Source organism: Amycolatopsis sp. NPDC006125 (genome assembly GCF_040614195.1).
Taxonomy (GTDB): domain Bacteria; phylum Actinomycetota; class Actinomycetes; order Mycobacteriales; family Pseudonocardiaceae; genus Amycolatopsis_E; species Amycolatopsis_E tucumanensis.
Window position 1 is genome coordinate 1 of the sequence record NZ_JBEXTZ010000030.1, and the last position, 56151, is coordinate 56151.

Sequence of the window (56151 nt, forward strand, 5' to 3'; positions counted from 1 at the left end):
TCGGGCTCGCCCGCATCCGGCTGCGGGCCGGGGAGCGCGGCGCCGCGGTCGCGATCCTCGACGAGGTGCCGGAGATCTCGCTGCACCGGCACGGCGCCGCGGTCGCCGCGGTCCGGATCCTCGCCGGTCACCTGCCCGGCGGCGGGCGCCCGTCGGCCGGTGACCTCGCCGCGGCCGCGGACCGGGTGCACACCCTGACCCTGGACAGCGAGGAGTCGTGGCTGCGGCTGGCCACTGCCGTGCTGGAGAGCGCTTTCTCGTTCGTGCTCGACCACGGCGACGGGTCGCTGCCGCCGGGTCCGGTGCTCGGCGATCCGGTGTCGGAGAAGGGTTTGCGGGACCGGCTCGAACGCTCCTACCGCGATCTGTCGCGCCAGGCCCGCACCGCCGGCGAGCACGGCGTGCTGATCGACCGGGCCAACGCCGTGCGGGCGAGGTCCCTGTGGTGAGCACGACCCGGCGCACCCTGGTCCGGCTGCGGCTGGCGCTGCTGGTGACCACCGCGGCGGTGCTGGTCACCGGGTTCGCCACGGTGCGCGGCGTGCAGTCGGCGGCGGAGACCGTGCGGGACCGGACCGCGCAGGCGGTCGTCGAGGTCGCGGCGGCGAAGTCGGCGCTGATCCGCGCGGACCGGGCGGCCGTGCGCAGCTTCTCCTCCGGCGAGGTCCGCCTCGCCGGAGCGGGCACCGAGTACGCCACGCAGACCGCGCTGGCGAGCCAGAGCCTCACCCGCGCCGCCGAGCTGAACGAGGCCGGGGACGCGGGCAGCCAGATCCTGCGGCTGGTCGAGGGACTGCTCGCCGCCTACCGGGCGGCGGTCGCGCAGGCCGACGCGCACTACCGGCAGGGCGGCGGCGAGGTCGTCGGCACGGCCGACCTGTGGGACGCCTCGTCGCAGCTGCTGCGCTCCCCCGACGGCGTGCTGAAACAGCTCGACGACCTGCGGTCGGTGCAGGAGCAGGCGCTGGCGCGGCAGCTGACGACCGGCTGGCTGCACCCGGCGACGCCCGCGCTGTGGGCGGTGCCGGTCGCGTTGCTGCTCGCGCTGCTCTGCGTCACGCAGCTGTACCTGGGGAAGCGCTTCCAACGGCTGCTGAACCCGCAGTTGCTGGCGGCGACGCTGCTGCTGCTCGGGTTGTGCGCCAGCATGATGTTCACGCTCGTCGCGGCGCACCGGCTGGCCACCGCGCAGGACCGGCTGACCGGCGTGCTGGCCGGGTGGGACCGGCGGATGGCGCTGACCGACGCCGACGGCCAGGACAAGCTGATCCGGCTGGTCACCGCGCACTGCCGGGCCGGGGACTGCGGCCTGACCGTGGCCGCCGCCGGCCCGGCGCCGACGAGCGTGGCGGGGGCCATCCCGGACGAGGCGACCACCGCCGCGGGCACCCGGGACGTCAACGACCGGCTGGAGGCGGCCGCCGCGAGCAACCAGCTGCCGCTCGTGGTGCCCGCGGTGACGCTGGCGATCGCCGTGCTCGCCGGGTGGGGGCTGCACGCCCGGCTCGACGAATACCGGTTCCGCTCATGAGGGGCCTCGCCGGGGTGCTGCTCCTGGTCGCCGCGTGCCTGACCGGCTGCGGCGCCGGGGCGGGCACGCGCACGCTCACCGTGCTGGCGTCGTGGACCGGCGCCGAGGGCGCGGCGTTCGAGGAGGTGCTGGCCGGGTTCACCGCGCAGACCGGCATCCGCGTGCGCTACCAGGGCACTCGCGCGGTGTCGCAGGTGCTCGCCTCGGACGTGCAGAACGGCAACCCGCCGGACATCGCGGTCGTGCCCAACCCGGGCGAGCTCGTCACCTACGTGCGCTCGCACAACCTGTACTCGCTGGACGACGTGCTCGGTGCGCCGCCCGCGGAGATCTACGGTCCACAGTGGCTCCAGCTGCAGGTGGCCGGGCAGGCGCACCTGTACGGGATCGCGGTGAAGGTGGACCTGAAGAGCATCGTGTGGTTCAACCCGGCCCTGCACGGCCTGGCGCAGCCGTCCACTTGGGACGAGTTCGCCGCGGCGACCGGCGCGCGACCCTGGTGCCTCGGGCTGAGCGCGCCGCCGGTGTCCGGGTGGCCGGGCACTGACTGGGTCGAGGACGTGCTGCTGCACCAGGCCGGCCCGGACGTGTACCGGCAGTGGGCGGCCGGGCAGCTGGCGTGGACAGCGCCCGCGGTGCGGCGGGCGTGGCAGACGTGGGGCGCGATGATGGCGGGCACCGTCGGGGACAACCCGGGACGGGTGCTGCTGACCGACTTCGCCGACGCCGGAAAGGGAATGCTGGCGTCGCCGCAGAGCTGCGCGTACGAGCACAACGGGTCGTTCATGCTCGCGCGGTACCCGGACGCCGGGCGCGGCCTGGACTTCGTGGCCGTCCCGCCGGCCGGCCCGGACGTGGCGCCGGGGACCTACGAGGTGTCGGCCGACCTGGCGGGCATGTTCACCGACACGCCGGCGTCGCGGGCGCTGATCCGGTACCTCGCCTCCCCGGCGGCGCAGGAGATCTGGCCGCGGGTCAGCGGCGGGAGCGCGTTCTCCGCGACGCGCTCGGTGGACCTGCGCGTCTACGACGGCAACCCGGCGGCCCGCAAGGTGGCCGAGGCGCTCCGCTCGGGCGGTACGCTCTGCTTCGACGCGTCGGACCTGATGCCGGCGACCATGGCCAACGCCTTCTACCGGGCGGCGCTGGAGTACCTCGACGACCCCGGCAGGCTGGAGACGCTGCTGGAGCAGCTGGACCGCATCCGGCTGGGCGTGCCGCCGCAGGAGTGGCTGTCCGTCCCGTGTGGACGATGAGAGGGGAGACGTGGTGCGCGGGCTGGTGAACCACGAACCGGTGCCGGTGGCGCTCGGGGCGCTGACCGTCCTCAGCGGCCTGATCGACGCGGTCAGCTTCCTGGCCCTGGGCAGGGTCTTCACCGCCAACATGACCGGCAACCTGGTGTTCCTCGGTTTCGCGGCGGCCGGGGAGCCCGGTTTCGACGTCGCGGCGGCGGTGACCGCGCTCGTCGCGTTCGTGGCCGGCGCCGCGGGCGCCGCGTGGCTGGCGTCCTCGATCGCCGCGCCACACCCGGCGTTCCTCGGCGCCCTCGCGGTGGAGGCGGCCCTGACCGCGGTCGCGGCGGCCGGGGCGTTCGCCGGTGCCCGCTACCTCGCCGCCGCCGCGCTGGCACTGGCGATGGGCGTCCGCAACGGCACGGTGAACCGCCTGGCGGTGCCGGACATGACGACCACCGTGGTCACCCGCACGCTGGCCGCGCTCGTCGGCGACCTCGCGGACCGTTCCGCCGGCCGCGGCGCCACCACCCGGCGCCTGATGTCGGTGGCCGGCCTGGTCGCGGGTGCGGTGGCCGGGGCGTTCCTGGTCCGCCACCTCGGCGCCGGGTGGGTGCTCGTCGTCATCTGCGGGGCGCAGGTCCTCGTCGCCGCCGGGCACCACGCCCACGTGGTGCTGCGCCGCCGCGCCGGTTAACGGACGAACACGCCGATCCCGTTGGCGACCGCGCGTTCCGCGCCGTCCGAGGGCGTGTTGCGCACCGTCACCGGGGCGCCGCGACCGGCGGTCACCAGGGTCGTCGACCCGCCACCGTCGAGGTTCACCGCCTCGCTCGCGCCCAGCGACACCAGCAGCGCGGCGACCTCGCCGACCCCCATCCCGGTGCTGGCGGCGCTGCGGCCGTCGACCGCGAGCAGGTACAGCGTCCGCCCGTCCGCGCTCGCCCCGGCCGCCGTGCGCGGCGCGAGCGAGGCGTCCAGCCCGGGCAGCGCGGCCCCGTCGTCCAGGATGGGGAACCCGCCGACCGCGAACTCGAACGGCGGCACGCCCCGCGCGACGAGCCGGTCGGTCACCAGCACCCGGTCGCCCACCCGGAGCCCGGCCAGCTCGGTCGCCCCGCGCTCGCGGCCGAGCAGCACGACGCTGCCGGGTTCGATCGGCCCCGCGCCCGCGCCCGCGGACTCGGCGACCACGACCCCGTGCCGCACCACGACCTCCTCGACCTGCGAGGTGCACGGCGCCGAGCGGCTGGTGTCGGTGCCGCAGGCCGCGCGGGCCCGGGACATCGAGCCCCACTCCGGGGTGTAGACGCCGATGCCGTCCACCGGCAGCGCGTACTGGTTGAGCCCTTCCAGGTCGAACTCGCCCGCCCGGGAACGCAGCGTGCCCGCGAACTCCAGCCGCGCGGTGCGCAACCGGTGGTCGGCGCCGAAGCCGAACACGTCGCTGGTGGTGACGCCGGACGGCATCGCGGGACCGAACCGCTGCCCGTCCGGCACGGCGTACTTGAGGTCGTCGCCGTCGGCGATCTCCGGCCCGACCGAGGACCCGGTGGGCGTGATCCCGGCGTGGGTCTCACTGATGTTGAAGAAGTCGCCGTTGATCCCGGCGACCGCGTGCTGCGCGGTGACCAGGGCGGAGACGGTGGCCCGCTCGGCGACCGACGCCGGGTGCAGCAGGTCGACGTCCACGCGCGGATCGGTCAGGTCGGCCGTGACGAGGTGCGCGACGACCGGTCCGTGCGCGGTGGACAGGGTCAGGGTCCGGTAGGCGACGCCGCGGGCGAGCGCGGTGTCGGCGACCGCCGCGGGAGCGGCGACGAGGAGGAGCAGGAGGGCGGCCACCGCCGCCGTGGCGCGCGTGAGCAGGCTCATCCGCGGAGTCGATCACGGCGTGGTGAACGCCGCGGGCCGCCGCGGGGAACGGCTCTCAGACCTTGGTGATCTCCGCGATGAACCCGTCCACGTCGACCAGGGCGCCCTCCGCGCCGAGCGGCACGAGCGTGTGGGTGGAGGCGATGAAGCGGGCCGCGCCTTCGCGGCTGAACTCGACGATCGCGTACCCGTCCGGCGACTCCAGCTCCATCATCAGCTGGTCCGGGCCTGCCGTCACGTCGGGCCGGATCCGCACGTCGCCCTCGCCAGCCGGCCCGTTCAGGCCCTCGACGAGCAGGTCGCGCGCGAAGCACCACTCGACCCAGCGGCCGCGGTCGGCGCGGAAGGACAGCGTGACGGCGTAGGGATCGGCGGTGGTGTAGCTCCACCGGGAGAAGACCGGGACGTCGTAGCCGTCCAGGCTGACGAACTGGTGTTCTTCGACCGTTTCGGCGTGCACGATGGGCCTCCTGTCCTCCTGCTGCTCTACGCCAGTAGGACGGAGCCACGCCGCCGTCGTTACGCGGTTTCGCGGAGGAACTTCACGACCCACCCGCTGGAGTGACGCGGGCGGGCGGGACGATGGACCGGTGCAGCACGACGACGACCCCGCGGCGGAGACCGGTCCGATCCGCCGCGTCCCCGGGCCGCCTGCTGCCGACCCCCGCCGCGCACGCCGGACGCGCGGCTACACCGAACCCGGCGCCTCGGCCTGGCCCGCCGGGGATTCCCCGCGGACTGGCGGGCGTGCGGACGCGCAGCGTGGGCACGCCGCCGACCCGGCGAAAGCCGGTGAGCCGCAGGACGGTGCCGTCCCCTCCGCCCCGAGGGCACGCCGCCCGGCGCACCGTCAGCAGCCCGCCGCGACGAGCGGCGGGGACCCCGACGGCACCACTCGCCGGTCCCGGCGCCTGGCCGCCGAGGCGGCCGCCCGCCGCGGGGCACGTCGCACCAGTGAAGCGGCCCGCCAAGCCGATCTTCCCGAAGAGCGATCCGCCCGCGGAGCGCACCACGCCCGGAGCGCGGACGGGCACCACCCCACCGCCGAGCCGGCACCAGACCACGCCGAACGCCCCCGCACCGGCGCGGCCGACGGCACCGCCGCCCCCACCCGCCGCCGCGCCGCTGCGCCGCCCGCCACTCCACCCACCGGGCACGGCCACGGGCACGGTCACTCCCCCGCGCCCCCGGCCTCCCGGCGCGTCAAGCTCCTCCTCATCTGGCTGCTCGCCCCCATCGCGGCCCTCACCGTCGCCGGGCTGCTCCTGCTCTACCCCTGGGGCCAGGACAAGCCCGCCTCGGCGATCTCCCAGGGCACCCCGGTCCACGGCACCATCACCACCGCCACCTCCGGCCCGTGCCTGGCCGCCGGTCAGGTGCAGGTCGGCGACCAGCCGGACGCCAAGCCCTGCCTCACCGCCACGATCGCCCTCACCGACGGTCCTGGCAGCGGCCGCAGCGTCGAGCTGACCGTGCCCATCGAGCCGAGCACGCCGCGCTTCACCGCCGGCGACGACATCGTGCTGGCCTACAACGGCGCGGACGCCGCCGACCCCTCCTCCTACCAGCTCGTCGACTTCCAGCGCGGCGTCCCGCTCGCGGTGCTCGCCGCGTTGTTCGCGGTCGCCGTGGTCGTCCTCGGGCGCTGGCACGGCGTGGCCGCGCTCGGCGCGCTGGTCCTCAGCTTCGTCGTGCTCGTGGCGTTCGTGCTGCCGGCGATCCTCGCCGGGGAGAACCCGCTGCTGGTCGCGATCGTGGGCGCGGGGCTGATCATGTTCATCGCCCTGTACCTGACCCACGGCCTGTCCGCCCGCACGTCGGTCGCGGTGCTGGGCACGCTGGTGAGCCTCGCGCTGATCGGCGCGCTGTCGGCGATCTTCTCCGCGGCCGCGTCCCTGACCGGCCTGGACGACAGCACCTCGACGCTCATCGCCGCCCTCGGTCACGGCATCGACGCGCGCGGCCTGCTGCTGGCCGGCATCGTCATCGGCGCGCTCGGCGTGCTCGACGACGTCACCGTCACCCAGACCAGCGCCGTGTGGGAGCTGCGCCGCGCCAACCCGTCGCTGAGCTGGCGCGAGCTGTACTCCGCTGGGCTGCGCATCGGCCGCGACCACGTCGGCTCCGCGGTGAACACGCTGGTGATGGCGTACGCGGGCGCCGCGCTGCCGGTGATGCTGTACTCGTCGATCTCCGGCGTCGGGCTCGGCGCGATCCTCGGCTCGCAGGACATCGCGCAGGAGATCGTCCGGACTCTGGCGGGCAGCGTCGGCATCGTCGCGGCGGTGCCGGTCACCACCGTCCTCGCCGCGCTGATCGCCAGCCGCGAGCCCACCAGTCACATCAGCCACACCAGCGACCACTAGCCACAGCCCGGCACCCCGCCCTGGTCACGGCCCCCGCGATGGGGTACGAAGGCCGGGCACAGTTCCCGTCCGGCGGGGAGGGGTCATGGTCGTTCACGCACTGCCGCGGCGCCTGACGAAAGCCGTGGCCCGCACGGTCACGAGCCTGCCGCGGATCGCCACCGCTCTCACCGAACTGCGCGACGCGGCCAAGCACCTGGAGCGGCTCGCCACCTTCGCGGCGGAGGAGCTGCCGGAGATCGTCTACCAGCTGGAAGGCATCCGCGAGCAGCTGGCCCGGATCGAGGACCGGCTCGGCGGCCGCAACGGCGAGATCACCCCAGCTGCGCGACGAACCGGCTCACGGCCTCCATCGTGAACCGCTGGGCGATCTTGCCCGACGGCGCCGCGGACGCCAGCTGGTAGAGCGGCCGGTCCGGCACGCCCGCGCCCCGCGCTTCGGCACGCAGCTGCGCGACCAGCAGCTCGGAAAACACCAGCCCGTTGGCCTCGATGTTGTTCGCCACCGCGTCGGCCAGCCGCCGCAGCGTGAGGATGGGCAGCTCGCGCCCGCCGGTGCCGGCGTAGACGGCCAGGTCGATCTTGACGACCTGGCCGCGCTGCCCGGAGTTGAACAGCAGGCTGACCGTGCGCGCGCCGCGCACGTCGGTCACCAGCAGGTCGATGCGCCGCGCCTGCGCCAGGTCCACCCGGCGGGTGCGCCACGTGCGCACCAGTACCGCCGTGCCCTCCAGCCACAGCTTGCGCCGCACGTTCCACAGCACCACGTACAGCAGCGGCAGCCCGACGATCGCCGCGGCGACCAGTCCGGCGACCTGCCCGCCGATCAGTCCCGCGATCCCGCCGAACGCGGCGGCCATGATCAGCACGCCCGCCAGGCCGGAGATCAGCCTGCGGCGCGTCAGCCCCGGGTCCTCCTGGTGCAGCGGCAGCCGCTGCGGTTCCACCGGCTTCTTCGGCTCGGTCACTTCTCCCCCATCACCGCACCGGGACGACGCTGCGCGCCCCGCTCAGGAACGGATTGCCGGCCCGTTCGCGGCCGATCGTCGTGGCCGGGCCGTGCCCGGGCAGCACCACCGTGTCGTCGGGCAGCGGCAGCAGCGCGTCGCGCAGCGACTCCCCCAGCCGCCGCTGGTCGCCGCGGCCGACCGAGCCGGCGAAGAGCGTGTCGCCGGTCAGGGCGAGCCGGCCGCCCTCCGGTGTGGTCACGCGGAACACCACCGAGCCGTCGGTGTGGCCGGGCACGAGGTCGACGTCGATCGCCAGGCCGGCCAGCTCCAGCGGCGCGCCGGTGAGGTCGCGGACGTCCGCGGGCTGGTCGCCGTCGTGCAGGCCGCGGTCGGCGGGGTGGATCCACATCGGAACGTCGTGGGTCGCGGTGAGCGCCGCCGCGCCTCCGACATGGTCGGAGTGGCCGTGGGTGGCCAGCACGGCCGCCGGGGTGAGGCGGTGCTCGGCGAGGGCCTCGGCGACGCGGGCCGCGGAGTCCTCACCCGGGTCGACCACCACACAGGCGGTGTCCGTGCCGGGCGCGAGCAGGTAGCAGTTGGCCCGCAGCGCGCCTGCCGGAAACCCGACGACGAGCACGAAAATCCACCTCCGCGTCGACCCGTCCACCCGTGCCCGGGATGCCCGGCACCCACCCTAACCGGGGCTGTACAGGGTCCTCACAGGCTGTGCCCATAGACTGCCGCCACCCGATCGGTGACGTCGAGTGGATTCTGGAGGGCAGGTGGCGACCAACCAGCAGCGCCGTGAGGCCGCGAAGCGCAAGCTCGAGCGGCAGATGGCCCGCCGGGCGGAGCAGGCGAAACGCCGGAAGATCGTCGGCGTCGGCGCGACCGTCGGCGCGGTGGTGGTGGTCGCCGGTCTGGTGGTGTTCTTCGCTACCCGCGGCGGCGACGGCGGCGACGCGGCGGCCTCCCCGACGACCTCGCCCTCGTCCGAGCTGAACATCCCGACGCAGCGCGCCGCGGTGCCGCAGCGGCCGACGCCGCTGGCGAACCCGGTGCAGTGCGAGTACCCGGCCACGCCGAGCGAGCCCGCCGCGAAGCCGAACAACCCGCCGCAGACCAAGGACATCCCGTCGACCGGGACGGTGAACGTCACGCTGAAGACCACCGCCGGTGACATCCCGCTGACGCTGGACCGCGCGCTCGCGCCGTGCACCGTGAACAGCTTCCTGAGCCTGGCGCAGCAGGGGTACTACACCGACACCTCGTGCGCGCGGCTGGGCACCGACGCGAGCCTGATGATGTTGCAGTGCGGTGACCCGACCGGCACCGGCAGTGGCGGTCCGGGCTACTCGTTCGCCGACGAGACGTTCCCCGAGCTGACCTACGGCCGCGGCCTGCTGGCGATGGCCAACGCGGGCCCGAACACCAACGGCAGCCAGTTCTTCATGGTGTACGGCCCGGCGGAGCTGAGCCCGGACTACACGGTGTTCGGTTCGATCGGCGACGCCGGCCTGGAGGTGCTCGACAAGGTGGCGCGCGCGGGCCACGACGGCAGCTTCGACCCGAGCCCGGGTGGCGGCAAGCCGAACATGGAGGTCAAGTTCACCGCGGTGACGATCGGCTGAGTTCTGTCGCCGAAGCGGCCTCCGTCCGGTTCGGACGGAGGCCGCTGTGCTGTCAGGAGGCGGTGAACTTCGGCGGGCGGCGGTCGAGGAAGGCGGCCACGCCCTCGGCGTAGTCCTCGCCGTGGATGGCGGCCGAGCGGATGTCCTCGACCTCGCTGTCGCTTTCGGACTGTCCGTCGAGGATCTTGCCGATGATCCGGTTCATGCCGCGGACCGAGGTCTGCGAGCGGGAGCAGAGGGTGGCCGCGAAGTCGGAGACGCCGGCGTCGAGGTCGGTGAACACGTCGTTGAGGAGGCCGATCTCCCGGGCGCGGGCGGCGTCGACGAGCTGGCCGGAGAGCAGGAAGTACCGCGCGTGGGCGGGCCCGATGAGGGACACCAGCTGGCGGGTGGAGCGGAAGTCGTAGACGATGCCGAGTTTCGCCGGGGTGATCCCGAAGCGCGCGGTGGCGTCGGCGAAGCGGAAGTCGCAGGCGACGGAGATCTGGCAGCCGCCGCCGATGCAGTTGCCGCGGATCTTCGCCACGGTCGGCTTGGTCATCCCGGCCAGCGCGGTGACCGCGCCCTCGACGACCCGGTCGTAGGCGGCGGCGCCGTCGGCGGTGGAGCGCAGGCTGCCGAACTCGGAGATGTCCGCCCCAGCGGAGAAGTCCGGCCCGGCGCCGGTCAGGACGAGCACCTTGAGCCCCGGATCCCCCTCCACGTCCGCGACGATGTCCGGGATGGCCGCCCACATGTCGTGGGAAATCGCGTTCTTCTTCTCCGGCCGCGCGAAGGTGAGGGTGGCCACTTCCCCGTCGCGCGCGAACTCCAGCCCAGCTGCCATGAGCCGACCCTAGAGGGCACGCCGGGGCGAGCGCCGTGAGCCACACCACCGCGACCGGCGGGGTGACTTCCGCCCTCACTCCAGCGGGGCATTCCGGCAGCCGCACCGCTAACAATGTTCAAGATCCACGCGACTGGGCTGACGAGTGCGTCCGCTGGGGGCGCCCGAGCCCGAGGATGCGCCGCCATGACCGCACACCCCATCCTGCCTCCCGCTGTTCCGCCCCGCCGGGCGCCGAAGACGGTCTGGATCGTCTCGGCCGTCGCCGCCGTCCTCGTGATCGCGGGTGCCGCGACCCTCGCGTTGACCCTGGGATCGGAGCCGGCGGGTGGGAAGACGTTCACGCTGAACGGCAGCATGGCCGTGTCGTGCACGTCCACTTATGGCTGTGCCGGGTACCGCGACATCCACAGTGGAGCGCAGGTCGAGGTCTACAACGAGAAGCGCGAAATCCTCGCCACCGGATACCTCACCGAGGCATCGGAGCCCAGCGCGAGCCGCGGCGGCTACACGTCCTCGGTTGTCACGACCTACACGTTCACCATTCCGGACGTCCCGCGGGGCGCGAAGCAGTACGGCGTGCACGTGGGCAACGACAACCGGGGCATCATCTGGGCCACCGAGGAGGAAGCGTCGACGCTCGGTTTCGTCCTCACCCTCGGCTGAGGGCCCGGGCCGGCTAGGACGCCGACGTCACGCGGTACACGTCGTAGACGCCTTCCACTCCGCGCACCACCTTGAGCACGTGCCCGAGGTGCTTGGGGTCGCCCATCTCGAACGTGAACCGGCTGACGGCCACCCGGTCGCGTGACGTCTGCACCGACGCGGACAGGATGTTCACCTTCTCGTCGGCCAGCACCTTCGTCACGTCGGACAGCAGGCGGTGCCGGTCCAGCGCCTCGACCTGGATGGACACCAGGAAGACCGAGTTCGCGGACGGCGCCCACTCCACCTCGACCAGCCGCTCGGGCTGGGCGCGCAGGTCCTCGGCGTTCGTGCAGTCCGTGCGGTGCACGCTTACGCCACCACCGCGGGTGACGAAACCCAGGATCTCGTCGCCGGGCACCGGGGTGCAGCAGCGCGCCAGCTTGGTCCACACGTCGGTGGCGTCCTTGACCACGACACCCACGTCGTTGGCCGCGCGGCGCCGGGTGACCGTGGACGGCGTGGACCGGGCCGCGAGCTCGTCCTCGGCCTCCTCGACGCCACCGATCAGCGCCACCAGCCGCTGCACGACGTGCTTCGCGCTGACGTGGCCCTCGCCGACCGCCGCGTACAGCGAGCTGATGTCCGGGTGGTGCAGCTCGGCCGCCAGCGCGCCCATCGCCTCCGCGGACACCAGGCGCTGCAACGGGAGGCCGACCTTGCGGACCTCCTTGGTGATCGCGTCCTTACCGGCGTCGATCGCCTCGTCGCGGCGTTCCTTGGCGAACCACTGGCGGATCTTGGCGCGCGCCTTGGGCGACTTGGCGAACGTCAGCCAGTCGCGGCTCGGCCCGGAGTTCTCCGCCTTCGAGGTGAAGATCTCGACGACGTCGCCGTTCTCCAGCTTGCGTTCCAGCGCCACCAGACGCCCGTTGACGCGAGCGCCGATGCACCGGTGCCCGACCTCGGTGTGCACGGCGTAGGCGAAGTCGACCGGCGTGCCGCCGACGGGCAGCGTCACCACGTCGCCCTTGGGCGTGAACACGAAGATCTCGCGGGCGGCGAGCTCGTAGCGTAGCGAGTCGAGGAACTCGCCGGGGTCCGCGGCCTCCCGCTGCCAGTCGAGCAGCTGCCGCATCCACGCCATCTCGTCGATGTCGACGGCGGTGCCGTGGTGGGTGCCCTTGGTTTCCTTGTACCGCCAGTGCGCCGCGATGCCGTACTCGGCCGTGTGGTGCATCTCGTAGGTGCGGATCTGCACCTCGAGCGGCTTGCCGTCGGGGCCGATCACCGTGGTGTGCAGCGACTGGTACACGCCGAACCGAGGCTGGGCGATGTAGTCCTTGAACCGGCCCGGCATCGGCTGCCACAGCGCGTGCACTACACCCATGGCCGCGTAGCAGTCGCGCACGTCCTCGACGAGGATGCGCACGCCCACCAGGTCGTGGATGTCGTCGAGGTCCCGGCCGCGGACGATCATCTTCTGGTGGATCGAGTAGTAGTGCTTGGGCCGCCCCTCGACCTTCGCGGTGATGCGGGAGCCGCCGAGCGCGCCGGTCAGCTCGTCGATCACCTTGCGCAGGTAGATGTCCCGCGACGGGGCCCGGTCGGCGACCAGGCGGACGATCTCGTCGTACTTCTTGGGCTGCAGGATCGCGAACGCGAGGTCCTCCAGCTCCCACTTGACCGTGGCCATGCCCAGCCGGTGCGCCAGCGGGGCCAGCACCTCCAGGGTCTCCTTGGCCTTGCGGACCTGCTTCTCCGGCGGCAGGAACCGCATGGTGCGCATGTTGTGCAGCCGGTCGGCGAGCTTGATCACCAGCACGCGCGGGTCGCGGGCCATCGCGATGACCATCTTGCGGATGGTCTCGGCCTCGGCCGCCGTGCCGAGCTTCACCTTGTCCAGCTTGGTGACGCCGTCGACGAGCTGGGCGACCTTGTCGCCGAAGTCGGCGGTCAGCTGCTCCACCGAGTAGCCGGTGTCCTCGACCGTGTCGTGCAGCAGCGCGGCGACCAGCGTGGTGGTGTCCATGCCCAGCTCGGCGAGGATGGTCGCCACCGCGAGCGGGTGCGTGATGTACGGGTCGCCGGACTTGCGCCGCTGGTGGCGGTGCAGTTCCTCGGCGACGTCGTAGGCGCGCTGCAGGAGGCTCAGGTCGGCGTTCGGGTGCAGGTCGCGGTGGATCGCGGCGAGCGGCTCCAGCACCTGCTTGACCGGCGCGGCGCGCTGGGCGGTGATCCGCCGCGCGAGCCGGGCGCGGACGCGCCGCGTGGCGGACGGTGCCCTGGTGACGCCCTGCGGCTGCGTGCCGCGGTTGTCGGCGGTCTCCCGGGCGGGCGCCGGGCTTTCGAGCTCCTGGCTCAAGCCCACCTCCTGCTGATCGCGCGGCCTTCAGAGCACCAAGCGTAACCCCGGCGGGCCACCTCGTTGTTCCCAGCCGCGCCGACCGCCCCGCTGACGCGCCGAACGGTCAGGTGACCAGGAGCGAGCTGACCTTCCGGCCGCTCAGCGCCGACCGCCCGTCGAGGGCGGCCAGCTCCATCACCACGGACACGCCGGTGACCGTCGCGCCCGCCTTCTCCAGCAGCTCACAGGCCGCGGCGACGGTGCCGCCGGTGGCGAGCACGTCGTCGACCACCACGGCCCGCTGCCCGGGCCGCACCACCCCGGACGGCAGTTCCAGGGTCGCCGAGCCGTACTCCAGGGCGTAGTCCACCCGGCCGGCCACGCTGGGCAGCTTGCCGGGCTTGCGCACCAGGACCACACCCATGCCGCGGGCGTAGCCGACGGCCGCGGCGAGCAGGAACCCGCGCGCCTCGACCGCGGCCAGCACATCGGTGCCCGGGTCGACCGTCGCCGCCAGCGCGTCGATCACCGCCGCGAACCCGCCCGCGTCCGCGAACAGCGGCGACAGGTCCCGGAACAGCACACCGGGCTCCGGGAAGTCCGGCACCTCGGCGATCAGGCCGAGCGCACGCTCCAGGTCCACGTCAGCGCTTCCGCTTGCCCGACGGCCGCCCGCGCCGCGGCTGCGACTTGGGCGTGCGGGCCGGGACGCTCGCGGCCGCCGCGTACGCCTTCTCCTTGCGCAGCTCGGCGTCCAGCGCCTCGTCGTCGCTCGCGTCGAAGTCGGCCTCGCGCTCGGCGGCCTTGCGGGCCTGGTTGGCGCGGCGCGCGCGGACCCGCTCGGCCTGCTGCTTGTACTTCGGGTCGCGCATCTTGAAGTCGACCAGCAGCGGGGTCGCCAGGAACAGCGACGACAGCACGCCGGCGAGCATGCCGCTCAGCTGCACCAGCGCGAGGTCCTGCAGCGTGCCGGACCCGAGCAGGATGTAGCCGACGACCAGCAGGCCCAGCACCGGCAGCAGCGCGATGACCGAGGTGTTGATCGAGCGCATCAGCGTCTGGTTCAGCGCCAGGTTCGCGGTCTCGGCGTAGGTGCGGCGGGTCAGGCCGAGGATGCCGCGCGTGTTCTCCTTGACCTTGTCGAACACCACCACGGTGTCGTAGAGGGAGAACCCGAGGATGGTCAGCAGGCCGATCACCGTCGCCGGCGTGACCTCGAACCCGACGAGCGAGTAGATGCCCGCGGTGACCAGGATGTCGTGCACCAGCGCGATGAGCGCGGTGACCGCCATCCAGCGTTCGAAGTAGACCGCGAGGAACACGGTCACCAGGACCATGAACACGGCGAGCGCGATCAGCGCCTGCTGGGAGATCTCCTGGCCCCAGGACGCGCTGACCGCGCTGTCGCTGATGGCCTGCACGCTCGGCTGGCCGTTGCCGCCGATCGGCTTGAGCTGGTCGAACAGGGTCTGCTTGACCTTGGCGACCTGGTCGGCGTCGAGGGTGTCCGATCGCAGCTCGACGGTGGCCGCGTCGCCGACACCGACCGTCTGCGCCGAGTCGGCCTGCTCGCCGAGCGCGTCGGCGAACGCCTGCTTGGCCGCGTCGGCGGTGATCGGGCCGTTCGCGCCGCGCGCGGGCATCTGGATCTGGGTGCCGCCCTCGAACTCGATGCCGAGGTTGAAGCCCTTGATGCCGATCGAGGCGATGCACACCAGCACCAGGACCGCGAAGAAGATGTACCAGCGCTTGCGCTTGCCGACGATGTCGAAGGCGCCGGTGCCGACGTAGAGGCGGTGGAAGACGCTCTCCCGCCCGGCCTTCTTCGTGGCCGGCGCGGCGTGCGTGCTCTCGGTGTTCAGCTCGTCTGCCACGTCAGGACTCCTTCGCGCCCGCGCCGGCGGGCACCTTGCGCGCGGACCGGCGCTCCGCGGCCAGCGTCTGCACGCCGCCGAGGCCGGTGAGCTTCGGCTGGGACAGGAACTTCGACTTCGACGCCAGCGCGACCAGCGGGTGCGTCACGAGGAACACCACGATCAGGTCGAGCACGGTCGACATGCCGAGGGTGAACGCGAAGCCCTGCACGTCGCCGACCGCGATGGCGTAGAGCACCGCGGAGGCCAGGAACATGACCGCGTCCGAGGCGAGGATCGTGCGGCGGGCGCGCACCCAGCCGCGCGGCACCGCCGAGCGGAAGCTGCGCCCGCCCTCGCGGATCTCGTCCTTGAGCCGTTCGAAGAACACCACGAACGAGTCCGCGGTGACACCGATGGCGATGATGAACCCGGCGACGCCCGCCAGGTCGAGCGTGAAGTTGATCCACCGCCCGAGCAGGACCAGCACCGCGTAGACGATCAGGCCGGACAGCGCCAGCGAGACGACCGTGAGCACCCCGAGCAGGCGGTAGTAGACCAGGCAGTAGACGAACACCAGCGCCAGGCCGATGCCGCCGGCGATCAGGCCCGCCTTGAGCGAGGCCAGGCCGAGCGTGGCCGACACGGTGGTGGCGTCGGACGAGGTGAACGACAGCGGCAGCGAGCCGTACTTCAGGACGTCGGCGAGGTCCTTGGTCTGCGCCTGCGTGAAGTTGCCGCTGATCTGGGTGTTGCCGTCGAGGATCGCGCTCTGGATGGTCGGCGCGGACACGACCTGCGTGTCGAGCACGAACGCGGCGCGCTGGCCGATGTTGGCCGTGGTGAAGTCGGCCCAGACCTGGCGGCCCTCGGACTTGAAGGTGAGGTCCACGGTCCACTGCGGCTTGTTCTGCGCCGGCGACGAGGACACCGCGTTGTCGATCTCGGTGCCCTTCAGGAACACCGGGCCGAGCAGGTACTTCTCGGTGCCGGTCTGGTCGCAGGTGAGCAGCGGCAGGTTCGGGTCGTCGTTGCCGCGCAGCGGGTCCTGCGTGGAGCAGGTGAACGCGGTCAGCGCGGCGGACGCGTTCGGCCCGGCGGCGAGCGAGTCGCCGGTGCCGGTGACCAGATCGGCGGCCTGGCGGGTGGCCTTGGCCTGCTGGATCGCGGCCGGGTCGTCGCCCTGCCCCGGCGGCGGCGCGACCGGCGGGGTGGTCACGGTCTGCGCGTCGATCACCTTGCGGAAGCCGAGCTGGGCGGTCTGGCCGAGCTTCTTGGCCTGGTCGCCCTGCTCACCGGGGACGGTGATCACGATGTTGTCACCGTCGAGGACCACCTCGGTGCCGCTGACCCCGATGCCGTTCACGCGGGTCTCGATGATCTGGCGCGCCTGGTTGAGCGACTCGCGCGAGGGCGCGGAGCCGTCCGGGGTGCGCGCGCTCAGCGTCACCCGGGTGCCGCCCTGCAGGTCGATGCCCAGCTTCGGCGTGGGCTTCCCGCCGCCGGTGAAGAACACCAGGGCGTAGAGCACGACCACGATCAGGACGAAGAAGCCGAGATAGCGTCCCGGGCGGATCCGCCCGGCCGGTGGTGCCACGGTGGTCGTTCTCCTCGACGGTCAGCTACACGGGGTTCGTGCCGCCTACGCGGCGGTACGCAGACACTACTCGCCGCGTTGTGAACGCGGCGTTGACCCCGGCGTCACCACCGGACGCCGGGGTTGGGCCCTTCGTCGGGCTACTTCTTCTCGCTCTCCAGCGAGGGAGCAGCGGCCTTCTCGTCGGCCTTGGGCGCCTCGGCGGTCTCCACCGTCTCGACCACGGCTTCGTCGTCGTCGGTCTCGACCTCGTCGGCCACCTCGGGCGCGACCTTCTCGCGCACCGCCTGGCGCAGCCACGTCGTCACGACGCCGGGCGCGATCTCGATGTCGATCGTGGTGTCGCTGCTGGTGTCCGCCACCGTGCCGTACAGGCCGGAGGTGGTCATCACCCGGTCGCCCTCGGACAGGCTGCTCTGCAGCTTCTGCTGCTCCTGCACGGCACGCTTCTGCTTCCGGGTGCCCATCACCAGCGGGATCGCCACGACGAGCATGAGCAGCAACGGCAGGAAAAGCTGTTCCATGATTCTCCATTCGGTGCGCGGCGCCCGGCCGCTCACCAATTTGTCCGGATGTGCTCTTTCGAGTGTGCCAGGCACCACTGACCAGGCCAGCACCCGGTTAGTCGAACAGGGTAGGCCCTGCCTGGTCCGGACGGGGCGGCGGGCGCAAACCCAGGTGCTCCCAGGCACTCGCCGTCGCCACCCGGCCACGCGGGGTGCGCGCGAGCATACCCGCGCGCACCAGGTAGGGCTCGCAGACTTCCTCGACCGTCGTCGGTTCCTCGCCCACCGCCACGGCGAGGGTGGACACCCCGACCGGGCCGCCGCCGAAGGAGTGCACCAGCGCCGACAGCACGGCGCGGTCCAGCCGGTCCAGGCCGAGCTCGTCGACGTCATAGACCGCCAGCGCGGCGCGGGCGACGGCGAGGGTGACCTTGCCGTCCTCGCGGACCTCGGCGTAGTCGCGGACGCGGCGCAGCAGCCGGTTGGCGATGCGGGGCGTGCCCCGCGAGCGGCGGGCGATCTCCGCGCTGCCCTCGGCGTCGATCTCGATGTCCAGGATCTTCGCCGAGCGGCGGACCACCTGGTCGAGCTCGTGGTCGGCGTAGAACTCCATCTGGCCGGTGAAACCGAACCGGTCGCGCAGCGGGCCGGTCAGCGCGCCGGAGCGGGTGGTGGCGCCGACCAGGGTGAACGGCGCGATCTCCAGCGGGATGCTGGTGGCGCCCGGCCCCTTGCCGACGACCACGTCGACGCGGAAGTCCTCCATCGCCAGGTAGAGCATCTCCTCGGCGGGGCGGGCGATCCGGTGGATCTCGTCGATGAACAGCACGTCGCCCTCGGCGAGGTTGGACAGCATCGCGGCGAGGTCGCCGGCGCGTTCCAGCGCCGGGCCGGAGGTGATGCGGATCGAGGCGTCCAGCTCGGCCGCGACGATCATCGCCAGGCTCGTCTTGCCGAGGCCGGGCGGGCCGGACAGCAGGACGTGGTCCGGCGGCACGCCGCGCCGCCGGGCGCTCTCCAGCACCAGTTCCAGCTGCTCGCGCACGCGGGGCTGGCCGATGAACTCGCTCAGCCTGCTCGGGCGCAGCGTCGTCTCCATCTCGCGCTCGCCCAGCTGGGGCAGCGCGGAGAGGGTCTCGTCCGCCGGGTGCTCGGTCACCTCTTCATCGTGCACGCGTCAGCAGCCTCACTTGCGCCCGAGGGTGCTCAGCGCGGCGCGCAGCACGGCCGGGGTGGTGTCGGCCTCGCCCGCGGCCAGCACCTTCTCCACGGCCTGCTCGGCCTGCTTGACGGGGAAGCCGAGGCCGGTGAGCGCCTCGACGACCTCGGCGCGCACCGCGCCCGCCGCCGGAGCCGCGGTGGTCTCGGCGGTCCCGCCGGCCGCGGTGACCTTGTCCCGCAGTTCCAGGGTGAGCCGCTCGGCGCCCTTGCGGCCGATGCCCGGCACCTGGGTGAGCACGGTGATGTTGCCTTCGGCGAGCGCGGTCCGCAGCTTCTCCGGGTCGAGCACGGCCAGCGCGGCCAGCGCCAGGCGCGGCCCGATGCCGGACACGGTCTGCAGCAGCCCGAACAGCTCGCGGGCCTCGGCGTCGGCGAAGCCGAACAGCGTCAGCGAGTCCTCGCGCACGACGAGCGACGTGTAGAGGCCGACCTCTTCGCCGCGCCGCAGCGTGGCCAGCGTCGACGGCGTGGCCTGCACCGCGAGGCCGACCCCGCCGACCTCCACCACGACGTGGTCGAGCCCGACCGAGAGCACCTCGCCCCGGACCGAGGAGATCATCCCCGCACTCCCTTCCCTGGTGTCCGCGTGTTCGCCCGGCGGGGAACCACCGCCGGCACGGCGCCCGCCGACTTCGCCGCCGCGGCGAGCCGGGCCTTGTGCGCGCGGGCGAGTTCGGCCGCGCGCGCCTCGGCTTCGGCGAGCCGGTCGCGCATCGGCTGGCGCCACAGGTGGCAGATGGCCAGCGCGAGCGCGTCGGCCGCGTCGGCGGGGCGCGGCGCCTGCGCGAGCCCGAGCAGCCGGGTGACCATGCCGGTGACCTGCGCCTTGTCCGCGCGGCCGCTGCCGGTGACGGCGGCCTTGACCTCGCTCGGCGTGTGGAACACGACCGGCAGCCCGCGGCGGGCGGCGGCCAGCGCCACCACTCCCCCGGCCTGCGCGGTGCCCATCGCGGTGCGCACGTTGTGCTGGCTGAAGACGCGCTCCACGGCGACCGCCTCCGGGCGGTAGGTGTCCAGCCAGTGCTCGACGGCGTCGGAGACCGCGAGCAGGCGCCGTTCCAGCGTGTCGTCGACCGGGGTGCGGACGACGTCCACCGCGACGCAGCTGACGGTGCGGCCGGTCCCCCCGTCCACCACGCCGAGCCCGCACCGGGTCAGCCCGGGGTCCACGCCGAGCACTCGCACCGATCACCCTCCTGCCGCCGAACACGCGTTCGAGGTGAGGCTACCGCGCCGGGCCACCCCGGCCCGGCAGGACGCGCCGGGGGCCGATGATCGTCCTTTATGGACCGTCGACGCCCGGGGTCCAGCTCTCCGGCGCGCCGCTCTCGGTCAGCACCGGCTGCCAGTCGGCGAACCCCTCCGGCGCGTCCGCGCTCCACGGCCAGTGCCCGTCCGGCGTGGCGACGATGATCTGCAGCGCGGGGAAGTCGCCGTCCGGGTAGACGAGGAACGCGCTGCCGAGGTACTCGAGGTAGTGCCCCTTGGCGACGCGCTCGAAGGTGACCGGCACGCCCTCGAAGAAGTCCTCGTAGACCTTGCCCGGCACGAACTCCTCGCCGTTGGCGGCGCGGTCCACGTAGGCGTCGAGCAGGACCGGCGCCATCTGCTCGGGCAGCCCGACGACGACGGCCTCGGGGACCTCGTGCAGCGCCCACACGCACGCCGTGAACGCGTACCCCGCGCCGGAATCGTCGGCCGCCACGGAGATCACCGCGTTGCCACGGGTCTCGGCCTGGTTGACGATCCACTCGAGGAGCTCGGATTCTTCGGGCGCGAGGGTCTCGGTCACGGGCGGCATTCTGCCGTACGCGGGTGGCGGCGGCACAGCCCCCGGTGGTGGAAAATTCCCGTTGCACACCAAGGGCCCTCCGGCTGCGCGCCGGAGGGCCCTTGGGAGAACGCGGGTCGTTACGCGCCGACCTCTTCGAGCACCTCGTCGCTCACATCGAAGTTGGCGTACACGTTCTGGACGTCGTCGCAGTCCTCCAGCGCGTCGATCAGCCGGAAGACCTTCTTGGCGCCCTCGGCGTCCAGCGGGACGCTGACCGACGGCAGGAACGTCGGGTCGGCCGACTCGTAGTCGTAACCGGCGTCCTGCAGCGCCTTGCGGACGTTGATCAGGTCGGTGGCCTCGGAGACGATCTCGAAGTTGTCGCCGAGGTCGTTGACCTCCTCCGCGCCCGCGTCGAGGACGGCCATCAGGACGTCGTCCTCGGACAGGTCGTTCTTGGGCATGATCACCACGCCCTTGCGGTTGAACAGGTACGACACCGAGCCCGGGTCGGCGAGCGAACCGCCGTTGCGGGTCAGCGCGGTGCGCACCTCGCCCGCCGCGCGGTTGCGGTTGTCGGTCAGGCACTCGATCAGCACGGCGACGCCGTTGGGGCCGTAGCCCTCGTAGTTGATCGTCTGCCAGTCCGCGCCGCCCGCTTCCTCACCGGCGCCGCGCTTGCGCGCGCGCTCGATGTTGTCCTGCGGGACCGAGTTCTTCTTCGCCTTCTGGATGGCGTCGTAGAGGGTCGGGTTGCCCTCGGGATCGCCCCCGCCGGTCCGCGCGGCGACCTCGATGTTCTTGATGAGTCTCGCGAACAGCTTGCCACGCTTGGCGTCGAGGGCGGCCTTCTTGTGCTTCGTGGTGGCCCACTTGGAGTGGCCGCTCATCTCTCCTCCGTCTCGCTCGTCGTCGCCGCGTCCCGCACCATCTCCACGAACAGGCGATGGACCCGATCGTCACCGGTCAGCTCCGGGTGGAAGGCCGTGGCGAGCACCGGCCCCTGCCGGACCGCGACGATCCTAGCGCCGCTGCCCTCGGCGCCGGGCACCGTGGCCAGCACCTCGACCCCGTCGCCTGCTTTTTCCACCCACGGGGCGCGGATGAAGACCGCGTGCAGGGGACCGCCGGGCAGCGCCGCGAAGGCCAGGTCCTCCTCGAAGGAGTCCACCTGGCGGCCGAAGGCGTTGCGCCGGACGATCACGTCCAGCGCGCCGAGCTGGTGCTGGTCGGGGCGGCCGTCCAGGGCCTGCTTCGCGAGCAGGATCATGCCCGCGCACGAGCCGAAGGCGGGCAGCCCCGCCGCGAGCCGCTCGCGGAGCGGGCCGAGCAGCTCGAAGGTCTCGAGCAGGCGCGACATGGTGGTGGACTCGCCGCCGGGCAGGACGAGCCCGTCGACGGCGGCCAGCTCGGACTCGCGCCGCACGGCGACGGCGCGCCCGCCCGCGCTCTCGACCATGGCGGCGTGCTCCCGCACGTCCCCCTGCAGCGCGAGAACGCCGATCACCGGTACCGCGGACACCTGACCTCCTGGAACACGTCGAAAACCACTGCGGGACCACGCGGCGGGGGCCGGCCGCGCCCGCGACCGGCCCCCGGGCGGAGGACTACCAGCCGCGCTCGGCGAGCCGGTGCGGCTCCGGCACGTCGTCGACGTTGATGCCGACCATCGCCTCGCCGAGGCCGCGGGACACCTTCGCGATCACGTCCGGGTCGTCGTGGAACGTGGTGGCCTTGACGATCGCCTCGGCGCGCTTCGCGGGGTCGCCGGACTTGAAGATGCCGGAGCCGACGAACACGCCCTCGGCGCCGAGCTGCATCATCATCGCCGCGTCGGCCGGGGTCGCGATGCCGCCCGCGGTGAACAGCACGACCGGCAGCTTGCCCTTCTCCGCCACCTCGCGCACCAGCTCGTAGGGCGCCTGCAGCTCCTTGGCGGCGACGTACAGCTCGTCCTCCGGCAGCGACGTGAGCCGCCGGATCTCGGCGCGGATCTTGCGCATGTGGGTGGTCGCGTTGGAGACGTCGCCGGTACCCGCCTCGCCCTTGGAGCGGATCATCGCCGCGCCCTCGTTGATGCGGCGCAGCGCCTCGCCCAGGTTCGTCGCCCCGCACACGAACGGCACGGTGAAGGCCCACTTGTCGATGTGGTTGGCGTAATCGGCGGGGGTGAGCACCTCGGACTCGTCGATGTAGTCGACACCGAGCGACTGCAGCACCTGCGCCTCGACGAAGTGGCCGATCCGCGCCTTGGCCATGACCGGGATGGAGACGGTGTCGATGATGCCCTCGATGAGGTCCGGGTCGCTCATCCGCGCCACCCCGCCCTGCGCGCGGATGTCGGCGGGCACGCGCTCGAGCGCCATGACGGCCACCGCGCCGGCGTCCTCGGCGATCTTGGCCTGCTCGGGGGTGACGACGTCCATGATCACGCCGCCCTTGAGCATCTCGGCCATGCCCCGCTTGACGCGGGCGGTGCCCCGTTCGGGCGTGGCGGAACTGCTGGACTGAACTTCGGACACGACAGAACGCCTTTCACGAAACACAGAGGGGGTTCGGGGTCCAGTCTAGGTTTCGGTGGACCGCTCCCCCAGGCCAGTTCGCCGCGATCTCAGCAGTCCACTTTCGCTCCGCAGGCGCAACCTGCCCGCGCGGGGTTGCCGGACCATGCTCGCCGGGTGTGTGATCGAGGACACACCTTTCGACAGCGTCGTCCCCCGGGGAGCCCGTCATGGCCGACAAACAAGCCCGCACCGTCGATGCCGGAGCCGCGGTCGCTGTGGACGACCCGGTCAAGGTCCGCAACGTGGTCCTGGTCGGGCCGTCCGGCTCCGGCAAGACCACCCTCACCGAGGCCCTGCTCGCGGTGTCCGGCACCGTGACCAGGGCCGGTTCCGTTGTGGAGGGCACCACGGTCTGCGACCACGACCCGGCGGCCGTGCGCCAGCAGCGCTCGGTCGGGCTCTCCGTCGCGCCGGTGATGCACGACGGGCACAAGATCAACCTGATCGACACCCCCGGTTACGCCGACTTCGTGGGCGAGCTGCGGGCCGGGCTGCGCGCCGCCGACGCCGCGTTGTTCGTGGTGTGCTCGGCCGAGGGCGTCGACCCGGCGACGGTGGCCATCTGGGAGGAGTGCGCCGCGGTGGGCATGCCGCGCGCCGTGATCGTCTCCCGGCTGGACCACCACCGCGCCGACCCCGAGGGCGAGATCGCCGCGTGCCAGGACGCGTTCGGCGCCGGCGTGCTGCCGCTGTACCTGCCGGCGAGCGGCCCGGAGCCGGGTCTGGTCGGGCTGATCACACGGCGGCTGTACGACTACTCGGACGGCTTCCCGCCGCGCCTGGGCGAACCGTCGCCGGCGGACCTGGAGCGGCTGACCGAGGCGCGCAACGAGCTCATCGAGGGCATCATCGCCGAGAGCGAGGACGAGACCCTGATGGACCGCTACCTCGCGGGCGAGGAGATCAGCGAGGACACGCTGATCGCGGACCTGGAGACGGCGGTGGCGCGCGGGTCCTTCCACCCGGTGATCCCGGTGTGCGCGGCCACCGGCGTGGGGCTGGCCGAGGTGCTCGATGGCATCGTCCGCGCGTTCCCGTCGCCGCTGGAGCACAAGCTGCCGCCGGTCACCACGCCCGAGGGCGCCCCGCACCCCGAGCTGAGCACCGACCCGGACGGGCCGCTGGCCGCCGAGGTGGTGCGCACCGCCGTCGACTCCTACGTCGGGCGGGTGTCGCTCGTCCGGGTGTTCTCCGGGACGCTGCGGCCCGAGCGGCCGGTGCACGTGTCCGGGCACGGCATGGCCGAACGCGGTCACGAGGACCACGACACCGACGAGCGGGTGGCGCACCTGTACTCGCCGCTGGGCGCGAACCTGCGCGAGGTGCCCTACTGCGTCGCCGGGGACCTGTGCGCGCTGACGAAGGTCGGGTCGGCCGAGACCGGCGACACCGTCTCCTCCCCCGACCACCCGCTGCTGATGCGCCCGTGGCCGATGCCCGAGCCGCTGCTGCCGGTGGCCGTCGTGGCGCGCAACCGCAGCGACGAGGACGCCTTGGCGCGCAACCTGTCCCGCCTGGTGGCCGGCGACCCGACGCTGCGGCTGGAGCGCAACGCCGAGACGGCGCAACTGGTCCTGTGGTGCATGGGCGAGGCGCACGCGGACGTCGTGCTGTCCCGGCTGCGGGCCGGCGGGGCCGAAGTGGACACCGAGCCGGTGAAGACGAGCCTGCGCGAGACGTTCGCCGGGCCGGCGAAGGGGCACGGGCGGCACGTGAAGCAGTCCGGCGGGCACGGCCAGTACGCGGTGTGCGACATCGAGGTCGAACCGCTGCCGCGGGGCGCCGGGTTCGAGTTCGTGGACCGGATCGTCGGCGGGGCCGTGCCGCACCAGTTCATCCCGAGCGTGGAGAAGGGGGTGCGGGCGCAGCTGCAGCGCGGGCTGGTGGCCGGCTACCCGGTGGTCGACGTGCGGGTGACGCTCGTCGACGGCAAGGCGCACAGCGTGGACTCCTCGGACGCGGCGTTCCAGACCGCGGGCGCGCTGGCGCTGAAGGAGGCCGCCGCGAACGGGCGGGTGGTGCTGCTCGAACCGCTGGACGAGGTCGACGTCCGGGTGCCGGACGAGTACCTGGGCGCGGTGCTCGGCGACCTGTCCGCGCGGCGCGGCCGGGTGCTGGGGACGGAGTCGGTGAGCGGCGGGCGGAGCATCGTGCGCGCCGAGGTGCCCGCGACCGAGCTGCTGCGGTACACCACAGAGCTGCGGTCGCTGAGCTCCGGGACGGCGACGTTCACCCGCAGGCACACGCGCTACGACCCGATGCCGGAGAACCTGGTGGCGGCGCACGCCTGAAATTCACGGGCGCGGGCCGCGGTGGGGTGCCTATTCTCGCCGCATGCGCTACCACGAGGACGCCGAGGTGCTGGCGGCGATCGGGACGGTGATCGGGGAGCACCGGATCACCGTCCGGCTGCCGCGTGCGCTCGCCGAGGCCGCCGTGGCCGCCTGGCAGCGCGACGAGACCGGGCCGGCAGAGCCGGAGAGCCCGGAGCAGTGGGTGCTGCGGGACCGGGCGGCCGAACTGGCGCTGATCGGGCTCGGGGTGTCCGAGCGGGGCCGGGCCGAGGGGGACTTCGTGGTGGTGGACCTGGATGTGGCCGCGGCGGGCGCCGCGGTGCGAGCCGCGCGGGAGTGAGCCGGAGGCGGCACTCGCGCAGCGGCCGGCGCGGCGCGGAACTGGCGCAGGGCAGCGCGGCGCGCGGCAGAGCGGAACTCGCGCAGGGCGGCGTGCATGGCGGAGCGGAACTCGCGCCCGCACATGAGGAACTCGCGCGGCGAAGCCGCGGCGGGGGCGGCACTCGGCCGCTCCCGGACGCGGAACTCGCGCCCGGGACCGGGGTTCGCGCACGACCCGCTCGACGGGCGCGTTCGTGGGCAGGCATCAATCCCGCGGTGGGCGAGGTCCGCCCCGCCGGGGCGCGCTCAGCGGGCGAATAACCGCCGGACCGGCCGTTGCGACCTGCGCAGGGCCGCTCGGCGCCGCGCGGGCGGCACCGGCCGCGGAACTCGCGTCCGTGAACGGGGTCCGCGCACAACCCGCGCCACGGGGCCCGTTCGTGGGTCGGTACGCGAACGCGGCCGCGGCCGCGATCCACCTCGCCGGGCGCGATCAGCGGGTGAAGAACCGCCGGAACGGCCGTTGCGACTCGCGCAGCGCCGCTCGGCGCGGCGGTCAGGCGCCCGCGGATCAGCGGCCGAAGAAGCCACCCGGCCGGCCGTTGCGGTCCGCGATCAACCCGGCCAAGGTCGCGATCGCGATCTCCGCCGGGCGGCGCGAGCCGATGTCCAGGCCGATCGGGCGGTGCACCCGGGCGATGTCGGCCTCCGCCACGCCCAGCGACCGCAGCGCCGCCACGTGCGGGCCCTCGTGTCGCGGGTTGCCCATCACCCCGGCCCAGCGCACCGGCCGCGCCAGCACGTCCCGCAGCGCGGTGCCCAGCTCGGGCCGGTGGTGGTCGGTCACCACGACATCCGTGTCGCCATCCAGGTCCGGCAACTCGGCCGTCGCGCCCGGGACCGCTCGCGCGGGGTCCGGTTCGAACAGCAGCGTCCGGTAGCCCAGGTCCTCGCCGTAGCGCAGCAGGAACTCCGCGACCGGTGAGGCGAACACCGCGACCAGCGTCCGCGTGTCCACCGCTGAATCGTCCGCGCCGTGCGCCACCGCGCACGCCGAGTCTTCCGTAGCCATACGCGGATCCTAAGCGCCCGGCACCGGCGGTTCCGCGATCTCGAAGTACTCCGGCTGCCGCGCGGTGCCCGCCAGCTTGAAGTACCGCACCTTCCGCCGCCGTCGCAGCGCCAGCGTGTCGCGCACCGCGTCGTTGTGCACGCGCCGCGCGATCACCACCCGGTGCTCGGCGTCGGCCAGCTCCTCGGCCAGCGACGCGGGCAGCCGGGCCCGGTCGACCGTCTCCAGCAGCCGCGTCAGCTCGTTCTCCGCGACCTCGCGCTCGGCGCGCGGGGCCTTCTCCGCGATGTCCGCCGCCTCGCGCATGCCCGGCGCCGCGCCGTCGACGGCCGCCACGGCCCGCGCGACCACCGCCCGCCGCGCCAGCGCCGCGTCCAGCGCCGCCCACCCGGCGTCCAGCCGGACGTGCAGCCGGTCCAGCCGGTTGGCGGTCGCGACCAGGAACAACCCGCCGAGCACGACGATCGCCGCGACGATCGAGACGACCAGCACGAACCAGTTCACAGCGGCGCGTCCTCCGCACTGACCCGCCGCGGGTCGGCGGCGATCGCCGTTTCGTAGACCCGCAGCACCTGCGTCACCACGACCGGCCAGTCGTAGATCGCGACCCGCTCCCCCGCCGCCGCGGCCAGCGACGTCCGCCGCGCCGGGTCGCCGAGCAGCTCACGCAGGCAATCGGCCAGCGCGGCGCTGTCGCCGGTGGTGAACAGCGCCCCGGCGCGGCCGTCGTCGAGCACGCGGCGGAACGAGTCGAGGTTGCTCGCCGCCACCGCCGTCCCGGCCGCCATCGCCTCGGTGAGGATCATCCCGAAGCTCTCGCCGCCGGTGTTGGGCGCGCAGTACACGTCCACGCTGCGCAGCGCCCGCGCCTTGGTGGCGTCGTCGACCTGCCCGAGCAGCTCCAGGTGCGGCGCCAGCTCCGGGCCCGCCATCCGGCGCAGCGCGTCGGCCTCGCCGCGCCCGACCACGAGCAGCCGCAGCTCCGGGAACTCCGGCAGCAGGCGTCGGGCGGCCTCCAGCAGGACGTCCATGCCCTTGCGCGGCTCGGTGAACCGGCCGACGAACCCGATCGTGCCGCCCGCCCGCGGATAACCCTCCAGCGGCTCGGCCCGGGAGAAGAACTCGACGTCGACGCCGTTCGGGATCTCCACCGCGTCACCACCGGCGTGCTCGACCTGCACCCGCCGCGCCAGCACGGACACGGCGATGCGCGCGGTGATCTTCTCCAGCAGCGGCCGCAGCACCGGCTGGAACGCCGACAGCGTCCGGGACCGCGGCGTGGAGGTGTGGAACGTCGCGACGATCGGCCCGTCGGCGACCTTCAGCGCCAGCAGCGACAGGCTCGGCGCGGCAGGCTCGTGCAGGTGCAGCACGTCGAACCCGCCCTCGCGCAGCCACCGCCGCACCCGCGCGTAGGACACCGGGCCGAACTGCAGCCGCGCCACCGAGCCGTTGTACGGGATGCCGAGCGCCTTGCCCGCGGGGTGCACGAAGTCGGGCAGGTCCGCGTCGTCGTCCGCGGGAGCCAGCACCGACACCTCGTGCCCGCGGTCGCGCAGCGCGCGCGCCAGGTCCGTGACGTGCCCCTGGACACCGCCGGGCACGTCGAAGGAGTACGGGCAGACGATCCCGACCTTCACGCCGCTTCCTCCGCCGAAAAGGTCGCCTCCTCGAAATCGGCGGCCCACAGCTTCTGCATCATGTGCCAGTCCGCCGGGTGCGCGGCGATGTCGCCTGCGAAGACGTCGGCCAGTGCCTGGGTGGCCGCGGGCACCTCGGTGCGGTGCGCGACGCGGATGCGCGGGTGGATCCGGATGCCCCAGCCGTCCTCGGTGAACCAGCTGCCCACCGGCAGCAGCGCGGCGCCGGTGCTGGCGGCCAGCCGGGCCGGGCCGGCCGGCATGCTCGTCTTCTCCCCGAAGAACGACACCGGCACCCCGCTGCCGGACAGGTCGCGGTCGGCGATCAGGCACACCACCCGGTTCTCCCGCAACCGCTGCAGCAACAACCGGAACGAGCCGGTGCCGCCGTCCGCGGACAGGATCTCGAACCCCAGCGACTCGCGGTAGGCGACGAACCGCTGGAACAGCGACTCCGGTTTGAGCCGTTCGACGACCGTGGTGAACGGGCCGTACCGGCCGACGGCCCAGATGCCCGGCACGTCCCAGTTCCCGCTGTGCGGCAACGCGACCACGGCGCCGTTGCCCTCGGCGAGCGCGGCGTCGAGGTTCTCCACGCCGCTGATCGTCGCGTTCACCCGGGCCCGGATGCCCTCCGCGTCCATCGTCGGCAGCCGGAACGCCTCGTGCCAGTAGCGCGCGTAGGACCGCACGGCCTGCCGGGTCAGCTCGTCGAGTTCGGTCTCGTCCGCCTGCGGCACGACGCGGACCAGGTTGCGGCGCAACTGCCGCACGCCGGGACCCTTGCGCCACGCCGCGAAGTCCGCGGCCAGCCCGAAACCGGCCTTCGCCAGCGGCACCGGCAGGCGGCGCACCACGTTCCAGCCGGCCGCGTAGCCGAGGTCGGCCATCCGCTCGCCGAACCGGCCCATCAGCCCGCCTCCCTGGCGGAGGCGGCGACGGCCAGCATCCGCTGGACCGTGGTGACGATCGAGCCTGCGGCGAGCAGCCACAGCGTGCCCTCGACGGCGAACGGCACGCCGAGGCCTTCCAGCCCGGTGCCGACGAGCGCGATGATCAGCCGCTCGGCGCGCTCGACCAGCCCGCCGTCGGCCTTGAGACCCTCGGCCTCGGCGCGGGCCTTGATGTAGGAGATCACCTGCGCCAGCACGAGGCAGATCAGGCAGGCCGCCGCGGCGCGCAGGTTGTGCTCGACCGCGAAGCACCACCACGCGATGCCGGCGAACAGGGCGCCGTCGGCGAGCCGGTCGCAGGTCGCGTCCAGCGTCGCGCCGAACGGGGTGCCGTAGCCGCGGGCGCGGGCCATCGCGCCGTCGAGCAGGTCGAGCATCGCGAAGCCCCACACGGTGAACGTGCCGGCGAGCAGCATCCCGTTCGGGAAGAACACCAGGGCACAGGCGATCGCGCCGGCCGTGCCGATCATGGTCATCGCGTTCGGGGTCAGCCCGGCCCGCACCAGCGCGTGGCCGAGCGGGTCCAGGGCTCGCGAGACGGACGCTCGCGCGAAGATGTTCAGCATCAGATCGTCGGGGTGGCGGTATCGGCGGGCATGTCCATCGCTCTCGGCGTTCCACCTGGGGCTGCGGGGTCGGTTTGCTGACCGCAGCCTATCCACCCGCTACGACGCTCCGGTGACGCGGCGCGCCCAAGGCGCCGCGCGCCCTCAGGCGAGGCGGTCCAGCCGGGCTTCCTCGGCCGCGACGGCTTCCGCGCAGCGGGGCGTGAGCTTGTCGCGGATCGCGTCGGAGATCTCCCCCAGCGCTTGCACCTGGTCCGGGGTGAGCGCGTCGAACAGGGCCTCGCGTACGGCCTCGACGTGCCCGGGAGCTGCGGCTTCGAGCGCGGCGAAGCCCCGGTCGGTCAGCTTCGCGAACGAGCCGCGCTTGTCGGTGCCGCAGCTGTCGCGGCGCACCCAGCCGTTGGCCTCCAGGCGGGCGACCGCGTGGGAGAGCCGGCTGCGTGACGAATGGCACTTCTCGGCCAGTTCGCTCATCCGCAGCGTGCGGCCGGGCGCCTCGGACAGCACGACGAGGACCTCGTAGTAGGTGTGCGGCATGCGGGCGTCGCGCTGGAGCTGGGAATCCACGTGGCCGCGCAGCATGGTGACGGCGACCGAGAACGAGCGCCACACACGCTGTTCGTCTTCGCTGAGCCATCGCGGTTCGGACATGTCTCACATAGTAGCCCTAGTTGAGCCCTCAACCATCTCTTCGCTAAGGTGTGGTTGAGGGCTCAACCAAGCTTCGTTGTGAGGAGACAAGCACATGACCGCTTCGACGACCGAGATCCCCGGCTACATCGCGGGCACCTGGACCATCGACTCGGTGCACTCCGACGTCGACTTCGTCGTCCGCCACCTGGGCGTGTCCAAGGTCCGCGGCCGCTTCGCCGAGGTCGAGGGCGAGATCGTGACCGGCGCCGACCTCGCGGACTCGAAGGTGACCGCGACCATCAAGGCCGGCAGCATCGACACGAAGAACGCCGACCGCGACGCGCACGTGAAGGGCGCCGACTTCCTGGACGTCGAGCAGTTCCCGACGCTGACCTTCGTGTCGACGGGCGTGCGCGCCGAGGACGGCGAGTACTTCATCGACGGCGAGCTGACCCTGCACGGCGTCACCAAGCCGGTCACCCTGACCGCCGAGGTCGGCGGCTTCGCCGACGGCATGGCCGAGGGCACCAAGGTGTTCGGCATCTCCGCCACCACCGAGATCAAGCGCAGCGACTTCGGCGTCGGCGCCAGCATCCCGACCGCCGTGGTGAGCGACAAGGTGAAGATCGAGCTGAACATCGAGGCCGGCCTGCAGGCCTGAGAACCTCGCGGCGAAAGGGTCCGGACGGGCACTCCGTCCGGACCCTTTCGCGCTACTGGGGAGTGTCCTGTAAGTCATCTGAGCCAGACGACGTTTCGCTGCTGGTAGGCCTCGGCATCGAAAGCGGGAAGACACCCGCCGCGGGAACCTTTCGCCGCGTGACGAGCGATCTGGTCCTCCCGTTCCGGGCTGGTGAATCGGACTCGCCGGTCCCGCATCGCCTGCCGGGTCGAGGGATGCGACTGGGCCTTGTCCGCGATGACCATCTCGGGCCGACACCGCGGACGGCCCGGCCCGATCCACCTGGATGCCATCCAGCAGCGGCACCAGTTGGGGGTTGTCGCCGGCCTGGCCGCCGGTGAGCAGCACCCGCATCGGTATCAGGCCGAGTCCTTCCCCGTCGACCGCGAGCGCCTCGACGGCGGGCGTGCAGCCCCTTTTCTTCCGAGCCCCAGCAGCGTGCTGATGTGCTCGCGCCACAGTGACCCGCCACCCAAGATCAAACCAGGCCAGCAGGTAGATCAGTTACCGGACACTCCCTAGACTCGCTTCCAGGCGTCCGAGAGCAGCTCGCGCGTTTCGCCGAGCAGCTGGGGCAGCACCTTCGTCTGGCCGATCACCGGCATGAAGTTCGCGTCGCCGCCCCAGCGCGGCACCAGGTGCTGGTGCAGGTGCGCCGCGATGCCGGCGCCCGCGATCACGCCCTGGTTCATCCCGATGTTGAACCCGTGCGCCCCGGACACCGACCGCACCACCTTCATCGCGTGCTGGGTGAACTCCGCCAGCTCCCGCGTCTCCTCCGGCGTCAGGTCCGGGTAGTCCGCCACGTGCCGGTACGGCAGCACCATCAGGTGTCCCGGGTTGTAGGGGTACAGGTTCAGCACCGCCCAGACGTGCTCACCGCGGGCCAGGATCAGCGCGTCGGCGTCGTCCATGCCGAGCAGGCGGCAGAACGGGCACCCCTCGGGCTCGTCGCCCTCCGGCTTGTCCTGCCCCTGCACGTAGGCGAGCCGGTGCGGGGTCCACAGGCGCTGCAACGCGTCCGGCACCCCGACGCCGTCCTGGCCCACCAGCTCCGGCTCGGTCAAGGCAGGACCGCCTTCAGCGCCTCGGCCGTCGGCGAGCTGTTCTCCCTCCGCTCGACCCAGCTCGTGATGGCCTCCACCGCGTCGGCCACCGGCACCCCGTTGATCTGGCTGCCGTCCCGGAACCGGAACGACACCGCGCCCGCCTCCACGTCCTTGGCGCCGGCCAGCACCATGAACGGCACCTTCTGCGTGGTGTGGGTGCGGATCTTCTTCTGCATCCGGTCGTCGCTGGTGTCCACCTCGACGCGGATCCCCTTGGCGCGCAACGCCTTCTCCACGCCGCGCAGGTGCTCGGCGTGCTCGTCGGCGATCGGGATGCCGACCACCTGCACCGGCGCCAGCCACGCCGGGAACGCGCCGGCGTAGTGCTCGGTGAGCACGCCGAAGAACCGCTCGATCGAGCCGAACAACGCGCGGTGGATGACCACCGGCTGCTTGCGGCTGCCGTCGGCGGCGGTGTAGGTCAGCTCGAACCGCTTGGGGTGGTTGAAGTCCAGCTGAATGGTCGACATCTGCCAGGACCGGCCGATGGCGTCCTTGGCCTGCACCGAGATCTTCGGGCCGTAGTAGGCCGCGCCGCCCGGGTCCGGCACCAGTTCCAGTCCGGAGTCGACGGCGGCCTGCCGCAGCGTCTCGGTGGCCTCCTCCCACTCCTCGTCGGAGCCGATGAACTTGTCCGAGTCACCGCGGGTGGACAGCTCCAGGTAGAAGTCGGACAGGCCGTAGTCGGCCAGCAGGTCGAGCACGAACCGCAGCAGCGACCGCAGCTCGCCCGGCATCTGCTCCTGGGTGCAGTAGATGTGCGAGTCGTCCATGGTCAGCCCGCGCACGCGGGTCAGGCCGTGCACCACACCGGACTTCTCGTACCGGTACACCGTGCCGAACTCGAACAGCCGCAGCGGCAGCTCCCGGTAGGACCGCCCGCGCGACTTGAAGATCAGGTGGTGCATCGGGCAGTTCATCGCCTTGAGGTAGTACTCCTCGCCCTCCAGGGGCAGCGGCGGGAACATCGTGTCGGCGTAGTAGGGCAGGTGGCCCGAGGTGTAGAACAGCCCGCTCTTGGTGATGTGCGGGGTGTTGACGAACTCGTAGCCGGACTCCTCGTGACGGCGGCGCGAGTAGTTCTCCAGCTCGCGGCGGATGATGCCGCCCTTGGGGTGGAACACCGGCAGGCCGGAGCCGATCTCCTCCGGGAAGGAGAACAGGTCCAGCTCCGCGCCGAGGCGGCGGTGGTCGCGGCGCTCCGCCTCGGCCAGCCGCTCCAGGTAGGCGTCCTGCGCCTCGGCCGACTCCCACGCGGTGCCGTAGATGCGCTGCAGCTGCGGGTTCTTCTCACTGCCGCGCCAGTACGCGGCGGCCACGCGGGTCAGCTTGAACGCCGGGATGAACTTCGTGGTGGGCACGTGCGGGCCGCGGCACAGGTCGCTCCACACGCGCTCCTTGGTGCGCGGGTCGAGGTTGTCGTAGATCGTCAGCTCGCCGCCGCCGACCTCCATCACCTCGGAGGTGTCCACATCAGACTTGAGGTCGATGAGCTCGAGCTTGAACGGCTCGCCGGCGAGCTCCTCGCGCGCCTGGTCGACCGAGTCGAAGCGGCGGCGGGAGAACTGCTGCGCCCCCTTGATGATCTGCTTCATGCGCTTCTCCAGCGCCTGCAGGTCTTCCGGGGTGAACGGCTTGTCGACGAGGAAGTCGTAGTAGAAGCCGTCCTTCACGGGCGGGCCGATGCCGAGCTTGGCCTCCGGGAACTGCTGCTGCACCGCCTGGGCGAGCACGTGCGCCGCGGAGTGGCGGATGACGCTGCGGCCGTCCTCGGTGTTCGCCGCGACGGGCTCCACGGAGGCGTCCGCGTCAGGCGCCCACGCCAGGTCGCGCAGGCGCCCGTCGGCGTCGCGGACGACGACGATCGCGTCCGGCCCCTTGGTCGGCAGGCCCGCCTCGCGGATCGCGGCACCGGCCGTGGTCCCGGCCGGCACCACCACGCTGGCGGCGGGTGCGGCTGCGGCGGACGACGGCTGGTTCACGATGGGCTCCTTCGAACGAAGTGATGTCCCACCGATGCTATCCGCCGCCCGCGCGCGGCCTTCCGCGAGGGACTTCAGACGGTCTCGACGACCTCGTCGTAGTCCAGGCGGGGCAGCCGGTCGAACCACGGGTTCTCACCCGGCTTGCCGACGTTCACCACGACCAGGGACTTCCAGTTGCGGTCGGCGAAGAACTCCTTGTCCACCCCGGCGGCGTCGAAGCCGGTCATCGGGCCGGCGGCCAGCCCGGCGGCGCGCACGCCGATGATGAAGTAGCCGACCTGCAGCAGGGAGTTCAGGCGGGCGAAGCCCTCGCGGCCGGTCTCGTCGGCGAAGAGGTCCTTCGCGTCCGGCTTGTGCGGGAAGGTCTTGGGCAGGTTCTCGTGGAAGTCGGTGTCGGCGGCCAGCACGACGGTCACCGGGGCGCTCGCGGTCTTGGCGCGGTTGCCTTCGGACATGTGCGGCAGCAGCCGCTGCTTGCCCTCCTCGGTGCGGATCACCAGCGCGCGCAGCGGCTGGGTGTTCATCGACGTCGGCGCCCACTTCACCAGGTCGTAGATCGCCTGGATCTGCTCCTCGCTGACCGGCTCGTCGGAGAACGAGTTCGCGGTGCGCGCCTGGCGGAACAGCAGGTCCTGCACGTCCTGCGGCACGTGGAGGGCGTCGGCGAGACTGGCGGTCGAAGTCATGGGTACTCCCGGGGGACGGATCTTGTGCCTTCGCTCCCTCACAACCTAGTTGAGCGCTTGACTATTTCCCGTGTGCGGATGGTCACTCGTAGACGCGCACCCAGTCGACCTCGGCCGTGCTGCGGATCGGCGCCGTCGGCTTGTGCCGGTTGTGGTTCTGCTGGATGACCAGGTGCATCGGCTCGCTCGGGATGGTGCCGGGCGTGCCGTAGGTCGCCCACGCGAGGCCGTCGATGTAGCAGGTGACGTGGTCGGGCTGCCACTCCACGGCGTAGTTGTGCCACTGGGTGATGTCGAGGTCCTTGCGCGTGTGGCCGGCGTCGATGTTGCCCGGGCCGTGCAGCCAGCTCTCCACGTACTGGCGGGCGGGGTCGTAGATCTCGGCGAAGTCGATCTCGCCGTCGGTGTTGGTGTCGCTCTCCGGCCACAGCAGCAGCACCGGGTTGAAGTCGGGGTCGGCGGGCGCCGGGAAGCGCGCGCGGACCTCCCAACGGCCGTAGGTCTGGTCGTCGTGCCAAGCGATGCCGCAGGTGGCCGCAGTGTCGTCACCGTCGCCGACGAGCGTGAGCGTGCCGCCGCGGACCACGCACTGGTCCGCGCTCAGGTTCTCGCCCGAGACCGGGTTGTGGCCCTGGTAGATCTCCCAGTTCGCGGTGTTCACCCGGCGGCCGTCGAAGTCGTCCTGCGCGGTCAGCCGCCAGCCGTAGTTGACCGCGGCCTCGTCGGAGCGCTCCGGGGTGATCACGGCGGTGCTCGGCGCCTCGGTGATCACGGTCGGCGAGGCCTCCTCGCCCGAGTCGTCGAAGCGCTCGGAGGTCACCCGGACGGCGAGGATCGCGACACCCACGAGTACTACGCAGGCGATCAGGATGACTACGCGACGCACCACGGCGACAACTTATCGTCCCCCGTACGGGTGGTTGATCTAGCCCCGCTCGCCCTGCCGCTTCGCGACCAGGAACAGCGCCTGCCGCCGCAGCCGCGCGCCCGGCGCCATCGCCGCGCCGACGAGCCGGTCGACCGGCCGCACGCCCCACACCGGATCGCTGGCCAGCCCCTCGGACAACGCGCGCTGCTCGGCGTACTCCGCGCGCTGGGCCCGCGCCGACAGGGAGTCCCGCCCGATCCGGAACGCCGCCAGCGACTCGCGCTGGCCGAAGAAGTCGCCGTGGCCCAGCAGCCCGATCCACAGCGCCAGGTCCATCGGGAACTTCCAGCGCGCGTCCCACCCGCCGACCGCGTCGAACTGCGCGCGGCGGAACAGCGCGCCGCCGGGCTCGCCGAGCGGGTTGCCGCCGTGCCGGACGACCTTGCGGATCACCGTGCTCGCCTCGTGGCGGCCGATCAGCCCGCGCAGCCCCCGGTTCGCGGCGAGCACCTCGCCGGTCTCGTTGATCATGTCGCGGCGCGAGCACACCAGCGCGATGGCCGGGTCGGTCGCCAGCACCTCGTACTGGCGGCGCAGGCAGTCGGGGTGCAGCAGGTCGTCAGCGCACACCAGCTTCACGAAGCGGCCGCTAGATTCGGCCACCACGCGGTTCCAGTTCTCCGCCAGCGGCAGGACGCGGTCGTTGCGGAGCACCTTGAGCCGCGGATCGGCGAAGCCCCGCAGGACGTCCGGGGTCTCGTCGGTCGAGGCATTGTCCAGTACGACGAGCTCGAAGTCGTCGAAGGTCTGGGAAAGGACGCTGGAGACGGTGTCGGCGATGTACCGGCCGGACTGGTAGGCGGGGACGCACACGGAGACCGCGGCCGCGCTCACTGCTTTTCCCCCTTCCGGGTGTAGCTCTGAACAGGCAAAACGGTGATGGGTCACGCATGCTGGCACGCGTGGGGATCTTGGCGATGGTTGCCCTGCTCGTGGTGGGGCTGTTCGGCGGCTGGCCTCCGGCTGATCGGGACGACCCCCCGGTGCCACCGGCCGTGACGCTGCTGCCCGGCGCCGGGGATGGGCTCGTACTCGGCGTGACGCACGCACAGTACAGCCTCGACTCGTGGCTCACACCCGGGCAGCGCACGAGCGGGGAACAGATCCTCGGCGCCACCCCGATGCTGCAGAACCAGCACATCATGGGCTTCGGCGTGGGCAATCCCGAGCCGGCGCCAGGCAGCTTCGACTGGTCCCGCCTGGACGAGCGGATGGACCTGATCGAGCGCACCGGCGGCACCCCGGTGATCACCCTGTGCTGCGCGCCCGACTGGATGAAGGGCGGCGCGCCCGGCACGACCGACTGGGACGACCTGGCCGCCGCCCCGCTGCCCGCGCACTTCGACGACTTCGCGCGCCTGTCCGCGACGGTCGCGAAGCGCTACCCGCAGGTCAGGTACTTCCAGGTGTGGAACGAGCTCAAGGGGTTCTGGGACGCCGAGGCGGGCGCCTGGGACGCGAAGGGCTACACCGACCTGTACAACCAGGTCTACGACGCGGTGAAGGCGGTGCGGCCGGACGCGCTGATCGGCGGCCCGTACGTCGTGCTGAACACCTGGTCCTCGGCCGCCGCCACGGATCACCCGTCGGAGATGCGCGGCCCCTACGGCGTGGTGGACCAGCGGTCGCTGGACGTCGTGGAGTACTGGAACCAGCACAAGCACGGCGCCGACTTCGTCGCGCTGGACGCCTCCACCGGCACCCGGGACAAGGGCCTGATCACCACGCCGGACAAGGCGAGCCAGCTCTACGCCGACGCGACCCGCTGGGCACGCAGCCTCACCGGGCTGCCGGTGTGGTGGTCGGAGTTCTACCCGGAGACCGCTCCCCCGCCCGCCAGGACCTGGTCCACCGCCGAGAGCGCCGAGGACACGGTGCCGGTGGACCAGGCGCGGGCGGTGGCCACGCTGGACGCGGTGGCCCGGGCCGCCGAGGCCGGCGCGGCCGCGATGCTGCTGTGGCAACCGGAGGCCAGCGACGACCTGCCCTACGCCGCGTTGTGGTCCGCGGCGCGGCCCGGCACGAACGTGCTGCGGCCGACGAGCCTGACCGCCGCGTGGACGTGGCTGGCGCCGCGGTTGCGCGAGGGGCTGGTCGACGTGCAGCGCCCCGCGAACCTGGTCCAGTTCAGCGCGCCCGGCGGCGAGGTCGTGGTCAACCCGCGGGCCGAGAGCGGGCTCGTCCGGTCGGATGGTCTGAGCGTGCGGGTGCCCCCGCTGACGATCCGGTTGCCGGGCTGAGCCGGTCACAACGTCAGTCCCACCACGATCCGCCAGATCGCGCCGATCGCGGTGAGCACGGTCAGCCCCACCGCCACCAGGTCCAGTGTGCGGATCCGCTCGGTGCGCGCGGAGGCGGTGTCGGTCGACCGGCGGCCGACGGCCATCTCCTTGAGCACCGTCCGCACCACGAGCACGACGAGCAGCGCCACCCCGAACAGCGCCGTGACCAGGGTGAGGAAGTCGGCCTGGCTCACGCCGGCTCCGCCACGACGGACGTCTGCCGCACCAGGCGGGCGGGCACCCCGGCGTAGACGCCGGGCACCGGGCAGTCGCGCGCCACCACCGCGCCGGCGGCGATCACCGCGTCGTCGGCGATGCGCACGCCGGGCAGGATCTGGGCCCGCGCGCCGACCCACACCCGGTCGCCGATCACGACCGGGCGTGCCTCGGCGACGCGGGACACCGTGCCGTCGGGCAGCGTCGGGTGGTGCGAGGTGATGATCATGACCTGGGGGCCGAACTGGCAGGCCGCGCCGATCGTGATCGGCCCGACCGACTCCAGGTAGCACTCGGCGTTGAGGAACGTGCGGCGGCCGATCTCGACGTTGCGCAGCGCGCCGTGGATCCGCAGCCCCGGGAAGATGTTCCCGGAGTGGATGCGCGCGCCGAACGCGCGGTAGCCCAGCAGCCGCAGGGGCCGCGGCACCAGCGCGCTGCCGAGCAGACCGTTCACGATCGCGCCGATGGTCATCGACCACAGCTCGATGTGCACCTGGTCCTTCAGCCGCCGTCCCAGGGACCGGGTCTGGTTCACGTGTTCCCTCCGCCACTGCCCTGCACGAACCGGTCGGCGGGCGTCGTCCGGCCGAGCACCAGCGAACCCTGGTCGTCGAACACCAGGCGGTACAGCCCGGTGGCCTCGAGCTCGCGCACGAGGTCGGCGCCGTAGGTGTCGGGCACCTGCTCGAAGATCTTCATGTAGGCCCACTGCGGCTCGGTGAGCACAAGATAATCGGGGCCCTTCAGGCGCAGGCAGGCGACCAGCGCGGGGACGTCGTCCATGACGTCTTCGCAGTAGCCGTCGACCTCGAACTGGGACACCTCGCCGACCCGCGCGAACGACAGCGGCACCGAGTTGACCAGCGAGTCCACCCGCTGCCCCGGCTGCGCCTCGTGCACCGCCCAGCTCGCGGCGGCGATGTCGCTGGCGTGGAAGCTGATGTAGGCGTCGTTGCCGCCGCGCGCGGTGACCGTCGAGGCGAGCAGCCCGGTGAGCACGACCCACGGCACCCCGGCGGCGAGGACCGTGTGCCCGGGGCGGTTGCGCCAGCGCAGCCTGCGGGCGGCGGTGACGGACTTCTCCAGCGCGAGCGACGCGGGCAGGGCCATCACCGGCAGCGAGAAGAGGAAGCAGCGCATGAACACCTCGCCGCCGTAGGGCTGGGCCACGGCGAGCCCGAACGGCGCGACGCACAGGGCGGGCAGCAGCCACGACTTCAGCGAGTCGCGGCGCATCAGCCAGATGCCGTAGGCGGCCATGCCGGCGACGAACAGCGTGATCCCGATGCGCACGGTGAGCACCACGAGCCGGCCGGGGCTGCCCGCGAACCGGGCCACAATGCCCTCGTCCACCGAGGACCCGACGTCGCCGAGCGGGCTGAGGATCATCTGGACCAGCTGTCCGCTCCAGAACTCCGACGCGCCCAGCGAGAACCACACCACCGCGCCGCCGAGGACCACGAACGGCACCCACGCCGGCCACAGCCGCCCGAACACCAGCAGGAGCAGCAGCAGGACCCCGAGCACGTACGGGGTCAGCTGGTGGGTGGGCGCGAGCGCGAGCCCGATGAGCACCACCGCGCCCTGCGCGACCAGCCGCGCCTTCGGGCTGGACCGCGGCGCGAGCCGGGCCCGCAGCCGCGCCTTGACCGGTTCGGTGAGGCGGGGCCGCACGAGGTGCCGGAAGGTCAGCGTCAGCGCGGCGAGCATCAGGATCATCGCCGTGCCCTGCGGCGAGAAGTAGTCCTGCTCGGTCCAGTTCGCCACGAGGTAGAGCCACGGCGCGATCCACGCCGCGCGCCGGTTGCCCAGCGCGGACACGGCCAGCGCGCGCACGCCGAGCACCGCGAGCCCGGACAGCAGCACCGGCGCCCAGTTCAGGAACGGGATCGCGTCGGGCAGCCCGGCCGCGCGGGTGATCATCGCGACGAGGGCGAAGAACCCGGCCCAGGAGAACCGCGCGTCGTAGTCGTGCAGGATGTCGCCGTACGTGGCGATGTAGTCGGCGAACCCGGCGTGCAGCCAGGCCACCGGCAGCCGCGCGACCTCCTCGACCGCGGGTTGCAGCCCGTAGACGCCGAGCACGCCGACGAGCGTGTAGAGCGAGAGCAACCAGGTGCGCGGGCGGTACCGGAGCAGTTCCAGCACCACCGCGGCGACCAGCAGCGGGTAGGACAGCAGCGTGGGCACCGACAGCTCGGCGACGAGCCCGAGCCCGCCGATCGACTCGGGCGGGATCGGGTGCAGCCCGATGATCCACAGCACCACCGCGACCCCGGCGAGGCCGGGACCGAAGAACGGGTCGGCGAGGAACGCGGGCCGTCCGGCGCCGGTGCCCAGCCGGGGCCGGGACTCGACCGCGCGGGACGGCGGTTCCGGCTTCGGCTGCGGAGCGAGCCTGCCGGAGGCCGGGATGTAGCGGGTGGGCGTGCCCGCCGGGGGCGGCTGCGTGAACCGCATCGGCTCCCGCGGCCGGGGCGAGGGGCGGCTGGTGCGGTTCGGGCGGACCGGGCGCAGGAAGCGGGTGGGCGGTTCGGTCACGGACGCGCCCCGAACACCCGGCGCCGCAGGTCGGCCAGCACCGCGGCGGCGATCACGGCCTGCGCCACGAGCATGCCGACCCCGAAGCCGAACTCGGTCGGCACCAGCAGCGCGAGCACGACGGCGGAGGCGGCGGTCACGGCCTGGAGCACCGCGACGCCGGCGCCCCGGCCCGCGGCCAGGTGCACGGCCACGCCCAGCACCACGACCAGCCGCGGCACCTGGGCGGCGAGCAGCACCCGCAGCAGGTCGGTGCCCGCGGTGTACTCCGCGCCGAAGATCGCCAGCATCACCCAGGCCAGCGCGGCGCCGACGGCGAGCAGCGGCACGAACACCAGCACCAGCCGCTTGCCCGCGTCGGTCACCAGCGACCGGGCGTGGCCTGGCTCGGCGGACAGGCGCACCACGAGCGGGTTCACGAACGCCGTCGCGGCGACGTCGAGCGCGTTGATCGCGGTCCAGACCACGAAGAAGACGGCGTTGGCCTCGGCGCCGAAGCGGTGCAGCACGATCAGCGGCACCAGGTTGTACAGCACGACCACGCACACCATGGCCGGGTAGCTCGGCGCGAGCAGCCGCACGATCTCCCGGCGGCCGGGCAGGACTCCCGGCGCGAGCGCGGGCGAGGTGCGCCGCACCGAGCGCCAGATCAGGACGGTCACGACCACGACCCCGATCAGCGTGGGCACCGCCCAGGACAGCACCAGCCCGAGCGCGCCTGCCAGCGGCCCCAGCCCGGCGAGCAGTCCCAGCCGCGCCACGGAGAACGCGGTGTTCTCCACCGGCACCCAGCGGGCCAGGCCGAGCCCGGTGAGCACCTCGTCCTGGAACTGGAACACGGTCCAGCCGATCCCGGCGACGAGGAACCAGGCGACCCCGGCGGGCACCCGGTGCACCACCTCGGCCCCGGCGGGCACGAGGACGAACACGACCGAGCCGACGACGCCGCCGGCCAGGACCGCGAGATAGGTGCGCAGCAGCAGCCGCGGCCGCTGCGCGCCGGCGCGGGGCAGCCAGCGCAGGACCGCGGGCCCCAGGCCGAGCTCGGCGATCCCGGCGACGAGCAGGAACCCGGACACGAACGCCGAGGTGTCGCCCACCGCGGCGGGCGGCAGCAGCCGCGCGGCCAGCACCCAGCCGACCATCCCGGCGAGCGCGGTGATCGCGGCCGAGGCCGACAACGCGAGGCCGTCGGCCACCATGCCCTTGCCCGGGGCGGTTTTCCGGTCCACCGTCATCGGACCTCACCCGGGCGGCTGCGCAGCACGTGGTGCGCCAGCGGGACGGCGGTGACGAACGCGAGCACCACGACCGCCGCCTCCGGGTGCCAGAACCGGGTCAGCACCAGCACCTGCGCCACGATCAGGGTGATCGCCAGCGAGATGCCGACCGCGCTCACCCAGGTCACCGACAGGTGCCGCACGTTGACGTAGGAGATCAGGGCCCAGCCGGGCGCGGTGAGCACGAACACCAGGACCGCCAGCGGCCGCAGGAAGAAGTCCAAACCGGACCAGACGAGCACGATCGTGACGAGGCAGACAGCAAGCAGCCCGTAGGCGGTGTACCGCCGGATCCTCAGCTGCTGCTCGACCACACGCGCCCTTCCTGCCCGTCGCCCTCCATCTTCACCGGCGGCCGGTTCCGGCCTCACCCCGGGCCCGCATCAGCGCCGCCGCGCCGCCGAGCAGGCCGAGGCGCTCGTCGCGGCGCAGCTGCCGCAGCCGCGACCGGGCGGCGCGGTCGGACAGCGGGAGTTCCGGGGTGCGGGACGCGAGCCGGGCCGCCCCGCGGGGCACCCGGCGCAGGATCGAGAACGCGGAAACCGGGCGGCGGCGCACGGACAGCACGAGCATCGCGGCCAGGCCGACGCCGTAGCCGCGCATCCGCTCCCGCAGTTCCAGCCAGTCGGCGCGGTGGATGTGCCGGGCCACGGCGTGCGGGGTGTGGACCACCGCGCCGCCGGCGTAGGCCAGCCGCACGAACAGGTCCAGGTCCTCCCCCGCCATCGTCGGCGTGCCCGCCCCGAGCAGCGGGTCGAAGCCGCCGAGCTCCTCGAAGACCTCCCGCCGCCAGGTCGCGCAGCTGCCCGGGCCGTAACGCGCCATGGACAGCGGGTAGAGCGGGTCCTCGCGCGCGGTGTCCCGGTCGATCCGCTGCCACCGCACCGAGTTGCTGTAGCCCTTGAGCCGTTCGAACAGGACCTCGGCGTCGGTCTCCAGGCTGGCGGGCAGCACGAGCGAGGTCACGCACCCCACCGCGGGGTCGGCGGCGAACTCCTCGGTGACCGCGTCGAACCAGCCGGGTTCGACGGTGATGTTCTCGTCGACGAACGCGATCAGGCCGTGGCTCGCGACGCGGGCGCCGGTGTTGCGGGCGACGCTGACGCCCTTGCGCGGCTCCACCACGTACCGCGCGCCCAGCGCCTCCACCTCGCCGCGCAGCCAGTCGTCGCCCTCGGGCAGCCGCGGCAGGTTGTCGACCACGATCACCTCGAGGTCCGGGTAGCCGGCCGCCAGCGCGGCGCGGGCGCTGGCCACGGCCTGCCGCTTGCGGTAGGCGGTCGGGATCACGACGCTGACCGGCGGCCGGGTGAACTCCGGCCGCCGCCGCGGGGCGGGCGCGGTGGCCAGCTTCGGCAGCCGCACGACGCCGCGTTCCACCGGGAGCAGCAGGACGTCGAGGGTGCGGTCGCCGTCGCGGACGAGCACCTGCGCCGCGCGGTAGTGGCCGACCGGCCGGTGCGGCACCGGCAGCTCCTCGGGGGCGGTGCGTGCGTCCACGGTGGCGATGTGGATCGGCCCGTGCACCAGCGACGACGACGGGCGTGGCCGCGCCGGGCGGATCTGCGCCTTGCCGCGCAGGTACCCGGCGGCGGTCGAGGACACCACGGTCACCAGCCCGAGCACACCGGCCGCGCCGGAGGTGCGGAACAACGCGAGCCGCCCGAACTCGCGCACCGCGGCGGCCGGGATGGTCCGGCTCAGGTAGTCGCGCTCGGTGGACAGCGCCGCCTCGCTGCCGACCAGGCGCGAGACGTAGGCCTTGGACAGCCCCTCGCCCCAGCCGCGGCGGCGCAGGTACGCCCACGTGGTGCGCTCCGGGGTGACGCGGTGGCGCACCACCGCCTGCGGCCGGAACACGATCCGCGCGCCGGGCAAGGCCTGGCGCAGCCGGATGCACAGCTCGGTCTCCTCGCAGCCGAGCGGCGTGCGCCCGATGCGGCCGAGGTCCTCGGAGAACAGCCCGGCGAGCGTGAACGCCTCGCGGCGGAAGGACATGTTGCAGCCCATCAGGTTGCGCACCGGGGCCTCCGCCGTGGGCTGCCCGGTGTAGGTGCAGCCGACGACCCAGTCCAGCTCGCCGTGCACCGACCCGCGACCGGCGGGGAGCTTGGCCGGCCGCCGCCCGCCCGGCCAGCGCGGTCGGGCCGAGCCGCCGACGGCCAGGACGTCCCGGTCGCGGTAGCCGGCCAGCAGCTGCTCCAGCCAGTCCGGCGCGGCTTCGGCGTCGTCGTCGAGGAACGCGATCACGTCGCCCTTGGCGAGCCCGACCGCGGTGTTGCGGGCGCCGGACAGGCCGCGCCGCCCGGCGTTGGGCACCACCGTCACGCCGACGAACTCCGCGGCGGCCCGCCGCTCCAGCTCCGGGTTGTGGTCGATGACCACGATGATCTCGCGCGGCGGCGCGGACTGGTCGCGGGCGGAGGCGACCGCCGCGGTCAGGTCGTCCCAGCGCTCCTCGGTGTAGGCGCAGATCACCACGGTGGTGTCGAACGAGGTCATGCTTCGGGCGCTCCCGTGTCCAGCGCGAGCGCCGCCGGGGTTTCCACGACCGGGTCCGGGGTGAACAGGCCGAACCGGCGGCTGCGGCGCTGGCGGCCGACCCGCTGCCACTCCGCGACCAGCGTGCGCAGCACCCGGCCGCCGTCGGAGAAGGTGCGCAGGTTGGTCTCGCCGTGCAGGCGCGCCCGCTCGACGCTGGGGACCTCGGTGATCCACAGGCCCAGCGCGGCCATCCGGCAGTTGATGACGGTCTCGATCTCGAAGCCGTCGCCCCACAGCATCTCCTCGCCCGCGGGCGCGAACACCGGCGGCAGGTTCAGCAAGGCAACCAGATCCCGCCAGAACGCGTTGTAGCCGTAACAGAGATCGGTGAACCCGGCGCTGAAGAGCGTGTTGGACAGGCGGTTGAGCCCGGAGTTCCCCGCGGCGCGGAGGTGTGTGATGTCGTGGCTGCCGCCACCGGGGGCGAACCGGGTGCCCTTGGCGAAGTCGGCGCCGTCGGTGAGCGCTTCCACGAACCGCGGGATCTCCGCCGGATCGGCCGAGCCGTCGGCGTCGAACATCACGATCACGTCGCCGGACGCGGCGAGGAAGCCGCAGGCCAGCGCGTTGCCCTTGCCGCGCCGGGTCTGCTTGATGACCCGCACGCCCGGCCGCGCGGCACGCGCGATCTCCGGTGTGCCGTCGCCGGTGTCGGCGTCGACGACCAGCACCTCGTGCACGGGCGGCAGCTCGGGCAGGATCTCACGCAGGTTCGCCGCCTCGTTCTTCGCCGGCACCACGACGGTGACGCGCGGGTCGGGCCCGCGGCGGGGCGGGTGCGCGGCGGCGAAGGCGAACGCGTCGCCCAGGTTCTCGTAGTCGGTGACGGGACTGGGGGAATCCATGATCGTCAACGCCGTGCTGTCCTTGCTGGCGGGCACACCGGGTCGGCTGGTGCGCGGGTCGGGGAAGTGCGGGGCTGGTGCTCGATCGTGTGACGCGCGGCCCTGCGGTCAGGTTCGGTGTCTTCGCAGATCTTCCGCGAGACGGCCGCCTGCCTGCTCGGACTTCAGCCACGCGAGGCGGGTGTAGCGCTGCGTGAACGCGTCCATGGTCAGGCCGTGGCGGGTGTAGTGCCCGGCCAGCTCGCGGGCGCCGTCCTCGACGGACCAGACGGCCGCGTACCCGGGAAGCGCTTCCCGGATGCGGGAGAAGTCCACCCGGTAGGAGCGGGGATCGGGGCCCGCCTCGCCGGTGATGAGCAGCTGCGAGCCCGGCACGGCGGTGACCACGGACTCGGCGATCTGGCGCACCGTGAGGTTGTTGGCCTCGGTGCCCACGTTGAACGCCCGGTCGTGCACGGCTTCGGCGGGCGCGGTGAGCGCCGCCGCGAACGCCGTGGCGATGTCGTGCGCGTGCACCAGCGGCCGCCACGGCGTGCCGTCGGAGAGCACCCGCACCTGGCCGGTGAGCACGGCGTGGCCCACCAGGTTGTTCAGCACGATGTCCGCGCGCAGCCGCGGGGAGAACCCGAAGGCGGTCGCGTTGCGCAGGTACACCGGGCTGAAGCCGGAGTCGGCGAGGTCGTGCAGGTCGTCCTCGACGCGCACCTTGGACTCCGCGTACGGGGTGACCGGGCGCAGCGGCGCGTCCTCGGTGACCAGGTCGTCCCCCGCCGCGCCGTACACGGAGCAGGTCGAGGCGTACAGGAAGCGGCGCACGCCGGCGTCCTTGGCGAGCTTGGCCAGCTGCACCGAGGCGGTGTGGTTGATCTCGTAGGTCAGCTCCGGCGCGAGCGCGCCCAGCGGGTCGTTGGACAGCGCGGCCAGGTGGATCACGGCGTCCACACCGGACAGCCGGTCGGCCGTGACGTCGCGCAGGTCCACCGGGTCGCCCGGCGGGTCGTCCGGGGCGGGCCCGAGCACGCACGCGGCGAACAGGCCGGAGTCCAGGCCGAGCACCTCGTGCCCCGCCTCGCGCAGCACCGGCGCCATCACCGATCCCAGGTAGCCCTGGTGGCCGGTCAGCAGGACCCGCATCAGCGCACCTCCGCCGGGATCGGGGACGGGCGTTCCCACAGCATCCACGGGCGCGCGCCGCTCTCGTAGGCCGCGTCCAGCGCCGCGCGTTCCTTGAACGTGTCGGCGGGCTGCCAGAAGCCGCGGTAGGGGTAGGCGATCAGCCGGTCCTTCTCGGCCAGCGCGGCGCAGCCGTCCTCGACCAGGTCGCCGTTCTCCGGGAGGTGGTCGAAGATCTCCTGCCGCAGCACGAAGTAGCCGGCGTTCTCCCACAGCGGCAGGCGGCTGGCCGAGCTGATCCCGGACACGCGGTTGGTGCCGTCCCGGAACTCCACGCAGTGGAACGACGACTGCGGCGGCACCACCATCATCGAGGCGCCCGCGTCGGAGGCGGCGAGGTTGTCGACCATGACGTCGAGCGGGGCGTCGGTGAGCACGTCGGCGTAGTTGGCGAGGAACATCTCCTCGCCCTCGACGTGCTTGCGGACCCGGCGCAGCCGCTCCCCGATCGGCGACTCGACGCCGGTGTGCACGAACGTGATCGACCAGTCGCTGATGTCGGTGGAGAGCAGCTCGACCTCACCGCCGCGCAGCACGAAGTCGTTGGACGCGGTCTCGGTGTAGCTCAGGAAGAAGTCCGTGATGTGCCGCGCGCCGTAGCCGAGGCACAGGATGAAGTCGGTGTGCCCGAAGTGCGCGTAGTACCGCATCACGTGCCACAGCAGCGGCCGCGGGCCGACCATCTGCATCGGCTTGGGCACGTCGTCCGCGGGGCCGTTGCGCATGCGCATGCCGTAGCCGCCGCAGAAGAGCACCACCTTCATTCAGTTCACCTCGACAGCGTGCAGCACGGGATTTCTCGGGGAGACGATCTCCAGCTCCGGGATCGCGAACACCAGGCGGCCGCCCCAGCCCGCGACATGGGCCAGTTGTTCGGTCAGCTCGGCGCGCAGGTTCCAGGGCAGCACGAGCACGTAGTCGGGCCGGTCCGCCGCGATCCGCTCGGGCTCGTGGATGGGGATGCGCGTGCCGGGGGTGAACCGGCCGTGCTTGTACGGGTTGCGGTCCACTGTGTACTCGAGCAGGTCGGGCCGGATCCCGCAGTGGTTGAGCAGGGTGTTGCCCTTGCCCGGCGCGCCGTAGCCGACGACCCGCTCGCCCCGGCGCTTCGCACCGATCAGGAACTCCAGCAGCGACAGCCGGATCTCCTCGACCCGGCGCGCGAAACCGGCGTAGCCGGACAGCTCGTGCAGCCCGGCGGCGCGCTCCCGGTCGAGCACCTCGGCGACCCGCGGGGACGGCTCGCCGGCGGCCTCGGCCGGCCGCGCCCACACGCGGATCGAGCCGCCGTGCGTGTCCAGCAGTTCGACGTCGGTCACGGCCAAGCCGCCGGTCGCCAGCGCCCGCTGCGCGGAAGCGAGCGTGTAGTACTGGAAGTGCTCGTGGTAGATCGTGTCGTACTGGGTCAGCTCGACGAGGCTGAGCAGGTGCTGCACCTCGATCGAGACCCAGCCGTCGTCGGCGACGAGCGCCCGCAGGCCCTTCGTGAAGCCGAGGACGTCCGGGATGTGCGCGTAGACGTTGTTGGCCACCACCAGGTCCGCGGGCCCGTGCTCGGCGCGGACCGCGGCGCCGGTCTCCGGGGTCAGGAACGCGGTCAGGGTCGGCACCCCGGCCTCGCGCGCGGCCGCGCCGACGTTGACCGACGGCTCGATGCCCAGGCAGCGCAAGCCGCGGCCGACGACGTTGCGCAGCAGGTAGCCGTCGTTGCTGGCGACCTCGACGACGAAGGAGTCCGGGCCGAGCCCGAGGCGGCTCACGGCGGTGTCGACGAACTTCCCGGCGTGCGCCAGCCAGGAGTGGGAAAACGACGAGAAGTAAGCGTATTCGGTGAACGTCTCGACGGGATCGATCAGGGGCGGCAGCTGGGCCAGCAGGCACTCCGGGCAGATCCGCAGGTGCAGCGGGTACGCCGGCTCCGGCGCGTCGAGATCCGCCGCGGCGAGGAACGACTCGCAGGGCGGGCTCGCGCCGAGGTCGACCACGCTGCGCAGACCCGGCGAACCGCACAGGCGGCAGGACAGCGTCTGGGCTGACATGGTGCGGCTTGCTCCCCGGTGATCGATCCTCCCGCCCCGGAAAAGGGGCCTATGTCAACGTGACTATAGGGATGCCAGTGGCCAGCGTTACGAGCAACCGGGTGATCAGTTCACCCCGATCGGGTGATCACTACCACTCGCCGTAGTGCCCGGACTCACGAGAAGTCACCAAGACGAGATCATCTTCGCGTTTTGACCGGTTTGACCGGCCACGATTCATGCCACGATCCACTCGCAGTGGTCGCCGTCGAGCTGCGGGAAGGCGGCGCGCACCTCGGGCTCGAGATCGGGGACGAACAGCAGGACGGCTCGCGGGATCGGGTGGGTGAGGACTTCCGTTGATACCACCGGAATCCGGGTACCGGGCATCCGCCGACCGTGCTTCGCGGGCGAGACGTCCGCGATCTCCGGCAACAGATCGATATCGATTCCGGCGCGGCGCAGCAACACCACCGCCCGGGACGCGGCGCCGTAGCCGACCACGCGCTGCCCCGCGTGCTCCCGCAAGCGCGCGCGGATGCGGTCGCAGCCCGCTTCGACGGCCCGGCCGAGCCCGGCGACGACCGGGATCCGGTCGGCGCCGGCGGCGCGTTCCCCGGCCACCAGGCCGTCGGTCTCCGCCGCCGGGCTCGCGTCACGGGCGAGTTCGAGGAGCACGGTGCCGCCATAGAGGTCGAAAGTCCAGCTGCGGCCGGGCCGCAGGCCCGCGGACGCGGCCAGGGTGATCGCCGCCGGAGCCGAGTAGTAGGCGAAGTGCCCGTGCCGCAAAGCGTTCCACTGCCCCTGCCGGACGATCGAGGCCAGCGAGTGGAACTGCATCAGCAGGGCGCCACCGGGCGCGAGCCGCGCCGCGCGCCGGGCCATCGCCGCGCGCTGGTCCGGTTCGTGCATCAGCCCGAAGCAGTCGACGACGACGTCCGCTGGCTCGTCCGCGGCCGCCTCCCGCATGCCCGCGGCGCGCAGCAACGGCAGCCACGAACCGCCGTGCGGGCTGCCGAACTCCGCCACCGTCGCGCCCGGCCGCACCAGCCCGGCACCCGTGAGCCGGGTGACCGCGGCGGCGGCCTGGTCGGTCAGCGCCTTCGGCTCCACCCCGGCGGGTTCCTCGGCCGTGCCCGGATCCTCGGCCAGCTGGGCCAGCGCGCACCGCGCGCACATCCACATCCGCAGCGGCCACACCGGATCCGGGCCGGGATCGGCCGCGGGCGGGAACAGGTCGCACGGCGGCTGCTCCCCCAGGTCCAGCACGACCTCGCCGTCGGTGGCGCCGCACGCCCGGCAGGTGATCACCGCGCCCCCTCCCCGAGCGCCAGCGCGAGCTTGTCCACGTAGAAGGCCTCGGCGTAGCGGGTGTGCTGCTGCACCCCGCGCAGCCGGGCGAGGCCGAGGAACGCGTCGCGGGTGTACCAGTCGCGGCCGTGCTGCGACGGGTAGTGCTTGGCCAGCAGGTCGGCCTTCGACTCGGCGACCTCCTCGGTGAGCGGCTGGTACACGGTCGGCTGGCCGAGGTCGCCGTCCCACTTGAGGATCTCGTAGCCGAGCACCGGCTGGTCGCGGAACACGGTGGGCACGATCTCGGCGAGCAACCGGTGGTCCTGGTGGCGGTCGCCCGGCTGCGGCGCGAACACCAGGTCCGGGGTGACCCGGCCGCGCAGCGCGGTGACCGCGTCCTTGACCGCGTTCCAGTGCGCGGGCATCCGCCCGTCGGGCAGGTCCAGCACGGTCAGCTCGACGCGCGCCGGCGCGCAGAACTCGGCCAGCGCGGCCTCTTCCTCGGCGGCGCGCTCGGTGCCGCCGCCGGACAGGACGAGCGCGTGCACCTCGAGGTCCGGCCGGTGCGCGCACAGCGTGAGAAGCGCGCCGCCGGCGCCGATGGCGAGGTCGTCGCAGTGGGCGCCGAGCAGCGCGACCGAGCGGAGACGGGGGAAGGTGAGTGCCTGCACGTCGGGCAAGGGTGCCAGAGGCGGCGTCAGTACGCGCCCCGGCCTCCGGTGACCGCGCGGAAGGTCTTCCACAGGATCGCCATGTCCAGCGCCAGCGACCAGTCCTCGACGTACCGCAGGTCGAGGCGGACGCTCTCCTCCCAGGACAGGTCGCTGCGGCCGCTGACCTGCCACAGCCCGGTCATGCCCGGCTTGACGAGCAGCTTGCGGCGCGCGGCGCGCTCGTAGTTCTCGGTCTCGGCGGGCAGCGGCGGCCGCGGGCCGACCAGCGACATGGTGCCGCCCAGGACGTTGAACAGCTGCGGCAGCTCGTCCAGGGAGTACCGGCGCAGCACCGCGCCGACGCGGGTGATGCGCGGGTCGCGGCGGAGCTTGAACAGCGGGCCGGAGCCCTCGTTGTCGCCGAGCAGGCCGTGCCGCAGGCGGTCGGCGTCGATGACCATGGTGCGGAACTTGACCATCGTGAAGGTGCGGCCGTCCCGGCCGACGCGCAGCTGGCGGTAGAACACCGGGCCGCGGTCGTTGAGCTTGATCAGCGCCGCGATGCCGAGCAGGAGCGGCGCGGCCAGCACGAGCAGCGCGGCGGCGCCCATGCGGTCGACGACGTCCTTCACGACCCGGCGGCCGCCGGTGAACGTGGGCGCCGAGACCCGCAGCAGCGGCATGCCGAGCACTCCGGACACGTTGAGCCGGGGGCCGGCGATCTCCATCAGCACCGGGGCGACTACCAGTTCCGCGCCCGTGCCCTCCAGGTCCCACGCCAGCCGCTGCAGCCGCTCCGGTGTCCAATGCGGATCGGAGGTGACCGCCACGACCCGGTAGCCGCCGCGGCGGACCTGGTCGGCGAGCTCGTCGAGGCGGCCTGCCACCGCGATGCCGCCGATCTCGCCGGTGCCGCGCTCGCCCTGCCCGGTCGCGGTGCACACGGCCGACACCTGCCACCCGACGTGCGATTCGGTGCGGGTGCGGTCGATCAGGTCGCGCAGGGTGTCCGGCGACCCGGCCGCGATGACCGAGTGCATGCACTCGCCGGCGCGGCGCTTGCGGTGCAGCACCTGCCGCAGTCCGTACCGCAGCGGGAACGCGATCAGCGCGACGGCCGGGACCGCGTAGAAGACCCACGGCTGCACGTCGAGCGCGCCGAAGAGCAGCCCGGCGAGCGCGACGACCACCGCGGCGATCACGAGGCTGCGGCCGAGGCGGCGGAACTCCTCGGTGCCTTCGCCGAGCACGTGCTGGCTCCACGCGTGGTTGACCGGCAGCGAGCACAGGATCGCGAACGCGGTGCCCGACGCGTGCAGGAAGTAGGGCCGCCCGGTGATGTTGAGGATCAGCAGCGCGCCGGTCACGATGACCAGCAGCGTGGCGACCACGTCCGCGGTGATCACGTAGGCGCGGTACCGGGTCTCCCACGGCTGGGCGGCCGCGCGGGGGGTGGCCTTCTCGCCCGGGCCGACGGCGTGCAGCCGGGCGTGGCCCGCGAGGCCTCGCGTCTCGGAACCCAGGACCGCCTCCCCGAGCGGCATGGGCTTCCGCACCGGCTCTTCCATCCGACCTCCCGCGACGTCCGGCTGGGTGCCGGCGCGCCCCGATCACGCCGACGATTACGCAAAGTAATCGTGCTCTTTGCTCCGCCGACCCCGGCTGGGGTGGCATCTGCCCTGGAATCGGTGACGTTCAGAGTGGTGTTACAAGCCACTCCAAGGAATTTCCCGGTGGTCCGGCGACTCTCCGGCCACGGTTCGATCACGGCGAGATGACGGACCGCGGTCGTTGCTCAGCCGCAAACAACTACTCCTGGTAGCCGGTTAATTGACCACTTCCGCATGTGTTTCATCTAGTAAAACGTAGAAGCTGAAATTGCCCCGTTCGGGGCATTGCCGGAGGGCCGCCCGGCGGCGAGGATTGCTCCCGCCGCACGGTTGTTCCTCACCGGGGCGGCGGCCAGCTGTAGTGCCACAGCCATTGACACCCGGCCGCGGCTGGTTGGCGAGGGAACCTCGGCGCACTTGCGTCTTTCCGCCCTCCCCGGTGCACCGGGGTTCCCTTCCCACCAAAGAATCTCCACGGCCCGCGGCGACCGCGGGCCGGAATCACGGAACGCGCCCGGTGGACGCCTACGCCACCTCGCCGGAGGGCCGGGTGGAAATCTGCTCCGCGATGCGCCGCAACGCCTTCGCCGCCCCGGCCACGTCCCGCTGCGGGAACCGCGCCGCCGGGGCGCTCAGCGAGATCGCCGCGGGCAGGTTGGTCCCCAGCAGCGGCACGGCGACGCACCGCCCGTCGGCCTCGTTCTCGCCGTCGTCGACCGCGTACCCCTGGGCCCGGACCTTGTCCAGCTCGGCGAGGTAGTCCTCGACCGTGACGATGGTGCGTTCGGTGCGCGCCGGCATCCCGGAGCGCTCCAGCAGCTCGCGCACCCGCGCCTCGGGCAGGTGGGCGGTGATCGCCTTGCCCAGCGCCGTCGAGTGCAGCGGGTCGCGGTCGCCGCGGGAGGCGGCCAGCCGCACGCCGCGGCGGCTTTCGATGATGTCGATGTAGATGATGTGGTCGCTGTCCAGCAGCCCGAGGTTCGCGGTCTCGCCGAACTCGTCCCGCACGCCCTCCAGCCACGGCCGCACCCGCTCGCGCAGCAGTTCGAGGTGCCGGGACTGCATGCCGAGGAAGCCCAGGCCCAGCCGGCACAGGCCGGTCGCCTCGTCCCGCTCGACGTAGCGGTGGGCCTCCAGCGTCCAGAGGTAGCGGTAGGCCGAGGACTTCGGCATCCCGGTGGCCTCGACCACCTCGTTGAGGGTGATGCCGTCCACCGACTCCTGCAGCAGGTTGAGGATGGCGCACACCCGGTCGACGGCGCGCAGGGAGTAGTCGCGATCTTCGGCGGGGGGAGGTTCGTCGGAGTTCCGGTGCGGCGACAGCGAACTCACCTCGTTTCAGCAGCAGGAGCGAGCGTTTCATGTTACCGCGACCACACCGCTTCACGCAGCCGTCACACCGGATCGGCCTGGCGAACGAGAGGGAGGTGACGGCGGTCTCCCGCGCCAGAGTGACGTGGAACCAGTGCCGGAATGAAACAAAACAGCCCCAGGTTGGAAGCCTTGGGACTGGACGTCAGAGTGGCTTCACCTGGGGCCGGTTTCGGTGGTGGGCGATACTGGGATCGAACCAGTGACCTCTTCGGTGTGAACGAAGCGCTCTCCCGCTGAGCTAATCGCCCCCGTCCGTACGAGAAGGAACTCTAGCGGATAGCCTGCCGGGCACTGCAAACGGGTGGTCTTTGGACCACACGCTGCGGATATGACCCGACACGCTGCGGAGAAGCCCGAGGTGATCGAGGTCGGCCCCGGCCGTGGAGCGATCCAGGTCACGTGCCGGGCGGCGAAGCCACGCTGTCCTGCCCGCGTTAAACCGAGCAGTATGTGTGGGTAGACGATCAGCGAGGCCGGTCCCGCAGGCCGGTACCGCGCGAGCGCGAGTGCGAGAGGTGCCGCGAACCCGTCCGGGTGAAGCCCGGTGATTTCGCGAAGCGAGACGGCGGGTACGTGCGTCTCACACTCGAAGCTCGGCCGAGCGGGCCGTGAAGGGAGACGAAAGGTAAGACGATGCGCAACGACCACGTGACGCTCCGCTCCACAGCGGTGTTCGACCTCCTCGCGCCGCGTGCCCCGGCCGTGCCGGTGAAGGTGGAGCTGCGGTACGACACCCGCGACCCGTACGCGGTCGTCGCGGCGTTCCGCACCGGCCGCGCCGGCTGGGTCGAATGGGTGTACGCCCGCGACCTGCTCGCCGACGGCCTGCTGGCCGAGGCCGGGGACGGCGACGTCCGCATCCGCCCGTCGGTCGAGGACCCCGAGTCGGTGATGATCGAGCTGAACTCGCCGTCCGGGCACGCCGTGTTCGAGGCGTCCGCCCAGGAGCTCGCCGACTTCCTGGACCGCACCTACGACGTGGTGCTGCCGGGCAACGAGCACCTGTGGATCGACATGGACGACGCCCTCACGCACCTGATTCCAAACGATCTTGGATAGCACCCGCGCGGGGGGCGCGGAACACCCACCCCCCTGTTTTCGCGGGTTGCCGGGTCGGATATTGTTCTCTCACACCACGACGACGGGGACCTTCGGAACCCGGAGTCACGGTAGGCGGACGTAGCGCAGCTGGTAGCGCATCACCTTGCCAAGGTGAGGGTCGCGGGTTCGAATCCCGTCGTCCGCTCGGAGGAGCCCACTCGGGCCCGCACGGTGGAGTGGCCGAGAGGCGAGGCAACGGCCTGCAAAGCCGTGTACACGGGTTCGAATCCCGTCTCCACCTCGCGCGATTAGCTCAGCGGGAGAGCGCTACCTTGACACGGTAGAGGTCACTGGTTCAATCCCAGTATCGCGCACCACCTCCGCAGAACGCGGCGATCTTCCGATCGTCGCGTTTTTTGCGTTCGGGGTGTTCGCATGACCGCGGTCACGACGGCTGTGACGTGCGGCAAAAGTGCGCCGGAAGGGCCGCGGCGAGCTGTTAGCGTGCTCCGACCCCCACGTTTCCGGAAGGTGCTCGGAAGTGTCCGCCGACCTGTCGTCCGTCATCGCGGCCACCGCGCAGTGGCTGTTGCGCGCGTACCCGCCCGAGCGTGGCCCGCTGAGCGCCGCACTGGCGGAGGCGCAGTGCCGCCAGGCCGCGACGGTGGCCGCGTGGCTGCGGTACCCCACGGCGCTGGACGCGGGGCTCCTCGGGGTCGTCGGGCCCGGTGGGTCCGGGCGGCTGGACTGGGTGGCGGGCGTCGATGTGGTGCCGGGCGAGGACACCGCGTGGCGCACGTGGGTGGACGAGGTCGTCGCCAGCTGGGCGGCGTGCCTGCTCGCAGACCGCTCCCTGGCGGTGGCCGCGGCCGCGACGGTGAGCGGCTCGGTCCACGCGGCGGGCCTCGCGCCGGACTTCCGGCGCCTCACCGACCCCGACGTGCGCGACCGGCAGGCCGCGGTACTGCTGCGGCACCCCGACCTGCTGTCCCCGGTGGCCGACCTGCACCGGGACGACCTGCTGACCCGCCTCGGCCGCGGCGCGGCGCGGGCCGCCTGAGGATCCGTTCCGGACGCGAGCCGCGCCGGCCGCCGCCCGCGACTCCGTAGGCGGACTGACCGAGCGGCGGGCGGCACGCGCAGCCCGACTCCGGTAGGCAGAGTTCGGCCACCTGCACGAGACGAACCTGCCCGCCCACCTCGACGCAAAGCCGCCCTCCCCGCGCAGCCCACGGGGCCACCCGCCTCCCGTAGGCAGAGCCGGCAGCCACCCACGCCTGACGAACCTGCCGGCCGCGCGACCCACCTGACCGCCCCGAACCCGTGGCTGAGCCACCCACCCACACCAACCCAAACCCACCCCACCCGCACACCCCACGGGGCCACCCGCCTCCCGTGGGCAGAGTCGGCAGCCACCCACGCCGGACGAACCTGCCCGGCCGGCACGCCCGCCTGACCGCCCCGAGCCACCCACCCACGCCGACGCAA

At 72.7% G+C, this 56151-nt stretch carries 56 protein-coding genes and 4 tRNA genes; 17 read left to right on the top strand and 43 right to left on the bottom strand.

Annotated features, from left to right (window positions below; translation table 11 throughout):
- The 4 genes from ABZ193_RS17280 to ABZ193_RS17295 all read left to right on the top strand — a co-directional run.
- A partial coding sequence (locus tag ABZ193_RS17280; RefSeq protein ID WP_354710591.1) for a tetratricopeptide repeat protein occupies nucleotides 1–449 on the top strand: 449 nt, incomplete at its 5' end.
- Entirely contained in the window at nucleotides 446–1531 is a 1086-nt protein-coding gene (locus ABZ193_RS17285) for a hypothetical protein (RefSeq protein WP_027936252.1), read from the top strand. The genes ABZ193_RS17280 and ABZ193_RS17285, both read left to right, overlap by 4 nt.
- A complete protein-coding gene (locus ABZ193_RS17290) occupies nucleotides 1528–2787 on the top strand; it encodes an ABC transporter substrate-binding protein (RefSeq protein ID WP_354710593.1) in 1260 nt (419 codons plus the stop codon). Before ABZ193_RS17285 ends, ABZ193_RS17290 begins: the two co-directional genes overlap by 4 nt.
- Nucleotides 2788–2800: 13 nt before the next feature.
- Nucleotides 2801–3463 (top strand): YoaK family protein, encoded by a 663-nt coding sequence (locus ABZ193_RS17295; protein WP_354710594.1) that lies wholly within the window; start codon nucleotides 2801–2803, stop codon nucleotides 3461–3463.
- Here ABZ193_RS17295 and ABZ193_RS17300 read toward each other — a convergent pair.
- Together ABZ193_RS17300 and ABZ193_RS17305 are read right to left on the bottom strand one after the other, a co-directional pair.
- Entirely contained in the window at nucleotides 3460–4641 is a 1182-nt protein-coding gene (locus ABZ193_RS17300; protein WP_354710595.1) for a phosphodiester glycosidase family protein, read from the bottom strand. The genes ABZ193_RS17295 and ABZ193_RS17300 overlap by 4 nt on opposite strands.
- Nucleotides 4642–4696: 55 nt before the next feature.
- Nucleotides 4697–5101 (bottom strand): SsgA family sporulation/cell division regulator, encoded by a 405-nt coding sequence (locus ABZ193_RS17305; protein ID WP_020420693.1) that lies wholly within the window; start codon nucleotides 5099–5101, stop codon nucleotides 4697–4699.
- A 130-nt stretch (nucleotides 5102–5231) separates the two neighbouring features.
- Here ABZ193_RS17305 and ABZ193_RS17310 point away from each other — a divergent pair, with 130 nt between their 5' ends.
- Both ABZ193_RS17310 and ABZ193_RS17315 read left to right on the top strand, forming a co-directional pair.
- Nucleotides 5232–7007, top strand: coding sequence for a YibE/F family protein (locus ABZ193_RS17310; RefSeq protein WP_354710596.1), 1776 nt, complete (start codon nucleotides 5232–5234; stop codon nucleotides 7005–7007).
- A gap of 85 nt (nucleotides 7008–7092) precedes the next feature.
- Nucleotides 7093–7365: a hypothetical protein gene (locus ABZ193_RS17315; protein ID WP_354710597.1), complete on the top strand. Its 273-nt coding sequence runs from the start codon at nucleotides 7093–7095 to the stop codon at nucleotides 7363–7365.
- Here ABZ193_RS17315 and ABZ193_RS17320 read toward each other — a convergent pair.
- On the bottom strand, nucleotides 7322–7975 hold the full coding sequence (locus ABZ193_RS17320) for a hypothetical protein (RefSeq protein WP_237335674.1): 654 nt from the start codon (nucleotides 7973–7975) through the stop codon (nucleotides 7322–7324). The two genes, ABZ193_RS17315 and ABZ193_RS17320, sit on opposite strands and share 44 nt — an antisense overlap.
- A 10-nt stretch (nucleotides 7976–7985) precedes the next feature.
- A complete protein-coding gene (locus ABZ193_RS17325) occupies nucleotides 7986–8594 on the bottom strand; it encodes an MBL fold metallo-hydrolase (RefSeq protein WP_354710598.1) in 609 nt (202 codons plus the stop codon).
- 145 nt (nucleotides 8595–8739) lie between these two features.
- Here ABZ193_RS17325 and ABZ193_RS17330 point away from each other — a divergent pair, with 145 nt between their 5' ends.
- Nucleotides 8740–9588, top strand: coding sequence for a peptidylprolyl isomerase (locus ABZ193_RS17330; RefSeq protein ID WP_020420698.1), 849 nt, complete (start codon nucleotides 8740–8742; stop codon nucleotides 9586–9588).
- Between the two features lie 52 nt (nucleotides 9589–9640).
- On the opposite strand, the gene ABZ193_RS17335 is transcribed toward ABZ193_RS17330, so the two are convergent.
- On the bottom strand, nucleotides 9641–10414 hold the full coding sequence (locus ABZ193_RS17335; RefSeq protein ID WP_237335671.1) for an enoyl-CoA hydratase-related protein: 774 nt from the start codon (nucleotides 10412–10414) through the stop codon (nucleotides 9641–9643).
- Nucleotides 10415–10600: 186 nt separating this feature from the next.
- On the opposite strand from ABZ193_RS17335, the gene ABZ193_RS17340 reads away from it, so the two are divergent.
- Complete coding sequence (locus tag ABZ193_RS17340; protein ID WP_354710600.1) at nucleotides 10601–11080, top strand: hypothetical protein; 480 nt, start codon at nucleotides 10601–10603, stop codon at nucleotides 11078–11080.
- Nucleotides 11081–11093: 13 nt separating this feature from the next.
- Here ABZ193_RS17340 and ABZ193_RS17345 read toward each other — a convergent pair whose 3' ends face one another.
- The 12 genes from ABZ193_RS17345 to pdxS form a co-directional block, all read right to left on the bottom strand.
- Complete coding sequence (locus ABZ193_RS17345; protein ID WP_020420701.1) at nucleotides 11094–13424, bottom strand: bifunctional (p)ppGpp synthetase/guanosine-3',5'-bis(diphosphate) 3'-pyrophosphohydrolase; 2331 nt, start codon at nucleotides 13422–13424, stop codon at nucleotides 11094–11096.
- A gap of 106 nt (nucleotides 13425–13530) precedes the next feature.
- Nucleotides 13531–14049, bottom strand: a complete 519-nt coding sequence (locus ABZ193_RS17350; protein WP_354710601.1) for an adenine phosphoribosyltransferase — start codon at nucleotides 14047–14049, stop codon at nucleotides 13531–13533.
- 1 nt (nucleotide 14050) lies between these two features.
- Nucleotides 14051–15280, bottom strand: a complete 1230-nt coding sequence (gene secF / locus ABZ193_RS17355) for a protein translocase subunit SecF (RefSeq protein ID WP_237335670.1) — start codon at nucleotides 15278–15280, stop codon at nucleotides 14051–14053.
- Between the two features lies 1 nt (nucleotide 15281).
- On the bottom strand, nucleotides 15282–16856 hold the full coding sequence (gene secD / locus ABZ193_RS17360) for a protein translocase subunit SecD (RefSeq protein WP_020420704.1): 1575 nt from the start codon (nucleotides 16854–16856) through the stop codon (nucleotides 15282–15284).
- Between the two features lie 140 nt (nucleotides 16857–16996).
- Complete coding sequence (gene yajC / locus ABZ193_RS17365) at nucleotides 16997–17380, bottom strand: preprotein translocase subunit YajC (RefSeq protein WP_020420705.1); 384 nt, start codon at nucleotides 17378–17380, stop codon at nucleotides 16997–16999.
- Nucleotides 17381–17477: 97 nt separating this feature from the next.
- The gene (ruvB, locus tag ABZ193_RS17370) at nucleotides 17478–18461 is read right to left on the bottom strand and encodes a Holliday junction branch migration DNA helicase RuvB (protein ID WP_228685276.1); all 984 of its coding nucleotides are present in this window, start codon (nucleotides 18459–18461) and stop codon (nucleotides 17478–17480) included.
- Between the two features lie 87 nt (nucleotides 18462–18548).
- The gene (gene ruvA / locus ABZ193_RS17375; protein ID WP_354710603.1) at nucleotides 18549–19142 is read right to left on the bottom strand and encodes a Holliday junction branch migration protein RuvA; all 594 of its coding nucleotides are present in this window, start codon (nucleotides 19140–19142) and stop codon (nucleotides 18549–18551) included.
- Nucleotides 19139–19768, bottom strand: a complete 630-nt coding sequence (gene ruvC / locus ABZ193_RS17380) for a crossover junction endodeoxyribonuclease RuvC (protein WP_193354394.1) — start codon at nucleotides 19766–19768, stop codon at nucleotides 19139–19141. Before ruvC ends, ruvA begins: the two co-directional genes overlap by 4 nt.
- Before the next feature lie 97 nt (nucleotides 19769–19865).
- A complete protein-coding gene (locus tag ABZ193_RS17385; RefSeq protein ID WP_237335667.1) occupies nucleotides 19866–20384 on the bottom strand; it encodes a DUF4262 domain-containing protein in 519 nt (172 codons plus the stop codon).
- Between the two features lie 110 nt (nucleotides 20385–20494).
- Nucleotides 20495–21247: a YebC/PmpR family DNA-binding transcriptional regulator gene (locus tag ABZ193_RS17390; protein WP_020420710.1), complete on the bottom strand. Its 753-nt coding sequence runs from the start codon at nucleotides 21245–21247 to the stop codon at nucleotides 20495–20497.
- Complete coding sequence (gene pdxT, locus ABZ193_RS17395; protein WP_020420711.1) at nucleotides 21244–21879, bottom strand: pyridoxal 5'-phosphate synthase glutaminase subunit PdxT; 636 nt, start codon at nucleotides 21877–21879, stop codon at nucleotides 21244–21246. Before pdxT ends, ABZ193_RS17390 begins: the two co-directional genes overlap by 4 nt.
- 85 nt (nucleotides 21880–21964) lie before the next feature.
- A complete protein-coding gene (gene pdxS / locus ABZ193_RS17400) occupies nucleotides 21965–22879 on the bottom strand; it encodes a pyridoxal 5'-phosphate synthase lyase subunit PdxS (protein ID WP_027936254.1) in 915 nt (304 codons plus the stop codon).
- Nucleotides 22880–23088: 209 nt separating this feature from the next.
- Between pdxS and ABZ193_RS17405 the strand changes: the two genes are divergently transcribed.
- Together ABZ193_RS17405 and ABZ193_RS17410 are read left to right on the top strand one after the other, a co-directional pair.
- Nucleotides 23089–25212 carry an elongation factor G-like protein EF-G2 gene (locus ABZ193_RS17405; RefSeq protein ID WP_020420713.1) on the top strand — a complete coding sequence of 708 codons (2124 nt, stop codon included), beginning with the start codon at nucleotides 23089–23091 and terminating at the stop codon, nucleotides 25210–25212.
- Nucleotides 25213–25255: 43 nt separating this feature from the next.
- Nucleotides 25256–25555 (top strand): hypothetical protein, encoded by a 300-nt coding sequence (locus ABZ193_RS17410; RefSeq protein WP_354710605.1) that lies wholly within the window; start codon nucleotides 25256–25258, stop codon nucleotides 25553–25555.
- Nucleotides 25556–26107: 552 nt separating this feature from the next.
- Here the strand turns inward: ABZ193_RS17410 and ABZ193_RS17415 are convergent.
- The 6 genes from ABZ193_RS17415 to ABZ193_RS17440 all read right to left on the bottom strand — a co-directional run bounded on the left by ABZ193_RS17415 (nucleotide 26108) and on the right by ABZ193_RS17440 (nucleotide 30418).
- Nucleotides 26108–26608, bottom strand: a complete 501-nt coding sequence (locus ABZ193_RS17415; RefSeq protein WP_020420715.1) for an XdhC family protein — start codon at nucleotides 26606–26608, stop codon at nucleotides 26108–26110.
- A gap of 9 nt (nucleotides 26609–26617) precedes the next feature.
- Nucleotides 26618–27112, bottom strand: coding sequence for an NUDIX hydrolase (locus ABZ193_RS17420; RefSeq protein ID WP_354710607.1), 495 nt, complete (start codon nucleotides 27110–27112; stop codon nucleotides 26618–26620).
- Nucleotides 27109–28248, bottom strand: coding sequence for a glycosyltransferase family 4 protein (locus tag ABZ193_RS17425; protein WP_354710608.1), 1140 nt, complete (start codon nucleotides 28246–28248; stop codon nucleotides 27109–27111). The genes ABZ193_RS17420 and ABZ193_RS17425 overlap by 4 nt, the downstream gene beginning before the upstream one ends.
- Nucleotides 28245–29159 carry a phosphatidylinositol mannoside acyltransferase gene (locus ABZ193_RS17430; RefSeq protein WP_020420718.1) on the bottom strand — a complete coding sequence of 305 codons (915 nt, stop codon included), beginning with the start codon at nucleotides 29157–29159 and terminating at the stop codon, nucleotides 28245–28247. The genes ABZ193_RS17425 and ABZ193_RS17430 overlap by 4 nt, the downstream gene beginning before the upstream one ends.
- A complete protein-coding gene (gene pgsA / locus ABZ193_RS17435; protein ID WP_017987950.1) occupies nucleotides 29159–29767 on the bottom strand; it encodes a phosphatidylinositol phosphate synthase in 609 nt (202 codons plus the stop codon). The genes ABZ193_RS17430 and pgsA overlap by 1 nt, the downstream gene beginning before the upstream one ends.
- Nucleotides 29768–29911: 144 nt before the next feature.
- On the bottom strand, nucleotides 29912–30418 hold the full coding sequence (locus ABZ193_RS17440; RefSeq protein ID WP_354710609.1) for a MarR family transcriptional regulator: 507 nt from the start codon (nucleotides 30416–30418) through the stop codon (nucleotides 29912–29914).
- Between the two features lie 94 nt (nucleotides 30419–30512).
- On the opposite strand from ABZ193_RS17440, the gene ABZ193_RS17445 reads away from it, so the two are divergent.
- A complete protein-coding gene (locus ABZ193_RS17445) occupies nucleotides 30513–31061 on the top strand; it encodes a YceI family protein (RefSeq protein ID WP_237335664.1) in 549 nt (182 codons plus the stop codon).
- A gap of 539 nt (nucleotides 31062–31600) precedes the next feature.
- Here ABZ193_RS17445 and ABZ193_RS17450 read toward each other — a convergent pair.
- The 5 genes from ABZ193_RS17450 to ABZ193_RS17470 all read right to left on the bottom strand — a co-directional run bounded on the left by ABZ193_RS17450 (nucleotide 31601) and on the right by ABZ193_RS17470 (nucleotide 36624).
- A complete protein-coding gene (locus tag ABZ193_RS17450; RefSeq protein ID WP_237335663.1) occupies nucleotides 31601–32149 on the bottom strand; it encodes an HIT domain-containing protein in 549 nt (182 codons plus the stop codon).
- Nucleotides 32146–34173, bottom strand: a complete 2028-nt coding sequence (thrS, locus tag ABZ193_RS17455; RefSeq protein WP_020420722.1) for a threonine--tRNA ligase — start codon at nucleotides 34171–34173, stop codon at nucleotides 32146–32148. The genes ABZ193_RS17450 and thrS overlap by 4 nt, the downstream gene beginning before the upstream one ends.
- Nucleotides 34174–34247: 74 nt before the next feature.
- Nucleotides 34248–34862 (bottom strand): malonic semialdehyde reductase, encoded by a 615-nt coding sequence (locus ABZ193_RS17460; protein ID WP_020420723.1) that lies wholly within the window; start codon nucleotides 34860–34862, stop codon nucleotides 34248–34250.
- Between the two features lie 82 nt (nucleotides 34863–34944).
- The gene (locus tag ABZ193_RS17465) at nucleotides 34945–35751 is read right to left on the bottom strand and encodes a glycoside hydrolase family 16 protein (protein ID WP_237335661.1); all 807 of its coding nucleotides are present in this window, start codon (nucleotides 35749–35751) and stop codon (nucleotides 34945–34947) included.
- Between the two features lie 36 nt (nucleotides 35752–35787).
- Nucleotides 35788–36624, bottom strand: coding sequence for a glycosyltransferase (locus tag ABZ193_RS17470; protein WP_020420725.1), 837 nt, complete (start codon nucleotides 36622–36624; stop codon nucleotides 35788–35790).
- 68 nt (nucleotides 36625–36692) lie between these two features.
- Between ABZ193_RS17470 and ABZ193_RS17475 the strand changes: the two genes are divergently transcribed.
- Entirely contained in the window at nucleotides 36693–38030 is a 1338-nt protein-coding gene (locus ABZ193_RS17475; protein WP_354710611.1) for a hypothetical protein, read from the top strand.
- 5 nt (nucleotides 38031–38035) lie between these two features.
- On the opposite strand, the gene ABZ193_RS17480 is transcribed toward ABZ193_RS17475, so the two are convergent.
- The 15 genes from ABZ193_RS17480 to ABZ193_RS17550 form a co-directional block, all read right to left on the bottom strand.
- Nucleotides 38036–38266 (bottom strand): hypothetical protein, encoded by a 231-nt coding sequence (locus tag ABZ193_RS17480; RefSeq protein ID WP_020420727.1) that lies wholly within the window; start codon nucleotides 38264–38266, stop codon nucleotides 38036–38038.
- Nucleotides 38263–38826, bottom strand: a complete 564-nt coding sequence (locus ABZ193_RS17485; protein WP_354710613.1) for a DapH/DapD/GlmU-related protein — start codon at nucleotides 38824–38826, stop codon at nucleotides 38263–38265. The genes ABZ193_RS17480 and ABZ193_RS17485 overlap by 4 nt, the downstream gene beginning before the upstream one ends.
- Complete coding sequence (locus ABZ193_RS17490; protein WP_354710614.1) at nucleotides 38823–40832, bottom strand: hypothetical protein; 2010 nt, start codon at nucleotides 40830–40832, stop codon at nucleotides 38823–38825. Before ABZ193_RS17490 ends, ABZ193_RS17485 begins: the two co-directional genes overlap by 4 nt.
- The gene (locus ABZ193_RS17495; protein ID WP_354710616.1) at nucleotides 40829–42070 is read right to left on the bottom strand and encodes an oligosaccharide flippase family protein; all 1242 of its coding nucleotides are present in this window, start codon (nucleotides 42068–42070) and stop codon (nucleotides 40829–40831) included. The genes ABZ193_RS17490 and ABZ193_RS17495 overlap by 4 nt, the downstream gene beginning before the upstream one ends.
- Nucleotides 42067–42426, bottom strand: coding sequence for a hypothetical protein (locus ABZ193_RS17500; protein ID WP_354710617.1), 360 nt, complete (start codon nucleotides 42424–42426; stop codon nucleotides 42067–42069). Before ABZ193_RS17500 ends, ABZ193_RS17495 begins: the two co-directional genes overlap by 4 nt.
- A 31-nt stretch (nucleotides 42427–42457) precedes the next feature.
- Nucleotides 42458–44614 (bottom strand): glycosyltransferase family 2 protein, encoded by a 2157-nt coding sequence (locus ABZ193_RS17505; protein ID WP_354710618.1) that lies wholly within the window; start codon nucleotides 44612–44614, stop codon nucleotides 42458–42460.
- The gene (locus ABZ193_RS17510; protein WP_020420732.1) at nucleotides 44611–45537 is read right to left on the bottom strand and encodes a glycosyltransferase family 2 protein; all 927 of its coding nucleotides are present in this window, start codon (nucleotides 45535–45537) and stop codon (nucleotides 44611–44613) included. Before ABZ193_RS17510 ends, ABZ193_RS17505 begins: the two co-directional genes overlap by 4 nt.
- A 72-nt stretch (nucleotides 45538–45609) precedes the next feature.
- Complete coding sequence (locus ABZ193_RS17515) at nucleotides 45610–46635, bottom strand: SDR family oxidoreductase (RefSeq protein WP_354710619.1); 1026 nt, start codon at nucleotides 46633–46635, stop codon at nucleotides 45610–45612.
- Nucleotides 46635–47438 (bottom strand): glucose-1-phosphate cytidylyltransferase, encoded by an 804-nt coding sequence (locus ABZ193_RS17520; RefSeq protein WP_020420734.1) that lies wholly within the window; start codon nucleotides 47436–47438, stop codon nucleotides 46635–46637. Before ABZ193_RS17520 ends, ABZ193_RS17515 begins: the two co-directional genes overlap by 1 nt.
- The gene (locus ABZ193_RS17525) at nucleotides 47439–48713 is read right to left on the bottom strand and encodes a class I SAM-dependent methyltransferase (RefSeq protein ID WP_354710620.1); all 1275 of its coding nucleotides are present in this window, start codon (nucleotides 48711–48713) and stop codon (nucleotides 47439–47441) included.
- Nucleotides 48714–48929: 216 nt separating this feature from the next.
- The gene (locus ABZ193_RS17530; RefSeq protein ID WP_354710621.1) at nucleotides 48930–50003 is read right to left on the bottom strand and encodes a methyltransferase domain-containing protein; all 1074 of its coding nucleotides are present in this window, start codon (nucleotides 50001–50003) and stop codon (nucleotides 48930–48932) included.
- Nucleotides 50000–50665 (bottom strand): PIG-L family deacetylase, encoded by a 666-nt coding sequence (locus ABZ193_RS17535; protein ID WP_354710622.1) that lies wholly within the window; start codon nucleotides 50663–50665, stop codon nucleotides 50000–50002. The genes ABZ193_RS17530 and ABZ193_RS17535 overlap by 4 nt, the downstream gene beginning before the upstream one ends.
- A 17-nt stretch (nucleotides 50666–50682) precedes the next feature.
- A complete protein-coding gene (locus tag ABZ193_RS17540) occupies nucleotides 50683–52206 on the bottom strand; it encodes a sugar transferase (RefSeq protein WP_354710623.1) in 1524 nt (507 codons plus the stop codon).
- Nucleotides 52207–52773: 567 nt separating this feature from the next.
- The gene (locus ABZ193_RS17545; protein ID WP_020420739.1) at nucleotides 52774–53580 is read right to left on the bottom strand and encodes an IclR family transcriptional regulator; all 807 of its coding nucleotides are present in this window, start codon (nucleotides 53578–53580) and stop codon (nucleotides 52774–52776) included.
- A 215-nt stretch (nucleotides 53581–53795) separates the two neighbouring features.
- Nucleotides 53796–53870: transfer RNA gene (locus ABZ193_RS17550), tRNA-Val, on the bottom strand.
- Between the two features lie 385 nt (nucleotides 53871–54255).
- Between ABZ193_RS17550 and ABZ193_RS17555 the strand changes: the two genes are divergently transcribed.
- The 5 genes from ABZ193_RS17555 to ABZ193_RS17575 all read left to right on the top strand — a co-directional run bounded on the left by ABZ193_RS17555 (nucleotide 54256) and on the right by ABZ193_RS17575 (nucleotide 55723).
- Entirely contained in the window at nucleotides 54256–54681 is a 426-nt protein-coding gene (locus ABZ193_RS17555) for an SsgA family sporulation/cell division regulator (RefSeq protein WP_017987927.1), read from the top strand.
- 114 nt (nucleotides 54682–54795) lie between these two features.
- A tRNA-Gly gene (locus tag ABZ193_RS17560) sits at nucleotides 54796–54868 on the top strand.
- Between the two features lie 25 nt (nucleotides 54869–54893).
- Nucleotides 54894–54964: transfer RNA gene (locus ABZ193_RS17565), tRNA-Cys, on the top strand.
- Between the two features lies 1 nt (nucleotide 54965).
- A tRNA-Val gene (locus ABZ193_RS17570) sits at nucleotides 54966–55040 on the top strand.
- A 164-nt stretch (nucleotides 55041–55204) separates the two neighbouring features.
- Entirely contained in the window at nucleotides 55205–55723 is a 519-nt protein-coding gene (locus ABZ193_RS17575) for a hypothetical protein (RefSeq protein ID WP_354710624.1), read from the top strand.
- Nucleotides 55724–56151 lie beyond the last annotated feature (428 nt).

Excerpts from the sequence above, each read along its gene's own strand:
- ABZ193_RS17430 (WP_020420718.1), bottom strand. The coding sequence starts at position 29,159 with ATGGGCCGGTTCGGCGAGCGGATGGCCGACCTCGGCTACGCGGCCGGC.
- ABZ193_RS17555 (WP_017987927.1), top strand. The coding sequence starts at position 54,256 with ATGCGCAACGACCACGTGACGCTCCGCTCCACAGCGGTGTTCGACCTC.
- ABZ193_RS17515 (WP_354710619.1), bottom strand. The coding sequence starts at position 46,635 with ATGCGGGTCCTGCTGACCGGCCACCAGGGCTACCTGGGATCGGTGATG.
- ABZ193_RS17495 (WP_354710616.1), bottom strand. The coding sequence starts at position 42,070 with ATGACGGTGGACCGGAAAACCGCCCCGGGCAAGGGCATGGTGGCCGAC.
- ruvA (WP_354710603.1), bottom strand. The coding sequence starts at position 19,142 with ATGATCTCCTCGGTCCGGGGCGAGGTGCTCTCGGTCGGGCTCGACCAC.
- ABZ193_RS17290 (WP_354710593.1), top strand. The coding sequence starts at position 1,528 with ATGAGGGGCCTCGCCGGGGTGCTGCTCCTGGTCGCCGCGTGCCTGACC.
- ABZ193_RS17520 (WP_020420734.1), bottom strand. The coding sequence starts at position 47,438 with ATGAAGGTGGTGCTCTTCTGCGGCGGCTACGGCATGCGCATGCGCAAC.
- ABZ193_RS17415 (WP_020420715.1), bottom strand. The coding sequence starts at position 26,608 with ATGGCTACGGAAGACTCGGCGTGCGCGGTGGCGCACGGCGCGGACGAT.
- ABZ193_RS17315 (WP_354710597.1), top strand. The coding sequence starts at position 7,093 with ATGGTCGTTCACGCACTGCCGCGGCGCCTGACGAAAGCCGTGGCCCGC.
- pgsA (WP_017987950.1), bottom strand. The coding sequence starts at position 29,767 with ATGCTGAACATCTTCGCGCGAGCGTCCGTCTCGCGAGCCCTGGACCCG.
- ABZ193_RS17440 (WP_354710609.1), bottom strand. The coding sequence starts at position 30,418 with ATGTCCGAACCGCGATGGCTCAGCGAAGACGAACAGCGTGTGTGGCGC.
- ruvB (WP_228685276.1), bottom strand. The coding sequence starts at position 18,461 with ATGGAGACGACGCTGCGCCCGAGCAGGCTGAGCGAGTTCATCGGCCAG.
- ABZ193_RS17505 (WP_354710618.1), bottom strand. The coding sequence starts at position 44,614 with ATGACCTCGTTCGACACCACCGTGGTGATCTGCGCCTACACCGAGGAG.
- ABZ193_RS17300 (WP_354710595.1), bottom strand. The coding sequence starts at position 4,641 with ATGAGCCTGCTCACGCGCGCCACGGCGGCGGTGGCCGCCCTCCTGCTC.
- ABZ193_RS17410 (WP_354710605.1), top strand. The coding sequence starts at position 25,256 with ATGCGCTACCACGAGGACGCCGAGGTGCTGGCGGCGATCGGGACGGTG.
- ABZ193_RS17540 (WP_354710623.1), bottom strand. The coding sequence starts at position 52,206 with ATGGAAGAGCCGGTGCGGAAGCCCATGCCGCTCGGGGAGGCGGTCCTG.
- ABZ193_RS17340 (WP_354710600.1), top strand. The coding sequence starts at position 10,601 with ATGACCGCACACCCCATCCTGCCTCCCGCTGTTCCGCCCCGCCGGGCG.
- yajC (WP_020420705.1), bottom strand. The coding sequence starts at position 17,380 with ATGGAACAGCTTTTCCTGCCGTTGCTGCTCATGCTCGTCGTGGCGATC.
- ABZ193_RS17405 (WP_020420713.1), top strand. The coding sequence starts at position 23,089 with ATGGCCGACAAACAAGCCCGCACCGTCGATGCCGGAGCCGCGGTCGCT.
- ABZ193_RS17525 (WP_354710620.1), bottom strand. The coding sequence starts at position 48,713 with ATGTCAGCCCAGACGCTGTCCTGCCGCCTGTGCGGTTCGCCGGGTCTG.
- ABZ193_RS17385 (WP_237335667.1), bottom strand. The coding sequence starts at position 20,384 with ATGCCGCCCGTGACCGAGACCCTCGCGCCCGAAGAATCCGAGCTCCTC.
- ABZ193_RS17445 (WP_237335664.1), top strand. The coding sequence starts at position 30,513 with ATGACCGCTTCGACGACCGAGATCCCCGGCTACATCGCGGGCACCTGG.
- ABZ193_RS17460 (WP_020420723.1), bottom strand. The coding sequence starts at position 34,862 with ATGACTTCGACCGCCAGTCTCGCCGACGCCCTCCACGTGCCGCAGGAC.
- ABZ193_RS17335 (WP_237335671.1), bottom strand. The coding sequence starts at position 10,414 with ATGGCAGCTGGGCTGGAGTTCGCGCGCGACGGGGAAGTGGCCACCCTC.
- ABZ193_RS17390 (WP_020420710.1), bottom strand. The coding sequence starts at position 21,247 with ATGAGCGGCCACTCCAAGTGGGCCACCACGAAGCACAAGAAGGCCGCC.